Genomic DNA, 56,743 nt, shown 5'->3' with positions numbered 1-56,743 from the left:
GCTGGCGAGCGCGGTGACCGCGACCCCGAGAGCCACGGTGCGCACCCGCCCGATCCGGTCGCCGAGCGAGCCGGCACCCAGCGCGCCGAGGAGCATGCCGACCGAGCCGGCGGTCACCGCGAGGGTGGCCGCTCCGGTCGTCAGATGCCAGTCCCGTTGCAGCACGGGGAGCGCGGAGGCGGCCATCAGTTGGTCGAACGCCTCGAAGAAGGTGACGGCGCCGATCAGGCAGCGGACCTTGACGTGCCAGCGGGACTGCGGCAGTCGTTCGAGCCTCGCGGCGATCGATCCCGCCGGTCCCACACCGGGCCGGCCGGCGACAGTCGTCATCGGGGTTCCTTCCGCGAGAGAGAAAGTTGCGGCGACAGTAGGGATAGTTGCCTAAGCGGTCAATGGTTAAGAGCAAAAGTATTTTTCGGTGCCGCGGGTCTTGCCCGATGGATGTTTAAGCCCTTAGCTTTCAAGCGCTCCGAGTGGCAAGGGCGCCGCGCCCAGGGCCCCGAGCCGCCCCATCCATCGACCGGTCCCGGAGGTCCGCCGTGCCCCGATTCTCCACCGACATCCTGATCGGAGGAGAGTGGCGCCCCGGCCAGGGTGCCCCGCTCGTGACCACGAACCCGGCCACCGGCCAGGCCCTCGCCACCCTCAACGCCGCCTGTCCGGCCGACGTGGACGAGGCCGCCCGCGCCGCTGCCCGCGCGGCAGCGGACCCCGCCTGGCGCGACCTGTTGCCTCATCAGCGTGCCCAAGTGCTCTCCCGCATAGCCGAGTTGGTGGAGGAGGCCGCGGGCGAGCTGGCCGCCGTCCAGACCGCCGACACCGGCAAGACCCTCGCCGAGACCAAGGCGCTCGCGCTCAGCGCCGCCGCGACCTTCCGCTACACCGCGGCCGCGTTGGAGACGGCCGAGGAGGCCCTCACCCCGTCGCGCGGCGCCTACGTCACGATGAGCCGCTACGAGCCGATCGGCGTGGTCGCGGCCATCAACCCCTGGAACTCGCCGGTTGCCAGCGATGCACAGAAGATCGCCCCCGCGCTCGCCGCCGGCAACGCCGTCCTCCTCAAACCCGCCGCGTGGACACCGCTCACCTCCCTCGCCCTCGGCCGGCTGATCACCCGCGCCCTGGACGAACGCGCCCTGCCCGCAGCCCTGTTGTCCGTCCTGCCCGGCAGCGGGCGGGTGGTCGGCGACGCGATCGCCACCCACCCTCTCGTCGGTCGCATCGGCTTCACCGGCGGCACCGAAACCGGCCGCGCCATCGCCGCCGTCGCCGCCCGCAAGCTGATCCCGGTCTCGCTCGAACTGGGCGGCAAGTCGCCGACCATCGTCCGCGCCGACGCCGACCTCCAACAGGCCCTGGCCGGCGTGCTGTTCGGGATCTTCTCGGCAACCGGTCAGTCCTGCATCGCCGGCTCCCGGCTGTTCGTGGCGCGCGAGATCTATGCGGAGTTCGTCGGCCAACTCGTGGAGCGGGCACGGGCGTTGCGCGTCGGACCCGGCACAGACCCGGACACCCAGGTCGGCCCGCTCGTCCACCATGCGCACCGGGACGCCGTCGCCGCGTACGTCGACCTCGCCCGCGCGCAGGGCGGCCGGGTCCGGTGCGGCGGCGCCGCGCCCGAGGGCGAGGCGTACCGCGACGGCGCCTACTACCTGCCCACCGTCATCGACGGCCTCCCCAACACCGCCCGGGCCTGCCAGGAGGAGATCTTCGGCCCCGTCCTGATCGCCCTGCCCTACGACGACGAGGACGACCTGGTCCGCCAGGCCAACGACTCGGTGTACGGCCTGGCGTGCGGCATCTGGACCCGCGACCACCGGGCCGCCTGGCGACTGGCGCACCGCATCGAGGCGGGCACCGTCTGGATCAACACCTACAAGCAGTTCAGCATCGCCACCCCCTTCGGCGGCATGAAGGACAGCGGCCTGGGCACCGAGAAGGGCCGCGACGCCATCCGCGCCTACCAACGGCAGAAGTCCCTGTACTGGAGCACCTCCGACGCCCCCCTGCCGTGGGCCGGCTGAGCCCCCGACCAGACACAGTCCGCAACACCCCGCCGTCACCCAGCCCCCGGAGACGCCCATGACCCCGCCGCCCATCGCCCGACTACGCGCCCTGCGCGCGGTCGAACTGCTCACCCCCGCCTTCGCCGAGGCCGCCGACTTCTACGCCCAGGCATGGGGGCTCACCGTCGTCGAGTCCGCCCCCGACGCCGTGTGGCTGCGCGGCACCGGCGAGGAGCACCACGCGCTCCAACTGACCCGCTCCCACCGCATCGGCCTCGGCCGGCTCGCCTTCGCCGTCGCCACCCCAGCCGAAGTCGACGAGGCCGCCCGCCGGCTGCACGCCCGCGGCATCACCCCCGTCACCCCACCCGGCCGCCTCGACCAGGTCGGCGGCGGCTACGGACTGCGCTTCACCGACCACGAGGGCCGGCTGGTCGAACTGACCGCCGAAACCTGGGCCGTTGCACCCCGTGGCCGTCAGGAGGCGGTCCCCGTCGGGGTCACTCACGCGGTGCTCAACACCACCGACATCGACGCCTCCGTCGCCTTCTACCGCGACGTGCTCGGCCTGCGGGTCTCCGACTGGTCCGAACACCAGATGGCCTTCCTGCGCTGCAACGCCGACCACCACTGCATCGCCTTCAACCAGGCGGACTGGGCCTCGCTCAACCACATCGCCTACGAGATGCCGTCGCTCGACCACTTCATGCGCGGCCTGGGCCGGCTCCGCCACCACGGCATCACCCCCCAATGGGGCCCCGGCAGGCACGGCCCGGGCAACAACACCTTCTCCTACTTCACCGACCCCTCCGGCCTGGTCTGCGAGTACACCTCCGAGGTCGCACAGGTGGTGGAGGACCGCTGGATCGCCAAGGTGTGGCGCCGCACCCCCGAACTTTCCGACCTGTGGGGCACCGCGGGCCCGCCCTCGCCGGAGATCCGCCGCCACATGGCCGGCACCCCCGACCCCGGACCGCTCGCCGCCCCCACCAAGGAGACCACCGCATGACCGCCGGCACCCACCGGACCCGCCGGATCGGACTGATCGGCTGGGGCGCCATCGGCCGCGTCGTCGGCACCGCCCTCGCCCAACACTCCCTACCCGGCGCCGAGTTGACCAGCATCGTCGACAACCACCCCCTCGGCGACAGTGCCCCGGCACCGCACGTCACCTTCGAGGAGGCCCTCCGACGCTGCGACCTGATCGTGGAGGCCGCCGGCCCGGGCGTCGTCCGCGAGTGGGGCGAGCGCGTCCTGCGCTCCGGTACCGACCTGCTGATCGCCTCCGCCGGCGCACTCACCGACGAGGACCTCGCCAAGCGCCTGCACGCCGCGGGCCCCGGCCGGTTGTACGTCACCGGCGGCGCCGTGGGCGGCCTCGACCTCCTCCAGGCCGCCCGCTCCCTCGGCCCGCTCCACGAGGTCCGATTGACCACCACCAAACTGCCCACCACCCTCGAACAGCCCTGGATGGACGAGGAGTTGCTGGCCCGGCTCCGCACCGCGACCGGACCGGTCGAGGTGATGACGGGCACCGCCCGCGACATCCCAGGCAAGTTCCCCCAGTCGACCAACGTCGCCGCCACCCTCGCGTTGACCGTCGGCGACCCGGACGGCGTACGCGTCACCATCGTGGCCGACCCCGCCGCCCACCACACCAGGCACGTCATCGAAGCCACCGGCACCCACGGGACGTACCGCTTCGACGTGGCCCACCGGCCCGACCCGCACACCCCCGCGACCAGTCAGATCGTGCCGCACGCCGTGCTGCGCAGCCTGGCCGCCCTCACCGGACGGACGGGGCAGATCCTGTGACCGCCGCCGTGCACCTCGTCGAGGCCGGCGACCGCGGCCCCCTGCTGCTGTGCCTGCACGGCATCGGCTCCTCCGCCGCCGCCTTCGCCCCCCAACTCGCCGCACTGCAACGACACGCCCGGCTCCTCGCCTGGGACGCCCCCGGATACGCCAAGTCCCCCGATCCCAAAGCCCCGTTCACCCTCGACGACTACGCCGACACCGCCGCCGACCTCCTCCGCGCACGGGGCCAAAGCGCCCATGTCCTCGGCGTGTCCTGGGGCGGAGTGATCGCGCTGCGACTCGCCGTCCGCCACCCCGCACTCGTCGCCTCCCTCATCGTCGCCGACTCCAGCGTCGGATCCGGAGCCGATCCGGCCAAGGCGGCCGCGATGCGCGCCCGGGCCGCCGAACTCGCCGAGCTCGGCCCCAGGACCTTCGCCCAACGCCGCGCCCCCCGCCTGCTCTCCGGCCAGGCACCCGCCGCCCTCGTCCAGCGCGTCACCGACACCATGGCCGACGCGATCCGGCTGCCCGGCTACGGCCATGCCGCCGCCTCGATGGCCACCGCCGACCTGCGCGCCGAACTCCCCGGGATCGCCGCGCCCGCCCTCGTCCTCTGCGGCGACCAGGACCGCATCACCGGCCCCGACGCCTCCCAGGCACTCGCCGGCGCCCTCCACAAGGCCGCCTACGTGATCGTCAAGGACGCCGGTCACCTGGCCAACCAGGAGCAACCCGCCCGCTTCAACGCCTGGGTGCTCTCCCACCTCAGCATCACCGACCACCTCCCCGCATAGGAGCCCACCATGCCGCTGACCACCACCGCCTACGACAACGGCGGCGACCTCGCCGCATACACCGACTCCCTCATCGCCACCAAGGACTCCCGCGAGCCCGACTGGCACACCCTCGCCTTCCAGACCAAGGCCGGCGACCAGTACCGCCGCGCACAGATCCGCTACGTCGGCTCCGGCGCCACCGGCAACCACGAGGGCGACCGGCGCATCCTGCCCTCCGGCGGCTTCACCTTCTCCAACATGCTGCTGCCGCCGGGCGCCGAGGGCCCCGAGCACACCCACCACGACGTCGAGGAAGCCTTCTTCGTCCTGGAGGGCCGGGTGCGGGTCGGCATCCACCGCGGCGAGGACGAGGTGGAGTACCGCACCCTCGGCTACCGAGACATGATCGTCGTCCCGGCGGGGGTGGCCCGCTCGCTGAAGAACGAGGGCGACACCGACGCCCTGTTCTGCGTCATCATCGGCACCCGCAAGCCCCAGGTGCCCACCTACCCCGAGCACTCGCCGATGCACGGAATCACCCGTGACTGAGCGGCCCCCGGCCGGCCAACGGACCGTCGTCGTCACCGGGGCGGGCCGTGGCCTGGGACTGGCCCTCGCCCGCCGCGCCGGCCGGGACGGCTTCCGGGTCGTCCTGGCCGAGTTGGCGGGGGAGCGGGGCCGGAGCGCCGAGGCGCGACTGCGCGCCGAGGGCATCGACGCCCACCACACCCACTGCGATGTCGCCGACCCGGAGTCGGTGGCACAACTAGCCCTCTTCGTACGGGAATTGGGCCCGCTCTACGGGCTGGTCAACAACGCGGCGCTCGCCAACGGCGTGGGCGGCAAGGAGTTCCACGCCCTCACCGTCGAGGAGTGGGACCGGCTGATGACGGTCAACGCGCGGGGCCCCTGGCTGGTCGCCAAGACCCTGCTGCCGCAACTCCTCGCCCACGGCGGCCCCGGCCGCATCATCAACCTCGCCTCCGACGCCGCCCTGTACGGCTCCCCACGCCTGGCCCACTACGTCGCCTCCAAGGGCGCCGTGCTCGCGCTGACCCGGGCCATGGCCCGCGAACTCGGCGACCGCGGCATCACCGTCAACGCCCTCGCCCCGGGCCTGACCGAGTGCGAGGCCACCGAGACCGTGCCCGCCGAACGGCACGCCCTCTATCGCACCCACCGCGCCATCTCCCGCCCCCAACAGCCCGACGACCTCACCGGCACCGTCGCCTTTCTGCTCGGCGAGGAGTCCCGCTACCTGACCGGACAGGTGATCGCCGTCAACGGCGGCTTCACCATGCACTAACGAAGGAGACCACCGGCATGGACCTGGGCCTCGCCGACCGCACCATCCTCGTCACCGGCGGCAGTTCGGGCGTCGGCCTGGCCACCGTCCGCGTCCTCCTCGACGAGGGCGCCAACGTCGCCGCCTGCGGCCGCGACGCCGAGCGGCTGGCCCGCGCGGCCGCGACCCTCGACCGCGACCGACTGCTGACCGGCGCGTGCGACGTGCGGGACGCCGACGCCGTCCGGGCGTTCACCGAGCGCGCCGCCGACACCTTCGGCGGCCTCGACGGACTCGTCAACAACGCCGGCCAGTCCCGCATGAAGAACCTGGACGAGTCCACCGCCGACGACTGGCGCGACGAACTGGAGCTCAAGTTCCACGGCGTCCTCAACCCCCTGCACGCCGCCCGCCCCCACCTGGCGGCATCCTCCGCACCCAGCATCGTCAACGTCAACGCCGTCCTCGCCAAACAGCCCGAACCCCGCCTGATCACCACCAGCGCCGCCCGAGCCGGCATTCTCAACCTCTCCAAGTCACTGGCCACCGCACTGGCCCCCGAAGGCATCCGGGTCAACTCCGTCTGCCTGGGCCTGATCGACACCGGCCAATGGACCCGCCGGCACGCCGCGGCCCACACCCCACAGACCTACCAGGACTGGCAGAGCCACCTCGCCACCGACCGCGGCATCGCGCTGGGCAGGCTCGGCCGCGCCGAGGAGGCCGCCTACGCCATCGTCACCCTCCTCTCGCCCCGCGCCTCCTACATCACCGGCACCAGCATCGACGTCTGCGGCGGCGTCGGCCGCTCCATCCTCTGAGGAGAGCCCCATGCGCTACCCCAACGGAGGCGATCTCCTCGTCGCCGTCCTACGAGAACTCGGCATCGACACCGTCTTCGGCATCGTCAGCGTGCACAACCTGCCGCTGGTTGAGGCCGTCGACCGCGCACTGCGCTTCGTCCCCGTACGCCACGAGGCGACCGCCGTCAACGCCGCCGACGCCCACGGACGCGCCCGCGGCACCATCGGCTGCGCCCTGACCTCCACCGGCACCGGCGCGGGCAACGCCGCCGGCTCGCTCATCGAAGCGCTCAGCGCCGGCACCGCCGTCCTGCACATCACCGGCCAGGTGGAGCGCCACCACCTCGGCAGCGGCCGCGGCGCCATGCACGAGACCAAGGACCAACTCGGCATGCTGGCCGCGGTCTCCACCCACGCCGCCACCGTGCCCTCCGCCGCCGACGCCGGCCGCACCCTGCGCGACGCCGCCCGCGCCGCACTGACCCCACCCCGCGGCCCCGCCAGCGTCGAATGGCCGATCGACCTCCAATACGCACCCCAGACCGACACCCCGGCCCCCTCCCCGACCTACCGACCACCCACCCCCACCCCGGACCAACTGGCCTCCGCAGGCGCCCTGTTGGCCTCCGCCCGCCGCCCCCTCATCTGGGCCGGCGGCGGCGCGACCCGCGCCCGCACCCCGCTCACCGACCTGTTGACCGCCACCGGCGCCGGACTGCTCACCTCCAACTCCGGCCGCGGAACCGTCCCCGAGGACCACCCGCACGTCATTGGCAACTTCGCCACCACCCCCGCGGCCCGCGCCCTGCTCGCCGACGCCGACGTGCTGCTGACCGTCGGCACCCACTTCCGCTCCAACGAAACCGCCGACTACGCGCTCGAACTCCCCGCCGCCCACGTGCAGATCGACCTCGACGCCGCCGCACTGGGCCGGGTCTACCCCACCTCACACCCCCTGCACGGCGACGCCACCGACACCCTCACCGCGCTGCTGCCGCACGCCACCCGGGCCGACCTCGCCTGGACCGACCGGATCACCACCGTCCGCACTGAGGTGCGGGCCGCACTGCACGACACCATCGGCCCCCAGGCAGCGATCTGCGACGCGCTGCGCGCCGCACTGCCGCGCAATGCCGTCGTCGCCCGCGACGTCACCATCCCGTCCAGCAGCTGGGGCAACCGCCTGCTGGAGCTCTACGACCCGCGCGACAACGTCTTCCCCCGCGGCGGCGGCATCGGCCAGGGCCTCGGCATGGGCATCGGCGCCGCCCTCGCCCGCCCCGAAACCCCCACCGTCGTCCTCGCCGGCGACGGCGGCCTCGCCGTCCACCTCGGCGAACTCCTCACCCTCGCCCAGGAATGCCCCCGACTCACCCTCCTCGTCTTCAACGACGGCGGCTACGGCGTCCTGCGGAACATGCAGGACGCCCACCGCGAGCGCCGCTCCGGCGTCGACCTCACCACCCCCGACTTCGCCCAACTCGCCGCCGCCTGTGGGTTGTCCTACCGACGGATAGCCACCGCAGCGGACGCCCGCCCCGCGCTCGACGCGGCGCTCGCGACGGACGGGCCGGTGCTCGTCGAGGTCGACCTGACGACACTGGGTCCGATGAAGAACCCGTTCACCCCACCCGTGAAGATCCCGGGACAGTGAGGAGCCGGCCGAGATGCCCCGACCACCATCCGAAATTCCCCGTCAGCCCTCCGAAACGGCCCAGCAGTCAACCGAGTTGGCCGAGGCGGCGCCGCTGCGCCTGACCGTCCACCGCATGACCTGGGAGGCCGACGGCGTCCTCTCACTCGAACTCGTCCACCCCGACCGCAAACCCCTCCCCGCCTGGACCCCCGGCGCCCACCTCGACATCGAGATCGACGGCCGGACCCGCCAGTACAGCCTCTGCGGCGACCCCCAGACCCCCACCACCTACCGCATCGGCGTGCTCAACGAACCCTCCTCACGCGGCGGTTCGCGCTACATCCACACCCAACTGCGCCCCGGCCACACCCTCACCGCCTCCACGCCGCGCAACCACTTCGCCCTGGAGGACGCCCCCGGCTACCTCTTCGTCGCCGGCGGCATCGGCATCACCCCCCTCCTCGCCATGGCCCGCGAGGCGGCCCGACGCGGCACCGACTGGCGTATGCTCTACGGCGGCCGCAGCCGCGCCTCGATGGCCTTCGCCGACGAACTCGCCGCCCTGGGAGGCGAGGTGACCCTCGTCCCGCACGACGAAGACGGACCCCTCGACCTCGACGCCGCCCTCGCCCCCCTGCCCGCCGACACCCTCGTCTACTGCTGCGGCCCCGAACCCCTCCTGGCCGCCATCGAAGCCAGGTGCCCCGCCGAGCGCCTGCGCCTGGAACGCTTCGCCCCGCGCCCCGCCCAACACGCCGGCCAGGACGCCGCGTTCGAGGTCGAGTGCCGCGCCTCCGGCCGCACCCTCACCGTCGACGCCGACACCTCGATCCTGCAAGCCGTCGAGGACGCCGGACTGGCCGTCAACAGCTCCTGCCGGGACGGCATTTGCGGCACCTGCGAGACCCGGGTGCTCGCCGGCACCCCCGACCACCGCGACTCCCTCCTCAGCGCAGCCGAACACGCCGCGAACGCCACCATGATGATCTGCGTCTCGCGCAGCGCGACCCCCCGCCTCGTCCTCGACCTGTGACCCCACCGCCGGAGGCCCCCATGACCACCCCCTGGCCCCACCTCGACCCCCACCAGTCCCGCACCCACGAACCCACCCCCTACGAACGCAGACTCGCCGCCACCCTGGAACAGGTCTTCACCCAGGACGGCCACGAACTCAACGACGTCATCGCCGGGTTGAACGCACGTCAGGTACCCGCACCCGACGGAACCCCGTGGACCGAAGAGTCCTTCCGCGCCGAGATGCACCGCCTGGGAGCCTGAGATGCCGCTGTCCACCACCGACACCGCCGCGCACATCTACGCCAACGGCCTGCGCAACCAATGGCACCCCGTCGCCCCCTCCGCCTCCCTCGCCCCCGGCGCCATGCGCAAGATCACCGCCCTCGGCGAACCGTGGCTGCTCTTCCGCCGCGCAGACGGCGCCCCCGCCCTGCTCGCCGACCGCTGCCCGCACCGCGGCGCCCCACTGTCTTTGGGCAAGCACCTCGGCGACCGCGTCGCCTGCTGGTACCACGGCGTCGAGGTCGAGACCGACGGCACCGTCTCGTCCGTTCCCGGCCTGCCCGGCTGCGCCCTCGAAGGCAAGAAGCTGGTCCCCTCGCTCCCGGTCCGCGAGGTCGCCGGCGCGATCCTCGCCTACTTCGGCGACGACCAACACCCCGAACCCGTCCCCCTCACCCTCCCCGAACCCCTCGACGACCCCGACATCGAACCGATCCTCTGCTACGCCGAGTGGAACGCCCCCTGGCGCTACGTCATGGAGAACCTCCTCGACCCCATGCACGGCGCGTTCCTGCACCGCGAGTCGCACACCATGTACGACGGCGACACCACCGCCAAGTTCCGCATCCGCGAGACCGACCGCGGCTACTTCTTCGAGAAGACCGACCAACGGGGCGTCAACTTCGACTGGGTCGAGCTGTGCCGCACCGGTGTCGACTGGGTGGACCTGACCATCCCGTACCCGCCCTCCGCCGGACCCGGCGGCCCCTTCGGCATCGTCGGCATGACCTGCCCGGTGGACGTTGAACGGACCGGCGTCTTCTTCTGGCGCTACCGCCGCGTCCAGGGCTGGCAGCGCGACACCTGGCGCTTCCTCTACAAGACCCTCATCGAGGAACGGCACTGGGAGGTCCTCGAACAGGACCGGACCATGCTCGAAGCCATGCCGACCGACGCCGACCAACACGAGAACCTCTACCAACACGACCTCGGCGTGGTCCGACTGCGCCGCCTGTACTGGGCCCAGGCCCAACAACAGGCCACCCCCGCCACACCCGAGTGACGCCAGGCACGTGCCGTCAGTCGGGCACGTCCTCGTCCGCCGCCAGGATCGAGTGCTCCAGCTTGCCCAACAGCCGCGCGAGCTGGCGGCACTCGGCCGGCGACATCCCGCCCAACATCCGCCGCTCGTTGTCCAGATGCTCGGCAAACACCTCGTCCACCACCGCCAGTCCCTCGTCGGTGAGACGTGAATAGACCACCCGACGGTCCTCCGCGTCCCGCTCCCGCACGATCAGCCCGTCCTTCTCCAGGCGGTCGATGCGCAAGGTGACCCCGGCGGACGACACCAGCCCCGAATCGGCGAGCTGGCCCGCGGTCAACCGGTACGGCCGCCCCGACCGCCGCAGCGCGGTCAACACATCGAAGCCGGCCACCGAGAGACCATGACGCTCGATCGACGCCGTGAGCCGGGTGCTGTACCGCAGGAACGAACGATGCAGCCTGGCCAGCACCTCCAACGGAGCGGTGTCCAACTCCGGGCGCTCCCGCGCCCAGTCCTCGATGACCTTCGCCACGGCATCCCCACCCGCCGTCGCCCTGCGCTGCGCCATCCCGTCCCCTCACACGACCACCGCACGCCACCGCCACCCGTCACACAGCCGCGCGCACATCCCTTACCCCTGAAAATCCTACTCCTGAGGGGACCCCGCCCCGCGGCCATGCCCACACCGCGGGGCGGGGGATTGCGCATCGCTCAGCCATCGCTCAGCCATCGCCTCCGAGCAGCCGACCGATGTCGTCCAACAGCTCACCCGGCACGCACACCGCCCACCGCTCGGCGGCCTCGGCGCTGAGCTCCCGCGTCCAACGCCAACTGTGACGCGCGGCGGCAAGCGTGTCCGGTGCCTGGGCGGGGGCGGTGGTGGCCGCGTAGCGCTCCCGGTCGGCGGCGGGCAGATCGCGCTCCAGCGCGCGACTGGGGGTGAGCCAGTGCGCGGTGCTGCCGCGCAGGAGCCGGCAGAGCTGCAACTGCTGGGGCGCGACGACGGTGTGCAACAGGGCGTGCGCCCGGGCCGTCTCACCACGGGCCAGGACGTGGGCGAGCATCAACGTCCAGTTGGCCAGCTCGTTGACGAGCTGCTGGGCCGTGGTGCGCGGCTCCGGCGGCCGGAACCGCGCCAACTGCCGGGCGGCCCGGGCCAGTCGGCCCGTGCGGTCCAACAGCACCGCGGCCTCCGGGTCGGGCAGGTGCACCATCCCCTGCCACGTGGGCACTTCATCGATCCCCGGCCCGGCCGCGGTCAGATGGAACTCGCCCCGCATCAGGTCGTCGAAGACGACGGCCAGGATGCCGTACATGTTGGTGTACGCCAGCTTGAGCGGCGCGAGTTGCCGCAGGAAGGCCGGGCCGTCGAAGTCGTCGACGTGGGCGTCCTGGACGTACAGATACGCCTCGATGTCGGAATGGGCATCGGCCTCGCCGAGGGTCCACGAGCCGTACAACAGAACGCCGTCGAGCAACGGTTCCGACTGGGCGAGCCGCCGCAACCGCGCGATGCGCTCGTCAAGGGCGGGACAGGCTGAGCGAAATGACATGGGTAACTGTCTCCTGAAGAAGCGCGCAGGCACGCCGAGTTGAAGCCCGGCACGCAGGCACTGAGCCAGTCACTGGCTGACTCACTCACCGCACCGGGCCGCTGACCGTGGTCCGCGGAACACCGCTCAACTCAGGAAACGCCCATGCCGCACATCGTAATCACCCCGAGGACGCCCGGCCCCTACCCCACCCCCATGGCCAAGAACTCATCGAACGTCCGCGGCTCCCGCCCCACGAGTTCCCGCACGACCGTCGTCACCTCGGCCATCCCGCCGGACGCCAACTCCGCGTAGAGCTCCAACAGATCCTCAACGAACCAGTCGGGCAGCCCTCTTGCGCGGAGTTCCGCGGCGGCTGCCTGGGCCGGCAGATCACGGAACGGCACCCCCAACTTCCCGGCGATCTCCCCATGCGTCAGGGCCTCCGGACCTGTGAGGGCATACGTGGCGCTGCCCCTCGACGCGCCCGTCAACAGCACGGCGGCACAGGCCGCGACGTCGTACGCGTCGATGTACGCCACCCGACCCGTGCCGTACGGGCCCGCCACGGCGCCCCCGTGAGCAAAGCCGCCTTCGCCGGTGAAGAAGTTCTGCATATAGCCGGTGGGTTGCAGCATCGACCACCCCAACCCGGATGCCTTGAGGTGCTCCTCGATCTCCCAGTGCGCCCGCACGGACAGCTTGGCTCCCGGGCCGGGGCGCCACGCCGACACCTTCACCACGTGCGCGACGCCGGCGGCCCGCGCCAGGTCGATGGCGGTGGTCTGCTGCCGGACCATCGGCTGCTGCCCGGCGACGGGCAGCGCGCCACCGCTGTTCAGCAACAGCCGGTCAACGCCGCGTAGCGCGGCGGCCATTGATGCCGGGTCGTCGAAATCCCCGACGACGCACTCACAGCCCAACTCCCGCCCCTTGGCCGCGTTCCGCACCAGCGCGCGAAAGCGGGTGCCGGACTCGGCGAGCGCCCGCACGAGATGCCGACCGATGGTGCCGGTCGCGCCTGTTACGAGAATCATCCGTCCTCCCTTGGCCCCGAGGAGCCCAAGAAGCCGCCATGGCCCGCGGCTTGGGCCGCGGGCCATCGAGATTACCGGAGGTGCCCTCCAATTACTCGGCCTACGTCGGATCGCCACGTGGGGGAGGGGAGGGGCGGTGCGAGGCGAACCGGCCTACAACACCCGATCCGCGCGCGGCAGGCGTCGAACGAGATACGCCAGCCCCCAACACAGCGGCAGCGCGAGCACCGCGACCACCGCGAACTTGGCCACCGCCGGGGCGTGCAGCCAGCCGAAGGCGTGCCCGAGCGCCACGAGCACCGGCGCGTGCAGGACGTACACCGCGAAGGCGTGTTGGGAGAGGAACGCGGCCGATCGGCCCTGGCGGTTGAGGCGTTCACGAAACACCACGGTCAAGCCCAGGACGATGCCCACCGCGAACGCGGATTCCCAGGCGGCACCCGCCAGCGACTGCCAGCTTCCGTGACCGTTGAGCGTCCCGTCCTTCGCCGTGACGAGCACGGGGAGATAGGCGAGGGTCGCAACCGTCGCGACGACGAATCCCAGGCGGCCCGCCCGACGGGAGAGCGCCTGCGGCCAACCACGCCGGTAAGCGAGCACGCCGAGCACGAAGAAGCTGGCGTACTGCACCGCAAAGCTGGGCGTGGGCAGTCCGAGGAAGGGGATGGTCATGTCGTTCGGTACGAGGATGCGCCAGCCGTACGTGGCGAGGGCCAGGCCGACCGTGAAGAAGACGATCGTGCGCGGCCGGGGTGCCCGGGGCGTCGACCGGTCAACCGTCGGCGGGTCGATGGACGGCGATCGTCCGAAATCCGTTCCACCGGTGGGGTGTTGGAGGCGACGTGCGGCACGCCGGCGGATGGCCACGTACACCAGGGCGAACGCCAACAGCACCTCCACGAACCACATCGGGCCCGCGTCCCAGCTCGCGAGGTAGTAGATCCAGTAGGGGAGGGGGTCACCGCGCTGCGCGAAGACGTCCCGCAGGTGCAGATAGCCGCCGAAGTCCGTGATCGGGCGGATCAACAGCAGGAAGAGGAGCAGCGGTATGCCGAGCCGCTTGAGCCGGTCGCGGAGGAACGGCCGCGGGCCCTTGCGGTCGTACGACGCCGGGGTGAAGTACCCGGCGATCATGAAGAAGAAGCCCATGAAGAACGCCTGGTTGAGGGTGACGAAGGCGTCCAGGACGAGGCCGCTCCCGTCCGTGGCCGGCTCGGTGTAGTACCAGGCAGGGATGTTGCCGTAGGTGACGGCGACGTGGTGCAGCACCACCAGTGCCGTCAGCGCGATGCGCAGGTTGTCGACGTAAGAGAGGCGTGCTGGCCTGGGTGTTGCTGCCGTGTGTGCCTGGTCGGCGGGCGCCCTCGTGCGCCCGACGTCGTGTGTCATCGACATCTTCCCCCGTTCTGTTTTCTGTTCTGTGTGGTGCCTGCCGTGCCCTGTTCAGGCTTCGGCAGCGTGGTCCGTCTGACTGTCTGTCCGACCGTCCGCCCGGGTGGCGCGCCAGAAGAGGTCGATGAGCTCGTGGGCGTGCGCCATCAGGTCGTGCTCGGGGTGGGCGCTCCAGTACGCGAACATGTCGTCGATCCCGGCCTGAAGGGTGACGGCCATGACGCGGGCGTCGAACGCGCGGAGTTCACCGCGCTGTTGGCCCTCGCGGAAGACGTTCTCGACGTGGGTGTACAGCGGCTCGCTGGAGGTCACGCCGTACCGCAGTGCACCGGTCTCGGTGCGGGCGTGGGTGAAGATCTCGCCGAGCGCGGTGAGTTGGGGCCGGTGGTCGGCCATGTACATGGCGATCGAACCGATGTAGACGCGCAACCAGGCGTCCGTGCCGGTCTGCCCCGCGAGCCGGGCGGTGACGAACGCCCCGATCCCCTCGTAGACCTCCTCGACGGTCCGCTCGATCAACTCCTCCTTGCCGGCGAAGTGGTACGAGATCACGCCCTTGCTCACGCCGGCCCGCGCAGCGATCTGAGCCATCGAAGCCTTCGCGAACCCCCGTTCCGCAATGACTTCGATGGCGGCTTCGATGATCTGGGCCCGGCGCACCTTCTCGATGACCGAGCGTCCCCGTTCCGCCTTCCGGTCTTCCCCGTCGCCGGGTTGGCCGCTCGGATTATTTTCTGACCGCATGGCCAGAAATTTAGCCGCCCGGCCAACCGGTTGTCCAGTGGCCTTGAACACTCCCGGTGGCGGTCGGGCGCTGCTCCCCGAGGCGGTGGTCCAGCGGTCAGTCGAGCAACCAGTCGGCGAACCAGTCGGTCACCCAGTCAGATAGGCGGCGGATTGGCCGGGTTGAACGCGTAGAGTCGATCTAGGACCTAACCGGTAGTGGGGACAAGGGAGTTGATGGTCGTGCAACGATGCTGCGATGGTGACCTCTCTCCCTCCCGTCCCGGCACCCGTTGTTCCCGCAGGGCAGTTGGCCCGGCGTGCCCAACCGGTGCTCGGGCTGCCGTGCGGTCTGGAGTTGCGCCCCTGGCGCCTCTCCGACGCCGATGCCCTGGTGGCCGCCAGTCACGATCCGGCGATTCGCCAGTGGAACCGCCTTCTGGTGGAGACAACGGACCAGGCCCGCCGGCGCATCGAGGCCATGCACCGGCGCTGGCGGACGGAGCTCAGCGCGATCTGGGCGATCGCGCGGCCGGACGGCGAGGCCCTCGGGCTCATCGGGTGGGGCGACATCGACCTCAGGGCCGGCAGCGCCGAGATCTTCTACTGGATCCTGCCGGCAGCACGCGGTGGCGGCGTCGCGGTCGAAGCGACCGAACGCCTCACCCAATGGGCCTTGAACGACCTCGGCCTGCACCGCCTACGCCTGTGCCACTCGGTGGCCAACCCGGCCTCCTGCCGGGTTGCGGCCAAGGCCGGCTACGCCCTCGAAGGCACCATGCGCAGCGCACTGTTGCACGCGGACGGTTGGCACGACGAGCATCTGCACGCCCTCGTCCGGGGCGACGTGTGACCCCAACGCATCCGATCTGACCTGCGCAACCACTCCGCCGCGACGACCCCAGCCGAAGCCAGCGCAGGCGTGCGGCGGGGGTAGTTCTCGGGGGAGCGGGGAGTCCAGGCTGTATTCGGACACATTGTGGGGATGGTGTGACGATCCTCGTCATGCCATGGTCATGCGCTGGTTGATGCGCTAGCGCGCTCCGCGGTAGGGGGCCGCGCGAGGGTCGCTGCCCGCGACGGGCCACCGCTGGAAGCGGAGAAGTGATCGCCATGGGGTGTCGGGTGTCGGGCTGAACGTCGGCTTGTCACCGGCGAGTTGGCGATCTAGGCACCCTTTGGCACGGGCGGTCGAGGCCCTGGTCAGTTGCCCGAGCCGGCCCTCCGCGGAGCGCGGGTGGCTTCAGGTCGGGGACGTCATCCGGCGGGGTAGGCGCTTTTCCCGCGCCGAAGAGGGGCGTTCGGCCCCGGCGGTCGCGCGCACCCCACCCGGTCGGCGCTGCGCCGATGCTCATCTCCCCGTGCTGTTAAGCGAGTTCTCACTCTTTCCCTCCGGGCTGCGTGACCTTGGCGGTTTCGCATCGCGGATGGTTTTCCCGGGCTCGCGGATGTTGGCTGGTTTTCACGGCCTGCGTACAGCCGGTGGCCCAACGCTATTTCGCGACCGAATATCCTGATGGCCGGTCGGCGGGAGTGGATCGCGTTTCCCTGTCGTCGCCGTAAGCGGGGGTCGCTGTGGTCGCTCAGAAAGGCGGTTACGGTTCCATAAATCGGCGGTGAGGTACGTCACCGTAAACAGGAGGAACCCGATGGATGGGTGGGCCATCCGATGTGATCTCGGTTGGTAAAAATCCCGTTTACGGTGGTGACAATTGTCGGCTGGAACAAGCCACATGACATAGCATCACCGACGGAAGTAACCCGTGCGGTAAGGCATGTGAGGGCGGCCCGGAACGGGCCTAGCCATGCCTTCTGCCGCAGAAACACGTCAAGAACTGGTGCCGCACACCCCGCGGTTCCGGGTCTTCGGAATGCCGAAAAGCAGGAATGTTATGCCCGTTCAAACATTAACGGAACTCGTACGCTTCGTGCGTGCCAACTCCCTGTTCTACCGGGACCTTTACGCCGGGCTACCCGACCGCGTGAGCGAGATAACCGAGCTCCCGGTCGTTCCCCACGACGCATTTTGGCGAGCCAATACGCCACGCGACAACGGCCTTCTGACCGGGCCGCTCGACGAGGCGGTGGTCTTCAAGAGCGGCGGCACGACCGGCGCGCCGAAGTTCTCCGTCTATACCCGCGACGAATGGCGGGAATTCACCTCGGCGTTCGGCTCCGGACTGGTAGAAGCCGGATTGCGCCCCGGCCATCGGGTCGCCGACCTCTTCTACGCCGGCGAGCTCTACGCCAGCTTCACCTTCATCCTGGACTCCCTCCACCGGGCACCCGTCGCCAACGTGCGGCTGCCCATCGGCGGCGGCGCACCGCTCGCCTCCACCGTTCACACGCTGGAGGAATTCGACGTCGACGTCGTCGCCGGCACCACGACCACGCTCTGCGGCCTGGCCGACCACCTCGTGCGCGAGGGGCGCCAACTCCCCGGCGTGGAGCTGCTGTTCTTCGGTGGCGAGGGACTGTTCGAGGACCAACGGCCGCTGCTCCGCAGGGCGTTCCCGCGGGCTCAGGCCCGCTCCATCGGCTACGCCGGCGTCGACTCCGGGCTCCTGGGCCAGGCCGTCCCCGGCGCGGACCCCCGCGTGCACCGCACGTTCACGCCGCACACCCTCGTCGAGATCCTCGACGAGGACACCGGCGAACCCCTGACCCGCGAGGGTGTCCCGGGCCGCATCGTCGTCACCGACCTGCGGCGCCGTCTGATGCCCATCATCCGCTACCCCGTGGGCGACCGGGCCGAGTGGACCGATGTGGCCGCCGGGCTCTTCCGCGTCCTCGGCCGGGCCGAGGAGGGCGTGCGGATGGGCGCGGTGTCCCTCTACACGCAGGACGTGCACGACCTGGTGCGGGCCGCCGACCCGACCGGCCGGGTGATCGGCACCCAGCTCGTGGTGCGCCGCTGGGACGGCCGGGACGGACTGGTGCTGCGGCTGGCCGTCGACGGCGGGCCGCGCCTCAACGCGCCTGTCGCGGCCGGCAACAACGCCGAACCGAGCGAACTGGCGCACCTGGCCGCCGCCATCGCCAAGGAGATCGACGCGGCCCGCCCGATGTACGCCGACGAGGTCGACGCCGGGCGCATCCACCCGCTGGCGGTGGAATGGGTGCGGCACGACGAACTCGTCGTCAACGCGCGCACCGGCAAGCTGCTCCGGGTCATCGACGAACGGCCGCACTCATGAGCGCGACCCCGGCCCCGCGCCGGCTCCCGGTCGTCCTGCGCAACCGGGCCTTCGGCGCCGTCTGGGCCGCGCAGGTGCTCACCCAGGCCGCCGGCCGGATGTTCCAGGTGGGCGTGGTGTGGTGGATCGTCGGGCACGCCGCTGTCGGCACCGGCGACCGCGGTCTGGCCTCGGGGGCGTTCCTCGCGGTGAGCACGCTGCCCGCGGTGGCGCTCGCCCCGCTGGTGGCAGGCGTCATCGCCCGCTGCCCGCACCGCACCGTGATGGCAGTGGCGGCCGCCGTCGCCGGCCTGGTCGCGGCCGTCACCGCCGGGTGGACGTACCTCGCACCGCCACCGACCCTCGTCGCGTACGGCGCCGCGCTGTTGCTCGCCGGTTGCCAGGCACTCTTCGACCCGTGCCTGACCACCTCGGTGCCCGAACTCGTCGACGACGCCGACATCGAGGCCGCGACCGGCTTCGAACTGGCCACCCAGTCCCTGGCCGGACTGGCCGGCGGGCTGCTCGGACCGCTCGTGGTGGATGCCTGGGACCTGACCGGCATCGTCTCCGGATGCGCCGGCGCGTATCTCGCCGCCGCGGCGCTGGTGTTCCTCACCCGTTTTCCCCGCGCCGCCACGCCACCGGATGAGGCCGCGCCGTCCGACGGCGGGCCCGCATCGCGGACGCTCCGTCAGATCCTGGCCGAACACCCCTTCATCCGCCGGGTGTTGCTCTGCTTCGCCGCGGTGAACGTCTTCAGCACCGCCGTGTATGTTGTCATGCCCCTGTACTCCCGGGGCGTGCTGCACGCACAGGGATCCACGGTGGCCGCACTGGAAACCGCACTGGGCCTCGGCGCCCTCCTGGGCTCGTTCACCGGCGCCAAACTGCCCGGATCCCCGACCACCATCGGCGGGGCATGCCTGGCACTGATGGCCGTCGCCCTGGGAACCCCCGGGCTGCTCGCCGACCGTTCGGCGGCCGTGTGCGCCCTGGCCGTCGCCGGCTGGTGCGTGGGCGTCATCGGCGTGCGGTTCGTCGCACTGTTCCAACGACTGGTCCCGGCAGCGGACAAGCCCGGGTTCTTCGCCATGATGCAGGCCCTGCTCGGCGCGACCTTCCCGCTGTCCTCCCTGGTCTTCGGCGCCCTCGGCGACCACCTCTCGCCACAGACCCTGTGCCTGGTACAGGCCCTCGGACTGGTCCCGCTCGCCGCCGCGCTGTGGTGGCTGGGCCGGCGCACGGCACCACCGCAGGACGCCGTCGTTGAGGATGCCGTGGCCGCGCCGGCCCTGTCGGCCGTCACCAACACCACTCTGGGGGAGGCTTCATGACGACCCTTCACCCGGCGACGTCCCAGGACATCGCCGAACTCCGACAGCTCTACTTCGACGTCTACGGCCACGGTTACCCGGTGCCACTGGGCAGCGATCCGGCCGTGATGCACCGCCTGATCACCGACCCGCACTGCCACTGGCTCGTCGCGCGCACCGAGACCGGCGAACTGGCCGGCTCCGTCGTCGTCCAGACCGACCGCGGCAACCGCGTCGGCAAACTCGTCGGCCTGGCCGTACACCCGCGCCACCGCCAGGGCGGCCTGGCCGGCCGGCTGACCGGCGCGGTCACCGCCGACGCCCTCGGCACCGGCGCCATCGACTCGCTCTACACCACCGTCCGCATGGTCACCCAGGCACCCCAACGCGTCGTCGCCCGCAACGGATACCGGCCGCTGGGCCTGTTGCCCAACGCCGCCGACGTCTCCGGTTTCGAGACCCTGGCGCTGTTCGCCTGCTACGCGGAGGGCGTCCTGGGACTCCGGGAACAGGCGCCGGCCGTCCCCCAGGCACTGGTGCCACTGCTGCACGCGGCCGAGGAGAGCACCGGCGTCCCCTACGCCGCGGCGCACGCACCGGCTGTGGCGGACCAGGCCCCGACACCGTTCTCCCCGTCCGGTGGCCTGGCCACGGCCACGGCACCCACCGCGGTCCTGACCGCCCCCGCGGCCACCCGCACCCAGACACCCCTGGAAGTGATCACCGCCCCGGGATTCGTCCGCCGCCGCTTCCGCGAGCTCTTCCCCGACCCGGCCGGCGCCTACTCGCCGCTGCGCGCCCCGAACACGGTGCTCACCGCGCCGGACGGCGCGTTCGAGATCTACGCCGACCTCGACCCGGCGGCCAGCAGCTGCGCCCTGGTCGCGGTGCACCCGCACCCGTCGGCCGCCACCGGCGCCCTCAACTCGCTGATGGCCACGCTCAGTCGGGCCGGCGCCGACTACGTCGAGACGCTGGTGCCGCTGTCCGACACCGAGGGCCTGTGGGCGTTCCTGCACGCCGGGTTCGTCCCCAGCGCCTGCTACCCGGCCATGCGCCGGATCGGCGACCGGTTCCACGACTACGTCGTCCTCTCCCGCACCGACCGTCAGATCGACTTTCGGACCACAGCCGTCAGCCCGCTGATTCAGCCCTACCTGAGCGCGTACCTGACCGCCTGGGCCTCCACCTATCTGCCCCAGCACGAGGTTGCCCGATGAACACCCATCTCGCCCCCGTCGAGGTCCCCGACCCGACGACCCTGGCCCACGTCCAACAACTCTGCGACCTCCCGTCGCCCTACACCACCGGGCCCGAGGCCGACGCCCTGTTCGCCGCCGCGATGGCCGAGACCAACGCCTGGCACGCCGAGCGCTCCGACCTCTTCCGGTCCCTCCTCGCAGACACCCCGGAGACCCCGGCCCCGACTGTCGGCCCGCAGACCCGCACCCCGCTGCTGCACGCCAACTTCTTCAAGCGGCACGAGGTGCTCTCCATCCCGCGCGACGAGGTCTTCCTGCACCTGACCTCCTCGGGCACCACCGGGCAGAAGTCCCAGATGTTCTACGACCAGTGGACCATCCGCTCCGCCCAACGCATGGTCGCCCGCATCTTCGACCACTACGGATGGATCACCCCCGAACAACCCGTCAACTACCTGCTCTACAGCTACGAACCGGCCCCCCAACTCCGCGTCGGCACCTCCTTCACCGACAACTACCTGTGCGACTTCGCCCCGGCGCGCCACACCACCCACGCCCTGCGCCACACCGGCAGCAGCCACGAGTTCGACGTGCACGGCTGCATCGATGCGCTGCACCGCTACGCCGAGGAGGGACTGCCGGTGCGCATCCTCGGCTTCCCGGCGTTCCTGCACTTCACCCTGGAACGGATGCGCACTGCGGGCATCAAGCCCCTCCAACTCCCGCCCGGCTCCCTGGTGATCCTCGGCGGCGGCTGGAAGGGCCACGCCGACCGCAAGATCCCCAAGGGGGAGTTCTACGATGCGGTGACGCAGCAACTGGGCATCCCGGGGGAGCGGATCCGGGACACCTACGGCTCCGTTGAGCACTGCGTGCCGTACATCGAGTGCGACCACCACCGCCTGCACGTACCGGTCTGGTCCCGCGCCGCCATCCGCGACACCCGGACGTTGGAACCCCTGCCGTACGACCGGCCCGGCTACCTCCACCTGGTCTCCCCGTACATCACCTCCGTCCCGGCACAGAGCGTCGTGATGGGCGACCTGGCCTCCCTGCACCCCGGGGACGCCTGCGGCTGCGCCCTGGAAACCCCCTGGTTCACCATCCACGGCCGCGCCGGGGTGAGCCGCAACCGAAGCTGCGCGGTGGCCGCCGCGGAACTCCTGAAGGGAATGTCATGACCCGTCAACTCCACTACTGGCAGGGCTCGTTCATCGACGACGCCGACGCGGCCGAGCGGCTCGCCGAGCTGCCGGCCCTGGTCGAGGGCGTCCTGGCGGAGCCGCTGTCCACCGAGACGGTCCTGCTGGCCTGCGACACCGTCAGCCAGGCACTGCGGCAAACGGACGGCGACCTGCACGCCCGCCTCATGGACCAGCAGGCCGACGTCGCGGACGGACCCGACCGCGCGGAGGCCGCGGCCACCCTCGCCGAACTCGCCGACGCCCTCGCCCGCCCCGCCCTGGAGCGCAAACTCCGGCGCGAGCTCGGCGGCCCGCGCCCGGAACGGCTCACCAGGCCCGATGCCCGCGAGACCCGCTACGAGGCATGGGCGCCGGTGGGCCTGCTCGTCCACATCGCCCCGGGCAACGCCGCCGGGGTCGCCCCGCTGAGCGTCGTGGAGGGCCTGCTCACGGGCAATGTCAACGTCCTCAAGACCAGCAGCACGGACACCCCGCTCGCCCAGCACCTGCTCGCCGAGATCGCCGCCGCCGACCCCACCGGAGCCGTCGGCCGCCGGATCATCGCCCTGCGCTTCTCCTCCCGCCGTCAGGACCTGATGCGGTTGCTGTGCGCGCCCGCGGACGCGGTGGCCGTATGGGGCGGCGAGGACGCCGTGGCGGGCGTCGCGGCGCTCGTCCCTCCCGGGTGTCGGCTCGTCGAATGGGGCCACAAGATCTCGTTCGGCTATCTGACCCGCGATGCCTGGAAGGACCGGGCGGCCCTCGTCGCGCTGGCCGAGGATGTCTGCCGACTCGAACAACAGGCATGCTCCAGCCCGCAGGTGATCTACCTCGACACCGACCCGGAAGCCGACTGCGCCAGCCAACTCTTCGCCTTCGCCGAGGAGTTCGCCGCGGTCCTGGACGAGGTCTCGGCCAAGTACCCCGCTCCCCACAGTGATGACGCCGACCCCGCCGAGCAGGCCGAGCTCACCACCACCGAGCTGGTCGCCCGGGCCGAGCAACACCTCGGCCTGACCAAGGTCCTGACCGCGGACGACGGGAGCTGGCGGGTCCTCGCCGACACCCGCCCCGCCCTGACCGCCTCCCCGCTGCACCGCACCGTCTGGATCAAGCCGCTGCCCCGCCGGGACGCCGTGGCCACCCTGCGGCCCATGCGCCGCTACCTCCAGACCGCCGCGATCGGCGGCAACCGCGGCGACATCGCGCAGCTGTCCAGGACGCTGATCACCGCGGGCGTGGACCGGATCACCCCGCTCGGCGCCATGCTCGACGGCTACCACGGCGAACCCCACGACGGCGTCTACGCCCTCCAGCGCTACAGCCGCCGCGTCAGCGTCCAGGCCCCCGAGGTCGAGTTCACCACCACCCCGTGCCTGGACGACCTGATCGCCCCCGCCGCACTGCCCGCACCACCCACCGGCCCGCTCATGGACAAGGCGGCCGCCCAGGCCCAGATCCGCACTCTGGCACCGGAGCACGCCCAGCTCTACTTCCACAGCGGCGGCACCACCGGCGCCCCGGCGCTGTCCGTCTTCACCTGCGACGACTACGACACCCAGATGAGCGCCTCCGGAAACGGCCTGATCGCCGCGGGCTTCGACCCGGCCCACGACCGCGCCGCCAACCTCTTCTACTGCGGGGAGATGTACGGCAGCTTCATCAGCTTCTTCTCCATCCTGGAACGCCTCAACGCCACCCAGATCCCCATCGCCGCCGGACCCGACCACGAGGCGATAGCCAACGCCCTGGTCAACTACCGCGTGGACACCCTCTTCGGGATGCCCTCCTACCTGTGGCAGCTGTTCCACGCCCAGGGCGACCGGCTGCGCTCCTACGGCGGCATCCGCAAGGTCTTCTACGGCGGCGAACATTTCACCTCCGAGCAACGCCGCATCCTCACCGAGGAGTTCGGCGTCCAGGTCATCCGCTCCGCCGCCTACGGCAGCACCGACCTGGGCCCGCTCGGCTACCAGTGCGCCCACGCCCGGGGCACCGTCCACCACGTCCTGACCGACCTGCACACCCTGGAGATCCTCGACCCGCAACAGGACCGCCCGGCCCCCGCCGGACAGCCCGGCCGGCTGGTCTTCACCACCCGCACCCGGGCCGGCCAGCGCCTGGAGCGCTACCAGATCGGTGACTTGGGCCGGGCCGTCGACGGGGTCTGTCCCTGCGGCAGCCACACCCCGCGCATCGAACTCCTGGGACGGTACGGCGATGTGTTCCGCATGGGCACGTACCACTTCAACTACCGCCGCTTCACCCAGATCGCCGAGGAACACCTCGGCTACCGCGGCGAGTTGCAGCTCATCCTGACCTCCGAGGCCGACCGCGAACGGCTCACCGTCCGTCTGGACACCGCCTACGCACCGGACCTGGAAGCGGCCCGCGCCGCGCTGCTGGCCAACATCCCCGAACTCGGTTCGGCGGTCGGCCCGGAGGCGCTGCTCGACTGCACGGTGGAGACCGCCGCCACGTCCGCCTTCGAGCGCACCCCCACCAGCGGAAAGCTCCGCACCGTCATCGACCGCCGGACGACGGCCAGTTGATGAGGAGTTAACTCGTGTGTGGGGGTGGGGCCGGTGCTCCACCCCCGCACGGGTTTCCGCCCCCCTCATTCCCATACGCTTGACATAATACAACTGGCAGATAACGCTGGGGGCCTCCTCAGGAACCCCGGCCCGGGCCAACGCCGCGGCCGGCGGCACCTCCTTCCTCTTCGAACTGTGCCTGACCGCACCGGCGTTGGGTGGTCTGTTCGGCGCCTGCCACAGCCTCGACGTGCCGCTGGCGTTCGACACGCTGGGGAGCCCCAACGGTCGGGAACTCCTCGGCGACCCACCCACCCCCGAGGCCCGCGCGGTGTCACGGGAACTCCACCGGGCCTGGATACGCTTCGCCACCACCGGCGACCCCGGCTGGCCCGCGTACCACCCGGACCACCAGCTCACCCGCGTCCTGGACACCACCTCCACGACCGCCCGCTACCCCGAACAGGACTCCCACCACATCTGGGAGAACCGCCCCCCAACCCCCTTCGATCTCTTCTCGCAGTGGTCCCCGCAACGGCGATTGCCTGTCTGGAACGGACGGCCGCCCCGCCCTTCCCCTCGGCGCGCGCGACCGGGACGCAACTGGTGTGCTGGAATGCAGGGGCCCTCGCCCCCGCACCTGGGAGAGAACCGGATGAGTAGTGCATCACGGGACCTGATGATCGTCACCGCGGACGCGGTCTCCAGCCGCTCCCTGCCTCAAGGCAACCTCTCGCTCGCCCTCGCCGGCGGCGAGCTGATCGACCTCCTCACCGCCGGGGCGCTGACCGTCGACGGCGAACGCATCGTGCCCGGCTACCGCCCCACCATCGACGACCCGTTGCTGAACGAGGCCGCCATGGAACTGGTGCGCCAGGCACCGTACGAGACGATCAGTGACTGGCTGTGGCGCAGGGGAGACGGCCTGTACGCGACCTACCGGGCGCGCCTGGCAACGGAAGGGGTGCTCAGCCGGGAGCGTCGCCGCGGCCTCCACCTCAGGGCCGATCACTACGTACTCGCCGACACACCGGACCGGCGCGCGGCGGTGGACCGCCTGGCCTCCGGCGAGCCCGTCCTCACCGCCCTCGCCGCGGCCGTCGGGATCGCCGCTGACGGGGAGGCGGAGGAGGGCGACGGGCCCGCCCCGGACCCGTCCAACTTGCCGAGCGTGGACGACAACGGCGTGGACACCGTGCTCGCCGCGGTCCACGGCGCGCTGATGGAACTGGAGGCCCTGCGCCAACGCCGCGCCATCGAGCAGGCCGCCTTCGACAACATCTGGCGCGGCAACTGACACGGGGAGGCGGAGCCTGCTACCGGCGCATCGCCTCCTGCACCGCGCCCAGGCAGGCGGCGATGACCGGATCCTCGCGCGTCGTGGGACGCGTCAGCGCCAGGATGGTGCGGTGCATGCGCGGCGCGAGCGGCAGGGCGGCGAGCCCGGGCTGAGCGCGCGCGACATCGTCGGGCAGGAAGGCGATGCCGGCGCCGGTGGCGACGAGCGCGGCCAGCACGTGCAACCCCTCGAACTCCCAGCGTCGAGCGGGGTCGGCATCGACGGAGGCCAGGCGCAAGTCCCCAGCGGTACGGGAGAGTTGGCCGACCGGCGCGCACAGCCAGGTGTGACTGTGCACCGCCTCCCGCAGCCTGGCCGCGGAGATCGGGAGCGGGGCCCGGGTGAGGGGATGGTCCGCCGCGACGGCCAGTCCCACCTCCTCGCGCCGCAGGTGGTGCACCGCGAGGCCGTTGCTGTGGGTGGGTGGTTGAGCGGACCAGTCATCGATCACGGCGAGGTCGTACCGCCGGTCGATGACGGCCGCGGCGGCGGTGGTCGAACCCGTCTCGTGTGCGACCACGGCCAGTTCGCGGTGTTGACCCTGTAGCGCGGCCAGGTGCGGCGCCAGGACCGGAGCCAACGCGGGGATACAGCTGATGGACACCCGACCGCTGATGGTGCCGGCGCGGGCGTGCATCCGACTGTGCGCCGTCTCGACCGCGTCCAGGATGCCCGCGGCATGCTCGACCAGTTCGCGCCCGGCGTCCGTCAGGCTCGCGCTCTGGGCGGTGCGCTCGATGAGCGCGACGCCCACCTCCCGTTCCAGCGCGGCGAGTTGCTGGGAGACCGCCGAGGGGGAGTACCCCAGGTCGGCGGCGGTGGCGGTGATGGTGCCGCGGGTGGCGAACCGGTGCAGGATGTCCAGCCGTCGCAGATCGAGCATCAGCTTTCCTTACTCTCGCCCTCGCCATCTTGTGCTGTTGCCGATGCTAGGTGTTCGGGCACTCTGGGACGCACGGCATCGCAAGTCGCCACGGAACACCGGCGCGACCGGCCGCGCACGACGGGCTCAGCGACGACCTCGGCGGGACGCTGCGGTCGTCACCCGGTCGGCCAGTCGCGTGGAGGGCGCCGGCGGGGTGCAGGAGACTGGCCCCGCCGGTCGGTGCCCGGTCGACCTTTCAATCCCACGTCTCCGGCGCCCCGCCGGCAGACGCACAGGAGGTGGCATCCATGACCCTGCACTCCGCGACCCTGGCGATCGACGAGGAGGTGCGCGCCCGCCGGCAGGCCGGACAGGACGTCCTGCACCTCGGCTTCGGCGAGGCCGGCCTGCCGATCCCCACCGGACTGTCCCAGACACTCACCGACGCCCACCAACGCAACGGCTACGGCCCCGTGGCCGGTTCACCACAGGCCCGGACCGCCGCGGCCGGCTGGTTCACCCGCCGCGGCCTGCCCACCGAGCCGGACCAGATCCTGCTCGCCCCGGGGAGCAAGCCCCTGCTGTTCGCCCTGCTCGCCGCCCTCGACGGCGACGTCGTGCTGCCCCGTCCCTCGTGGGTCTCCTACGCGGCCCAGGCAACCGTCCTCGGGCGCCGCACCATCTGGGTCCCCACCCCGCGCGAGGCCGGCGGCATCCCCGACCCCGAACACCTCGCAACCGCCCTGCGACAAGGAGTTGAGCGCGGCGCCCGTCCCAGGGCTCTCATCCTCACCATCCCCGACAACCCCACCGGCACCGTCGCCCCCGCGGAACAGGTACGCGCCGTCTGCGCCCTCGCCGAGACCCACGGACTGACGGTCATCAGCGACGAGATCTACGCGGAACTGTGCCACCGCGGCACCGCCCCCAGCCCGGCCCACTACCTGCCGGAACGCACCGTCGTCAGCACCGGCCTGAGCAAGTCACTCGCCCTCGGTGGTTGGCGGATCGGCTACCTCCGCACCCCGCCGGGCGTCTGGGGCCGGCGCCTGCACCAGGAACTGATCGGAGTGGCCAGCGAGATCTGGTCCAGCCTGGCTGCACCCATGCAGTCCGTGGCCGCCCACGCCCTGGACGAACCGCCGGAGATCCGCGCGCACCTCACCGCCTCCCGCCACCTGCACGCCCGCATCGCCACCGCACTCCACGCCCGCCTCACCACCGCGGGCGCCCACTGCCGCCCCCCGCAGGCCGGCTTCTACCTCTACCCCGACTTCGCACCCCAACGCGAGGCCCTCCTCGCCCAAGACATCCACACGAGCGCCGAGTTGGCCACGCACCTGCTCCACCACCACGGCATCGCCGCGCTACCAGGCAGCGCCTTCGGCGACCCCGACACCACCCTGACCCTCCGCCTGGCCACCAGCCTGCTCTACGGCACCACCCCGCAGGACCGCCGCTCGGCCCTGGCCGCCGACGAACCGGAGCGCCTGCCGTGGATCGCCGCCGCCCTGGACCGCTTCAGCACCGAGCTGGACATGCTCACCCGGGGTCGCGCCGGCCGCGCCGCCTGACCCCCACCGGCCTGCCGTCGACCCCGGCCCCACCCCGGGGTCACGGCAGGCCCGTGCGCAATGCGCCTGCCATGACGAATGGTTGGGCAATTTGGCCCGCAAACCCGCCCACTGAGGGCTGTCCCGCTTTCCTGTAGCGAGCCTTACAGGGCTGCTTGGTAGGATTTACGGCTTGGGTGGCCTGTGGATCTGTGGCCCTTGAACGTTCGGGAGGGCCAGATGTCGGTGAGGTTCGCGTACCAGAACGTGGGTGCGCCGGATCTGTACCGGCGTGGCCTCCAGCCTGAGACGGCGCCTGTCGGAGTTCTGCTCGTGGACATTGAGGCCGACCTGGTCATCCGGGATGGCGACCGTGTGGTGTTTGCGGAGAAGCTGTTCCCCGTGGCTGAGCTGGCGCGCGCTCTGGTGGGCTGGCTTCACCGGTCGGACGGCGAGCGCGGTGACTTCGACTTCGACTCGATGTCCTACGCGGAACTGGGTGCGGTGCGGATCATGGGGTCGGCAGAGGGGTGGCGGGTCGGCTCCGTCTTCGAGCCGGGCACATGGACCTCGCCGGTCACTTGGGATGTTCTTGCAGCGGAGATCGGACAGTTCGTGGCTGCCGTCCGCGGGGATGTGCTGGGGATCGGCGTCGGGCCCGGCCTGATCCCCGACCTGTGAAGCATGGCCCAGCACTGCTCTGGCCAGGTGGATGATCTTCGCCATGTCTGGTGTGATCACGGCATCGGAACCGTCCTGGATAACGCCGTTCACCGGGCTGAGCCCGCGCTGCTTCAACAAGCTGGTCACCGCGTTGCGGCGCGAGGGGCCGACGAGGTACGGCGGGGACATCCCTGGGGTTTGTCGCTGCCGGATCGCGTGCTGCTGGTGGCAGCGTACTGGCGCACGAACCTGACGATGCGGCAGCTCGCCCCACTCTTCGGCATCTCCAAGTCCGCGACCGGACGGATTATCGAGCACCTTGGCCGCCGTCTGGTCCTGCGGCCCAGACGGCGCTTCGCCAAGGACGCCGTCCTGATCGTCGACGGCACCCTTGTGCCCACGCGCGACCACACCGTCGCTAAGCAGTCGAAGAACTACCGCTACTCCACCAACCACCAGGTCGTCATCGACGCCGACACCCGGCTCGTCGTCGCTGTCGGCCGACCGGTCCCCGGCAACCGCAACGACTGCAAGGCATGGGCACTGTCGGGTGCCAAGGACAGCGTCGGCAACACCACGGTCATTGCCGACGGCGGCTACCAAGGTACCGGCCTGGTCATCCCGCACCGCCGCGAGCGCGCCCAGAGTGAACTTCCGGCTTGGCAGGAAGAGCACAACCGATCGCACCGTCAAGTCCGCGCCCGCGTTGAGCACGCCTTCGCCCGGATGAAGAGCTGGAAGATCCTCCGCGACTGCCGTCTGAAGGGCGACGGCGTACATCACGCTATGAGCGGAATCGCCCGATTGCGCAACTTGGCCCTCGCCGGATAAGCGAACGGGCACACGAGACAACGGTGTTCGCGTCACTGAGAAGACCTTTGCGGGACAAACCTTAAACGCCACAAGCGCGAATTCTTCAGGTCGATGCATGGCGCTGCGCGCCACCGCTTCTCGCCGCACTCCGCAGTCATGGATTGCCCACCGTCCATGCCGCGTTGCGCCCATACACCCCCGTGACAGCACGCCGGTCGTTGCACACCGTTTCCCGCCACCGTAGGCACAACGGGGAAGTGTGAGGACGATCACCGTCGTGTCGATCCGGCGTCCGAAAATGGGCGCGTTCCGCTGGCGGTGAAGGCCGCAACGCAACGGGAAGTTGAACGCGCGTCAAGCGGCCCTGGTTTTCCGCCACTTCAGGGTTGGCTCGTTCATGGGAGCGTCTTGCTGCCCGCGCGACGGGCGACCTACGTTGGCTTCAGGCATCAAAGCGCAGGTAAAAAATGCGCGGCGATGCCGGCCGACGAATTCCCGGACGACCGCAGGGGAGAACCATGGAGACCGTCGCCGAAAAAGCCGATCCCGGCGTCACCCATCCCGATCGCCGGCAACCGCAGACCACCCCACGGATGCGCGCTGTACCAGGTCAACGCCTGTCCACGCTCCCGCAGTTGGCGGGCGCCGACGAGGCGCTGAAGCGTGACATCGCGGTGGTGAGTTCCGTACTCCCGTTCAAGGTGAATAACTACGTCATCGACGAACTCATCGACTGGTCGAACGTCCCCGACGACCCCATCTTCCGGATGACTTTCCCGCACCGCGACATGCTACCAAGCGATGATTTCGAACTCATCGCCAAACTGAAGGAAAGCAACGCCCCGCGGGCCGAACTCGCCGCCGCGGTCAATGAGGTACGCGCGAGGCTGAACCCCCACCCCGGCGACCAGCTTTCCTCCAACATTCCGGTCGCGGACGACGAACCGTTCCACGGACTCCAGCACAAATACCGCGAGACGGTACTGGTCTTTCCCGCCCAGGGACAGACCTGCCACTCGTACTGCGGATACTGCTTCCGCTGGGCCCAGTTCGTAGGGATTTCGGAACTGAAGCAGTCCGTCGACACCCCGGACCGCGCCCACCGCTACCTCCGCGCGCACCCTGAGGCATCGGACGTACTGATCACCGGCGGCGACTCGATGATCATGTCCACGGAGCGGCTGGTGCACTACATCGACCCGCTCCTCGGCCCCGACCTGGAGCACATCCGCAACATCCGGTTCGGCACCAAGGCGCTGTCCTACTGGCCCTACCGCTTCACCACGGACAAGGACAGCGACGACCTGCTCCGGATGTTCGAGCGCTGCGTCAAGGCCGGCCGACACGTCGCCGTCATGGCCCACTTCAGCCACGCACAGGAACTGGCCACCGACGCGGTACGCCAGGCCATCGCCCGCATCCAGTCGACCGGCGCCGTGGTCCGGGCCCAGGCACCCATCATCCGCTTCGTCAACGACTGGCCCGAGGCGTGGTCCGACATGTGGCGCACCATGGTGGGCATGGGAGTCGTGCCGTACTACATGTTCGTGGAACGCGACACCGGTGCCCGCGGCTACTTCGAGATCCCGCTCGCCCGCGCCCTGGAGGTCTACCAGACGGCGCTGCGGGGCGTCTCCGGACTGGAACGGACCGCGCGGGGCCCGGTGATGTCCGCCTCGCCGGGCAAGGTCTGCATCGACGGCACCGCCACCATCCAGGGCGAGCAGGTCTTCGTCTGCCGCTTCCTCCAGGCCCGCGACCCGCAACGGGTGGGTGTCCCATTCTTCGCCCGCTACGACGAACAGGCCACCTGGTACGACCACCTTCAGCCCGCATCCTTCGAGAACCGCCCCTGGTTCGCCACGAGTTGACGACCCGGCACCCGCCCGTCCGGCACGGGATCGTCCCACGTTGATGCCGGGGCCGCCTGCGGACGCTCCCGCACGGCGGCCCCGGCACCGCCCACCCGTCGCCGGCCGCCCGCGGCCACCTTCGCCACCACCACCTGCACATGCAACGCCAGACTGCACGCCAGCAACAGGGCAGGCACGGCACCCCACCGCGGCAAAGCCAACGTCAACACCACGAAGAACCCGGCGAACGCGAAAGAACCCTGCACCACCCCGCGCAGGAAGTGCACCGCACCGGCCCCGCCCTCGGCACGATGGGTGAACACCGCCATGATCGCCGCAATCACCTGGAGCGGAGCCAACAACCCGGCCAACCGGGGCCCCAGGGCGTCCGAGGCCCCCGTGATGGCCAACACCACGCCCGCCGCACACGCCATGCGCAGCGGCGCATCCCACCACGCGGACACGGACGTCGCCCGCGCGCCCCCCGCCGGCCACCAATGCAACATGACCGCCAAACAGACCGGAACCAGCACCACCTCGGCGAGAACGGGGATCCGCACCCACCAGAACACCACCGTACCCACGGCAAAAACGCCGAGCCCGGCCCCCAACGACACCCACCACCCGCACCTGCGCGCCGTCGCCGCATACGCCAGACAGAACGCGCACCCCGAGATCAACCCCAGCAACATCCCGGCCGAACTCCTGGCGGCGAAGTCGGGACCGTGCTCCACCGCCAGCACCACGACGATCGGCCCCGAGGTCAACGGCAGCCCGGCCAGGCGCCCACCGACCGCATGGCCCCAGCGCCTCTGCACGACCGTTGCGAGCAACACCAACAGCGGGGCCAACCCCACACGTAAGAGCATGATTTCCACGGCTGTGACCCTGCCACGCAAGTGCCTGCGTTTGGCGCGGTCTTTCGTGTCGTATGCCCGTTCCGTGCGCGGAAAGAGAACCAACACCCCGATGACACCGCCGATATCGCAACCACCCTCCCTGGACCCCACCGACCGGGCCCTGCTCCGCCTGCTCGCCGACGACGGCCGTGCCACCTACCAGGAACTCGCCCGCGCCGTACAACTCAGCCCCAACGCCGTCGCCGAACGCGTCCGACGCCTGCGGCGCTCCGGCCTGATCCGCGGCTACACCCTCGACATCGCCCCCGACGCCCTCGGCCAGGCACTGCGCGCCCTGACCAACATCAAACTGCGCGAGGGCGTCAGCCGCCGCCACTTCGAGGCCGGCCTGTCCGACCTCCCCCAGGTCATCGCCGCCGCCCACACCACCGGCGAATACGACTACGAACTCACCATCGGCTGCCGCGAACCCACCGAACTCGAAGAGATCGTCGACCGCCTGAAAGACCACCACGGCGTACGCGAGGTCAACAGCCGGATCATCCTCCGGGAGGTGCCGCTTGACCCCCTACGGATCCTGGAAGATCCCCCCAACCGACGAACGCCCCTTGGCGGCGGGGCAGTTGTCGGACCACCCGCTGACGCACGAGAGCCCACCCGCCGCCTCTCTCGCACCTGGTGAAGTCGGCGACGAACACGCCGCGGCGCGAGGAACGGGGTCGCATCTGCCCCTTTTTGATTGGACAGGCGACATATAGACCACATAAGTTCCGTACGCGCTCGGGCCGTCTCGGGAAGAGGCGGCCCGCTGTGCGTGCAAAAGCTGTGATTCAGAACTCGGGGGTTCGCCATGTCCCACACGATGCCTGCCGCATCACCGCCGCCTGGTTGGTCCGCGCCGCCTGGTCCGCCGGCCGTTCTCCGCTCGCCTGTCGGGCTCTCCAAGGCCGTGATGATTCTGCTCGGTGTCGTCATCGCCACCGACCTGTTCGCCCTGTGGCAGGGCGTGCACTTCTACCAGTTGATCGGCCGGCTCGTCGACGACGTCAACTCCGTGCGCCTGCAAGAGGTTGAGCGAGCGGACGCCTGGTACGTGGCTTCCGGGTATGCACAGACTGCGGCCCTGATCGCGACCGGGGTGGTCTTCATCGTGTGGTTCCACCGGACCAGGGTGAACGCCGAGGTCTTCGACCCCGACGACCACGCGAAGCACCGTGCCTGGGCGATCTGGGGCTGGATCGTCCCGGTGATCAACCTGTGGTTCCCCCGCCGGATCGCCGTCGATGCCTGGAACGCCAGCGCTGACCGCAACTCCCGTTCCACGGCGCTGCTGAACTGGTGGTGGGCGCTGTGGATCGTGAGCCTGTACTTCGGCCGCATGGCCTCCCGACAGTACGCCAGAGCCGAAGGGTTGCAGGAAATCAAGGGGGCGGTGGCCGTAGTCATGGCGAGCGAGGTCATCGACATCGCGGCTGCCGTCCTCGCCACCCTCTTCGTGCACCGCCTCACGCGCATGCAACACGAGAAGGCCCTGAGGGGGCCGACGCTCTGACGACGGCGGGCGACGCATGCTGCCGCCATCGGCGTTATGGCAGGTGAAGGCGTGCGCGGTCGCCTGGAGTGAACTTCCCTGCCAGTAAAGCTACTTGACCGAATCGTTATGGGCGTGGTCGGCTCCTTCGCTACGGTTCCTCCATGCCGCAACTGCCCTGCGCGGCTGAACCGGGAGAGGCATGCTCAACGACAATGACGTTCTGGCGGCAGTCCGACAACACATCATTGAGCGCGGCGACCCATCGCCGGTGGAACAGCCGTCTGCCGCAAAGATCAGGTGGCGTTCCCTGCTTGAGGGCGAGGTCCTGCGCTGCATAGAGACCCATCGGGAACAGGAACGGTTTCACCCCGGCCACATCGACCTTTCCGACCGACCGGAATACGACATCCTGCAGCAGCACCCTCTGGACGCGCCGCAGGAACTGGCCGCCGAGACAACGGTCACGATGGTCAAGCGCGGGACGGTCAAGGAAGAGACATGTCCGTGCGGCAACGGAAAGGTCGCCTGCCCGCGTTGCCAAGGCCGGGGCGCGGTGCAGTGCGATCCATCGGCCACCTGCACCGACTGCCCCGACACCGATCCCTGCCTGTGCTGCCACGGCACCCGCACCCGCAGCAAGGGACTGCCCGACGATCACGAGCAGGAGCGGAAGGACCGCACCACCTGCAAACTCTGTGGCGCGCTCGACGCGGCCTGTCCCACGTGTCGGGGTCGAGGGAAAGTCACCTGCTCGACGTGCCAAGGCCGCGGATCGTTCTCGTGCCCTGACTGTGACCGTGTGGGAACCGTGCCCCATGAGCGCTGCGCAGGCACCGGCCACACGGTGTCATGGATCGAGGGGACCATCAGGCGTCAACCACGGACCGAGGAGGTCAAGCGGTCCCATTCCGGTGTGTCGTTCGTGGCCCGGAAGCAGGCTCGCGACAACGGTAAGTGGGCGACGGCGTCGCTGATGAACCACGACGCCGTGCCCGACGACCTCGACGCCGAGTTCAAGAAGCTCCTGCGCCCGCATCTCAAGAGGCGCAAGGACGAAATCGCGCGCGAGGCCACCTTCCGCTACCTGCCGCTGGCCCGAGTCGAAGTGCCCCACCAGCCACACCGCATCTACTACGTATTCCCCGGCAAGACCCGCCTGGAGGTACTCCCGCTACCCTCGCCACAACGCACGTGGCGGATCGTCGGAGCGGTGCTGGCAGTTGCGCTGGTCGTGTACCTCATCGTTCACCTCGTCTCGTGAGGCCCCGCACGCAACTGCCTCTGGACCGTACTGCTCAGCCCCCGTGCCGGAATCGGCTTCGGTACTCCGTGGGTGTCGTGTTGAGTTTGCGGCGGAAGGCGCGGATGAGGGTGTCCGTGGTGTTGAAGCCGCAGGCGGTGGCGATGCGTTCGAGGGTGTCGTCGGTGGTTTCGAGCCGGTTGCGGGCGGCTTCGACGCGGGCCGCTTCGATGTAGGCGGTCGGGGTGGTGCCGAGTTCGGATTTGAACAGGCGGGTCAACTGGCGCTCGCTGAGGTGGAGTTGTTCGGCCAGGCGCGGGACGGTGAGGGGCTCGGCGAGGTGGTGGGCGATGTGCAGTCGCAGCTCGTCCATGCGTCGGGTGGTGGAGACGGGCTCGATCGGGACGCTGAACTGGCTTTGCCCGCTGGGGCGTTTGAGGTACATGACCAGTTGCCGGGCGACGCGCAGTGCCGTGGTCTCGCCGAAGTCCTCGGCGACCAGGGCGAGGGAGAGGTCGAGACAGGCGGTGACGCCCGCGCCGGTCCAGACATGGCCGTCGCGGATGAAGATCGGGTCGGCGTCGACGTCGACGGCGGGGTGGTCGGCGGCGAGCTGTTGGGCGGTGGACCAGTGGGTGGTGGCGCGTTTCCCGTCCAACAGCCCCGCGGCGGCGAGGAGATGTGCGCCGACGCAGACGGAGGCGACGCGTCGGGATCGCGCGGCGAGGGTGGCGACCCAGCGGACGATGCCGGGGTCGGTGAGGGCATGGACGCGACGGTCGGCGTCGACCTCGACGGAACCAGGCACCATCAGGGTGTCGATGTGTTGCGCGGCGGCCTCCGCGAAGGTGAGGTCGGGCAGCACCCGGACGCCGGCCGAGGTGGTGACCGGCGCCATGGTCTCGGCGGCCAGCGCGACGCGGTAGCCGGTGGCCTCGTCGGTCTCGCGTTGCAGCAGGGAGAAGACCTCCGGCGGGCCCGTGACGTCCAACAGGTCGACACCCTCGAAGAGTAGGACGACGAGGAATTGATTGACGGCGCGCACCGGGCCTCCCAGCGATGTCGGAATCTGCAAGTTACCTGACATTGCCGCCACGGGTGGGGGTTCATAGCGTGGGGGCATGGCAACCACGACTCTGCGAGAGCTCAGCGGATTTGATCAGACCCCGGCGAAGTTGGCCGGCGCGACCGTGATCCTGGTCGACTACCAGAACACCTACACGTGTGGGGTGTTGGAACTGGCCGGCTGGGAGGTGGCGTTGGAGCGCGCCGCGGATCTGCTGGCCCGTGCCAGGCAGGCGGGCGCGAAGGTGGTCCACGTCCTCCACGACGGTGGGGAAGGCACCCCGTACGACGTCCGGACGGAGGTCGGGCAGATCCATCCGAAAGTGGCGCCCGCGGAGGGCGAGCCGGTCGTGGTGAAGAAGGCACCGAACGCCTTCCTCGACACCGAGTTGGGGGAGCATGTCGACGCCGTGGGCAACGAGGACGTCATCATCGCCGGGTTCATGACCCACATGTGCGTGACGTTCACCGCGCAGGGTGCGTTCCTGCGCGGCAACCGGCCGACCGTCGTCGCGGATGCCTGCGCCACCCGCCCGCTCGGGCACGGCGCCCACGACGGCGAAGTGGCCGCCGAACAGCTTCACCACGGCGCGTTGGCGACGATCGGCGACCTCTACGGCGTCGTCGTCCCGTCCGTGGACGCGCTGGGCTGAAGCCGCCGGCAGGCCAGGCAGTCACGCGAGAGACGACGACGCGAGGCCGGTCGCCCTCCGGCTACGGCGCGGGAAGGATGCCGTGCAGGGGGGCGCCTCCGGCCGTTCCGGTCACCAACGCCGGGACGTGCGGGGCGAGGGCGTTCCAGGTGACGTCCACGCTGACGTCGGGGGCGGTGCCGGGGCCCGTGTCGGCGTTGCTGTCGGGGGTGATGCGCAGGTGTGCGGTGACGGCTCCGCTGGTGTGGTCCCAGGTGGCGGTGCCGTTGACGGTGGCGTCGGTCACCCACCGCACGTCGGTGAGAGCGAACTGTGCCTGGGGCGCGCCGGTGACGGTCCAGGTGCCGCCGCGCAGTCCGGTGTTGTGGCCATGGGTGAGGTAGCTGCTGCGGGCCAGCGCGTCACCCACGGCGGACGCGCCAACCGAGGCCAGACGCAAGGCTGGTGGGCGGGCACGGTTGCCGGGCGTGGGGGTGACGGGGTCGACGTCGGCGAGGCGGCTGGGGTAGTCGGCGAGGGTGGGAATGGCCGGAGTGTGCCTGGTGCAGGAGGTGTCGAGATGCCTCAGGTCGGCGGGGGTGCGGACGAACTGGCGGTAGAGGGACTGTCCGCAGGCTTCCGGGCCGGGGCGGGTGTGGTCGGTCATGGCGGTGATGTGGGTGAGGTTGGGGACGGTGATGAAGCGGGCGGACGGGCCGAGTTGGGCGGCGACGTGGCGGCCGCCGACGGCGGGGGTGAGCGAGTCGAGGTCGCCGCCGAGGACGAGGGCCGGCACGGTGCGGGGCAGCAGGGGCGGGCTGGTGGTGATGGGGATGTGGGCGCGCTGTGGGGCGGGCCAGTTGAGGCAGCCGTCGTAGGAGTTGGTGTAGGCGTTGACGGTGGTCCACTCGGCGGCGGTGAACGGGGCGAAGGTGGCGGCGGGTTGGGCGGCGATGCGGCGCTGGAGTTGGCGGGTGCGTTCGGCGGCGGGGCTGGCCATGTCGAAGAGTTGGGGGTAGTCGGTGCAGGCGGCGGCGAAGTACAGGGCGCTGGAGAAGTCGGGGGGTGCGGCGTTGGTGCCGTCGTGGGCGATGGTCTGTTCGGCCAGGCGGAGCAGCGGGGCGTCATCGCCCCTGGTGAGCAGCGCCTGTGTTGCGGCTTGGAGGCTGCGGTAGATGCCTGGGTCGGAGCCCGCGTCGTTGACGAGGTCGACGAGGGTGGTCACGGTGACCGTGACAGCGGTGGGTTCACCGTCCAGCCCTGTGGTGGTGCCGGCGAGCGGTGCGGTGCGCAGGCGCCTCGCCAGGGCGGAGACGAGCCGCCAGGCATCGGTGGACGCGCGGGCGGCGCACTGTGGCGAACGCCGGCAGGCGGTGGTGAAGGCGGCGCGGGCGGTGGTGGCGCCGCTGGCGTACCAGGGATCCAGCCCAAGGACTTCGTAGGTGGCGTCCAGGGTGAGCGTACGGAGCAGGGACGGGTGGCGCGTGGCGAAGACCTGGGCGAACCAGCTGCCGTAGGAGTCGCCGTAGAGGTCGACGTCGGAGAGGCCGAGCCGGGTGAGGACATCGGCGAGGTCCTGGGTGGCGTCGACGGTCCCGAAGAGTTCGGAGGCGTGGAGCCAACTGCCGTCGGGGCGCCGCCAGGTGTGGTCGAGCAGGTCGCCGCAGGCGCCGACGGTTCGGGCGAAGGCGGGCCCGGAGGGCTGGCCCGCGTAGTGCTCCAGGTCGGGGCAGGTCAGGGCCTGCGAGCGGCCCGTGCCGCGCAGGTCGAACAGCAGCACGTTGCGGGTGGCGAGCAGCGGCCCGAGCATCTTCAGATAGGACTCGCGGGAGTGGTGCGTGGCCCAGCCCGGGCCGCCGTCGACCACGACGACGGTGCCCTGGGGCTGCGCGGTGGCCGGCACCCACTCGAAGCCGATGTCGATCGTCGGGCTGTCGGGGGTCCGTCGGTCCAGCGGGAGCGCGGCGCTTCCGCACCAGCGGGTCGGGTCGTCCGCGCACGGCACGAGCTGGACCGAACCGAGCCGGAGCCCGGACCTCGCCCCACGGGCGACGGCGCGCGTCGCCGGAGCAATCACCGCGGTGAGGAGCACCAGGGCCGCCAGGAGGGCGACGGCCAGGAGACCGTGGTGGAGCCCTGCCCGGCGGACGACCGTGGAGCGCGGGCGGGGACAGTGGCTGGGAGCATCAGCAGCAACGGTCATGGCGATCCTCTGCGGCGGCCTCGGAACGGTACGAGCGGGTACTGCGCGTGGTGCCGGCGGTGGAGCACGTATTGCTGGCTCATGTATGCCCGGAGAAGCGAGGTCAACGCACGGGGGAGTCGGGGACCGGTCGTGAGGTCGGCGGAATGTTTACCGGGCGCCCTCCGGGTGTCGTCGATCGGCTCCGCCTGTCCCAAGTGGCCGTCTGTCAGGGATGGTTGGGTGAAACTGGCGCGAGCGGGGTAGCGCGGGCCAGTTTCACCCGCGTGCACGGACCTCACCGTGCGCGGCGCGTAGTCAGCCCTTCAGCCCTGTGGCACCAGTTGCCCGCGCTTCAACTGGAGGACCTCGTCGCAGGCGTGCGCGACCTCCTTCGAGTGCGTCACCACGATCACGCACTTGCCGTCGTCATGGGCCAACTTCCGGAAGACCGCGACGATTCCGGCGGCCGTCTCGTGGTCCAGGCTGCCCGTCGGCTCGTCGGCGAAGAGCACGTCGACCTCGCAGGCCAGTGCGCGGGCGATGGCCACGCGTTGCTGTTGGCCGCCGGAGAGTTGCAGGGTGCGTCGAGTGCGGTCGGCCGGCTCGATGCCGAGCAGTTCGAGGAGTTCGTGTGCCCGTTGCCGCTTGCGTACCCCCTTCACTCCGGTGATCTCCATGGCGGAGGTGATGTTCTGTACGGCGTTCATATAGGGGAGCAGGTTGAGGGACTGGAACACCGTGGCCGCGTGCTGGTTGCGGTAGGCACCCAGGCCGAGCTCCGCGATGTCGCGGCCGCGGAAGCGGACGCTGCCGGAGGTGGGCGAGTCCAGGCCGCTGGCCAGCGACAACAGGGTGGTCTTGCCGGAGCCCGAGGGGCCCACGATCGCGTACATGCGGCCGGCGTCGAAGGCGTACGAGACGGCGGAGAGGACGGTGCGGCGGCGGTTGCCGTTGCTGTAGGCGCGGCTCACGCCGGCGAGTTCGAGGGTGGGGGTGGTCACGTCAGTCGCCCTTCGTGAGGATGTCGCGCGGGTTCAGTCGCAGGACGCGGGCGCCCGGGACGCAGGTGGCCAGGGCCGCGATGGCCAGTCCGGTCGCGCCGACCTTGGCGACGTCGACGGGGCTGAGCCGGACGTCGATGGAGTCGATGGGCTTGGCGTCGGGTTGGTCCTTCTTGGCCGCCCCGGTGGGGTCGCTGGGGTCGGGCTGGTTGGCCTCGTCCGCGGCTGCCTGGTTGGCGGACGAGACCTCGCTGGCGAGGAGCCGGTCGCCGATGGTCTGGGAGAGGACTTGACTGCACGCGCCGGCGAGGCCGATCGCGAGCACCGCGCAGGCGACCACCTCGACGAGGTGTTGGCCGAGCAGCCTGGGCTTCTTCTCGCCGAGCGAGAGGAGAATCCCCAACTCCCCGCGACGCTCACGCAAGTTGGAGGCGACGATCAGGGCGAGGATGAGGGTGCCGGCCGCCGCGACCAACCACACCGTGACGGTGGCGAAGGCGGCGGTCTTGGTGATGGGGCCGACGAGGGTCCGGTACTGCTTGTCGTTGATCGACAGCGGGAAGAGCTCCGGATCGGCGCCCGCGGCCTCGGCGTCCTTCTTGAGGCGGTCCAGATCCTTGGGGTTGTTGAGGGTGAAGGTCGCCTGTTTGAGGACGCCGTCCTTTTCCGCGCCCTTGCCGAGGAGCGTGCTCGCGCCGTCCGGCGTGGCGTAGATCTGGTTGGCGGGATCCACCATCGCCGGAACGTAGCTGCCGGTGTCGGCGATATTGCTCCGGTAGATGCCGACGACCTTGAACGGGTATTCCCGTTCGTCGGCCTTCTGACCCGCTGCCGGCAGCTCACCCACCTTGAGTTTCGCCGTATCGCCGACCTTGAGCCCGTTCTCCTTGGCGAGGCGTTCCTCGATGACGATCTCGTCGCGCTTGCTGTGCGGCCCGATTCCGTGCCCGGACACCAACGTGGCGTCACCATTACGGAAGGTACCGACCGCATTGAGGTCGCGTATGCCGTCCACCTTGAACAGGTCGGTGCCGAGCGAGTCCTGGCCGCTGGGCGGTGGAACCGGCTGGTACAGCTTGGTGGACTTGGTGGGGAACGCGCCGCCGTCCGTCGTGTAGTTGCACTGGCTGACCACGGATGACGCGCAGATCTTGTCGACCAGCGAGCGGTGCAGATCGCCGTGGGAACCGATCGTTCCGCCCTGTTGCCCCTGGGGATCCGTGCCGTTGTTCTTGCCGGAATTGATCAGGGCGTTCACGTCGAGTTGCATGGTGGCCACGGCCCCCACGCTCTTCTTGGCCCGGTCGGCCGCGCGGGCCGCCGCCGACTGGATCAGAAACCCGGACAACACCAGGGTGCAGATCACGAAGAACAAGCCGACCAGCATCGCGGTCTTGCCCGGGTGGCCGATGAGCCGCCACCACGCCCGTTTGAAGAGATTCATGACCGCAACGCTAGGAAGCGCCCCTTGTGAGCCGCGTTTGCGAAAAACGGCATCCCGCGAACCCTCATATGCGATTCACATGCCGCATCTGATAGACGTGAGGGAAACAGCGGGAAAGGGCCGGAACCAGGTCCGGCCCTCCCGCCATTTTCACGGAATTCTCAGAAACGCGGAAGGTCCGGCGCGCATGCGGGTTTTGGTGGTCGAGGACGAGCAGTACATGGCGCGCGTCCTGGAACTCGGACTGCGCCGCGAATCCATCGCCGTCGACGTCGTGCACGACGGCAACACGGCGCTGCAACGGGTCGCCGTCTACGACTACGACGCGGTGGTGCTCGACCGCGACCTGCCCGAGGTCCACGGCGACGAGGTCTGCCGCCGCATCGTCGCCATGGGCCTGGACTGCCGCATCCTGATGCTCACCGCCGCTGGCCGACTCGGCGACAAGGTGGCGGGCCTCGGCCTGGGCGCGGACGACTACCTCGCCAAGCCCTTCGACTTCCCCGAACTCGTCGCGCGACTAAGGGCGTTGTACCGACGCAGCCCCATGGCGCACCCGCCCGTCCTGACCTGCGCCGACCTCAGCTTCGACACCCATCGCCGCCGCGTGACGCGAGCCGGCACCGAGATCCGCCTCACGCCCAAGGAACTGGCCGTCCTGGAACTGCTGATGCGCGCCGACGGCGGGGTCCTCAGCCCCGAATACCTGCTGGACAAGGCATGGGACGCGCACACCGACCCGCTCACCAACGCCGTACGCCTGGTGGTGCACACCCTGCGCAGGAAGCTCGGCGAACCCCGACTCGTGCACACCGCGATCAGCGCGGGCTACTACCTGGGGTCCGAGTGAGACTCCGCCGGGGACGCGGCCGGCCCCGCACGCTCAGCATCCACACCAGGCTCTTCCTCGGCTTCGGCGGGGCCCTGACGGCCTGCTCGGCCCTGATGGTCGCCATCATCTACGTCGGCATCCGCTACCTGCCCACCTACGACCTCACCACCCCCGTCAAGGCACCGCCCCCAACGCCCACATCGCCCGGCCCGACGCCAGGCACCCAGCCCCCCAAGACCTTGCACAAAGGCCAGCCACTCGACACGTCCGGACTGATCCGCGACAAGGAGGACGTCTGGTCGACGGTCCTCCTGGTCTCCATCGGTGGGGTGCTCCTCGTCCTGGCGGTCGGCCTCGGCGCGGGGTGGATCGTCTCGCGGCGGCTGCTCGCACCCCTGCACACCATCAACCGCGCCGCGGCCAAGGCCAGCGAAGGCGATCTGTCGTACCGCATCAACGCCCAAGGCCCCGCCGATGAGTTGAAGCAGCTGGCCGACACCTTCGACACCACTCTGGGCCGCCTGGAGGAGTCCTTCGCCGCCCATCGACGGTTCGCCGCCAACGCCTCGCACGAACTGCTCACCCCCCTCGCCACGACCCGGGCGATCCTCCAGATGGCAGGCGCCGACCCGTCGCGGGAAGAGTTGGCCGAACTGGTACCCATGCTGCGGGAGACCAACGAGCGCAACATCCGCGTGGTGCAGGAACTGCTCCAACTCGCGGTGGCGGACCAGGCGATCGATGACGCCGAACCGGTCGACCTGGCCGAACTTGCCGAAGGGGTCGTCAACGCCACGGCCGCCGAGCAGACGGAGGAGGCGGCCAGGGTCTCCGTCACCTTCGCCGCCGCCACAACCGCCACCGCCGCGGCTGCCTGCCACGTCCAAGGCAGCGCCACCCTGCTCCGACAACTCGTCATCAACCTCGTCGACAACGCCCGCACCCACAACGTGCCCGGCGGCACGGTACAGGTACGGGTCGACAACCACGACGACCAGGTCGTTCTGGAGGTCGCCAACACCGGGCCGGCAGTGGCCCCGGAGGTGGTGGGCCGCCTGTTCGAACCCTTCTACCGGGCCAACCCCCGCGTGGCCAGCGACCGTACCGGACACGGACTGGGCCTGGCGATCGTGCGCTCCATCGCGCACGGCCACCACGGCACCGTGACGGCCCGGGCACAGCCAACCGGCGGGCTGCTCGTACGGGTCACCCTGCCGGCAAGGCCGAGCAGTAAGGAGTAACCGGGGCGGCGTGAGTTTTTGGCTCGGGACTGTGGGGGGCTGGCTAGAGGACGCGGCGGCCGTGCAGGGCGAGGGTGATGGTGTGGGGGAGCCCGGGCAGCTGGATGGCGCTCAGTCGCCAGTCGCGCGGGGTGGTGTTCTCCGCCAGCCGGTGCAGACCGAGTTGGGGATGGAGAGTGATCTCGACATCGACCAGGGCGCGCAACAACGGCCATCCGATGGCCTTCGCCACGGCCTCCTTCGCGGTCCACAGTCTCAGGAACGCGGCACGTTGGATGGGGGCGGGTTGGCCGGTGAGGAAGGAGCGTTCGCGGGAGGACAGCGCGTGGCGCAGGAGGGCGGGGTCGGGCGGGCCGGACAGCATCTCGATGTCGACTCCGATGTCGAGTCCGGTGTCGGCGGTGAAGCCGGCGAGGGCGATGAACGCGCAGTGTGCGGCGGTGAGTTGGAGCGGGGGCAGACCGTCGACGGGGAGCGGGGTCGGGTTGCCGCGGTCGTCTTGGTCGATGGTGACGTGGGAGGTTGGGAGGTGGTAGCGGGTGGCGATCGCGTCGCGGAGGAGTGTTCGCCCCCGGCCGGGCGAGAGGGTGTTGGTTCGGCGCCACCAGATCTCCACCGGCCCCGGGACGGAGGCGAGTTGACGGGGTGGGGGCTCAGGCCGGTGTGGTGGCGTCATGGGAGGGCGCGGGCAGATGGGCCAGGGGCGTCCCCCGCATGCCGGTGATCTGTGCCACCACCCTCCCGTCGGGGGCCAGGGCGGTGCTGGTGCCGTTCGTGAAGGAGTGATGCAGTTGGATGCCGGTGGGGTAGCGGGCCAGGAGGGTGCGGTCGTCGCCGGGTTCGGACAGGATGATCCGCTCGATGTGCCGGGGTACGGCGACGGGTTGCCGTCCGGTCGGGTCCGGTCGCAGTGCGGGGAGGCGCGCCAGGCTGTCGAGGAGCGCCGAGGGGGTGAGCAGTCGGGGAAGTGTTGTCAGACGCTCGGGGCCGGGCAGCCAACGGGCCTGACAGCAGGTTGAGTTGGTGCGGCACTGGTCGGTGGCACGGAACGGCCCGGTCAGCAGTACCGGGGAGGCGGTCTGGTAGTAAGGGTCGCTCACCTGCCTGTCTGTGCTGAGGGAGTCACCGGTCCCGGTCGGCTCCGGTGGGAGGGGCGGCCCGCCGAGGTGGACGGTGGCCTCGAAGTGGGGGCGGTGCCTGGCCAGGATCTGTCCGGTGGGGGCGATGGTGTCGGAGGTGATGGTCACCGTGACCGACGGCTGTCGTTCCGGCCCACGGCGGCGCGCGGCGATGGCGAATGTTGCGGGTTTGCCGTCGGTGCGGGCGCGTACCCAACGGGTGAACGTGAGGTCGTCGATGCTGCGCACCGGAAGGCCGGGCGCCAGGTGGCGGGCGGCTTGAACGGCGAGGTCGGCGAGCATCACCCCGGGTACGGTCGGCCGGCCGTCCACGAGGTGGTCGCGCAGGAACGGGTGGGTGTCGAGACCCAGCGTGAGGACCCACGATGCCTGGTCGGTGGCCTCGTTGACCGGCGTGCCGAGCAGCCCGGGCGACGGCTCCTGGAGCGTCGACGGAGGGCTGTCTGCGAGCGCCGACGCAGGGCTGTCCGTGGGAGTGCGCAGGCCCGGGAAGTGCCGGTCGAAGGAGGCGTATTCGGCCTCACCGATGAACGTGACCAGTCGACTGCGGCATCCGGGCCGGCGGCGGAGTTCGGTGAGGAAGTGGGTGACGCCCTCGGCGGTGGTCATGCGCGACAGGCGGGCGGTGCGGGCGGTGTAGGACTGGACGACGGCCCCGGAGCCGAGACCGGTCTCGTCCCAGATCGTCCAGGCGATCGTGAACTCCCCCTCGGGCCCGGCGTGCGCGGCAGCGGACAGGAAGTCGTTCGCCGGGGAGTAGTCGCTCTCCCCAGGCAGTCCGGCCACGCCCGTCACGGAGCCGAAGTTGCACCACAGGCGGGGCGTCAGCCCGCCGGTGAACGCCGCGCGCAGATGGTGGTAGCCGCGCAGCTTCACGTCGCGGACCCGGCGCATGCCGTGCAGGGTCTTGCGGGAGAGGTCGCCGGGGTGGTGCAACCCGGCACCGTTGACCAGCAGATCGACCCTGCCCTCCGCCGCGCGCACGGCCTCGGCCACGGCCTGGACGGCGACCGGATCGGTCACGTCGCAGGTGTGGAAACGGGCCTGCTGCTCGCCGCACAGCTCGCGCAGAGCGCGCAGCGTCCGCGCGGACTCGCGGGCGTGCAGCAGCCGGTCGAACGAGGCGTTGATCTCCCGCACCGGACGCGTGCCGTTCTTCGCGCGCTCGGCGGCGATGAACTCCGCCCGTGCCTGCGGTAGTTCCTCCTGTGCAGCGCTCAGCAACTCCTCCGGAACGTCCGCCAGGGTGCTGGAACCCACCAGATGGATGCGCAGCGGCATCTGCCGGGCCAGCCCCAGCAGACAGGCAGCGGTGATGCCCCGCGCGCCGCCCGTCGCCACCACGACGTCCCCGGGCGCCAGGGGCCAGGCATGCGGCGGGGCGGGTTCGTCGCGGACGAGGCGCGCTACGTACCGCGTGCCGTTGTGCTGGTGGGCAACGGGCAACCCGTCGGCGGGCCGGGCGAGTTCGTCGTCCAGTGCCCGCAGCGCCGTGCGGGCACTGTCGATATCGGTGACCAGTGCCCGTGCCGTGCAGCCGGTCAGTTCCCAGGCGAGGGACTTGATGAACCCGGTGAACAGGTGGGCGTGCGGCACCGGATGCTGGTCGGGGAAGGGCGACAGGACCGCGGCGGCGACCGTGCCGTCCCGCACCAGCTGATCGCGGAGCTGGTGTACGGCCCAGAAGCCCGCTTCCTGTACCGCCAACAGCCCATCGGCCGGCGGGAGCGGCCAGGCAGGGGCGTCATGGAGCCGGGCGATGATGCGCACGTGGCGGAAGCCCTGCGGCGCTTCGGCGAGCGCCTGGTCGACGGCGTGTGCGGGATCGGTCGTGGGGCCGACGGCGAGCAGGTGACTGTGCGCACTGGCCTGGATGAGGGGGCGCAGCGCGTCGGCCTGCGCCGGGTCGGTGATGACGAGGGTGTGCGCCGGTGGTGCTGCCTGCGCGGCCGAGACGGCATCGGTGGGGTGCCAGGCCAGGGTGTGCCGCCAGGTCAGCGGGGTGACTGTGGTGGGCGACGGGGCGGCTTGGGATCCATCGGTGTCGTTGCTGAGGTGGCGCAGCACATGGACGAGGTCGTCGGCACCGAGGTAGCTCCAACCGCGCGCCGGCCGGGCCTGCGCGGGCAGCGTCCGCAACAGGGCGTCGAGCTCGGCGCGGATGGGCCAGTTCCGGGCGCGGGCGATCGAGGCCCGCGTCAGCACCAACGCAAAGGCGCCTTCCGCCGGTTGTACTTCGGCGGGAAGGCGGTGGAGGCGGGCGAACAACGGGCCGCTGGTACCGTTGACGCCCAGCACCACGGCCAGATCGAGGTCACCGCGCCGCAGATGCCCGGCGGCGGCACGCAGCGCGCTCCGCCCCGATTCCGGGCCGGCGTCGAGCGTCATGGCCAAGCCGTGCAGATCATGCAGCGAGGCGACGCGGGCGGGAATGACGCTGGGCATCAGTCCGGCCAGCGTGTCCTCGCCCGACGGCTCTGTCGCGCGCAGCACACCGTCGAGCCACGTCCGGGTGGCCTTCGCCAACCCCCGGCCGCCGGGGACGTGTTCCTCGGCATGACGGGCGAACTCGGCGAGCGAGCTGGCGTAGCAACGCACGGTAACGCCCGGCGAGTTGGCGGGAACGCCGGTGTGCGCGGCGAAGACCCCGGTGGTTTCCTCCAGGCCCTCCCACCAGGGTGCCCGGCGGTCCTCGTTCAGTCGGGCGACCGCTTGCAACGCCATGAGCTGGGCGCGGTCGATCGCCGCGGCCGTACGGGGCGGCATCCGCACCTCGGTGAGGGACGGAGAGGGGTAGTTCGGGCCGAACGACCGGCTGGTGGCGGGTGGTTGACCGTCGGCCAGGCGGCGGGCGAGATCTGCGCGGGTGGGTTTGCCAGGCAGGTGCGCGGACCAGGCCACGGCCACCACCGGGTCGTTCTCGACCGCGTCGCGCAGTGACGCGGGTGCCACCTCACCGACTCCAGGGGCATCCTGGAGCAGAAGATGACCGTTGGTGCCTCCGAACCCGAACGACGACACCCCGACGAGGCGCGGCCGATCACCGGGCCGGGGCCAGGCAACCGGCGCGGTCGGCACGCGCAACGCCGCGGCCCCGTCCGGCGCGGTGTAGGGAACCTGCGGTGGAATGGTCGAGTGCTCCATCGCCTTCAGGGCATGGATCACCGACAGCACTCCGGCGGCCCAACCGGTATGGCCCACCACGGACTTGTTCGACGTGCACCACGCCGTCGGCAACTGATCTGCCAGGACCCCGCGTTCGACCTCATCACCGACTGGCGTGCCGGTGGCGTGCGCCACCACCCAGTCCACGTCCTGCGGCGCGACCCCGTTGACCGCACGTGCCCGCTCAAGGGCACGGCGCTGACCGGTGGCGTTCGGGGCGTGCACCGCCCGCCCACGACCGTCGCAGGCCGCGCCGAACCCGGCCAGCACGGCCAGAATCCGGTCGCCGTCGGCGCGCGCCCGGTCGAGGCGTTTGAGGGCGACGAACCCCACGCCATCGGAGAACACCACCCCGTCCGCGCGTGCGTCCAGTGCCCGCACCGTGCCCGCTCGGCTCAGGCCACGCAACTGCGCGAAGAGCACGTCGTAGCGGGGGCCCAGGGAGAACGCCCCGCCGCACAGGGCGACTTCGCAGGTACCGTCCAGCAGCGCGCGGGCCCCGGCGTCGATGGCGTACAACGACGAGGAGCAGGCCGTGTCGATCACCTCAACCGGCGTCCCGGGGGAGAGCAACCGGTCCACCGCGGCGCGCACGGCAGCCAGCGGAAGATGCTCCGCCAGGGTGCCGGCATGCGGATAGTGGTCGTGCAGACGGGCCCGCGCGTCGTCGCCGCTGCCCGTCCAGTGCGCGGCGATCGCCTCGGCGGCGGTCTCGACGAGGAGGCTCTCCTCCACGTGCTGACTGCCCTCGTTCCAGGCACCGACGAAGCACGCCGCCCGCGCCCCGCCGGCGGTCAGTGCGGGTGCCTGGCATTGGGTCAGCGCGGTGTGCGTCCAGTCGGTGAGGAAGTCCGTGCCCTCGGCACCGCGCGGCCGGGCGTACCCGGCAACCCGGCCGTAGGTACGGTCCGCGGCCGGATCGGCGCGGTGGAAGTCGCCCAGGCGGAACCGCGCGCCGGGCTCGCTGAACTGCGGTACCCCTTCGGCCAGGCGCCGCCACAACATCTCCGGATCGTCCACGCCGGGCCCGACCAGGCCCATGCCGACTACCGCCACCGTGTGGGGGGCCGGTGGTGCCGACGGTGGGATCGCAGTGGAACGCGGCGCGGGCTCGCTGGCTGGTGACCGAGCCCGGAGGCCGGCGGTCGATGCGGGCTCGGCGGGCGGCGAGGGCTCGACGACCGGGGGAGCGGCGGCGGGGTGCGGGGTGAGCATCGCCCGCCCGGTGGACAGACCGCCGTCGGCCAACAGACACTGCCCAGACACCCAACCGGCGTCCTCCGAGGCCAAGAACGCGACCAGGCGGGCCAGTTCGTCCTCGCCGCCCACCCGACCCAACGGAGCCGCCGCCGAACACGTCGCGGCCAACTCCGTCGCCCCTGGGAAGAGCCCGGCGGTGGAGTTGTTCAACAGGCCCGCAGAGGCGGTGTTCACGCGGATGCCCAACGGGCCCAGATCGGCCGCCAGATACCTGGTCAGCGCCTCCAACGCGGCCTTGGACACCCCCACCAACAGATAGTTGTCCAACGCCAGTCCGGCACCGATCGAGGAGACGTTGACGATCGCCCCACCTTCGCGGCGGCGCATCAACGGCACCGCGGCCAGCGCGCACCGACGGGCGCCGTGCAGGTTGACGTCCAACGCCCGCTGCCACTCGGTGTCGGTCAGGTCGTCGTAGGCCGCGAACACGCCCCAGGCGGCGTTGTTGACCAGGATGTCCAACCCACCGTGCGCCCGCTCGATCGCCCGGAACATGTCGGTGACCTGCTCGGGTTTGGCAACGCTCGCCCGCATCGCCCGCGCGCTCCCACCGTCTCGGCGGATGGCGTCGACGGTCGCCTCGGCCGCCTGGGGTGAGTGGAAATGATTGACGATCACATGCGCGCCGCCGCGGGCGAGTTCGCGGCTGATGGCCGCACCCACCCCTTTGCCACCCCCAGTGACCAGCGCGACCTTGCCATCGAACCGCTTCACGACGCCGCCGCCCCGATCGAACCGCCACCGTCCGTTGGCAGCGTTGGCAGTAGTTCGGCCAAGGCCGCCAGCGTGGTGTAGGAGGTCAGCCGGGAGCCTTCCGCCGGCAGGCTGCGCCCGTAGTGGGTGGCGACCTGGGCGAACAACTCGGTCTGCTTGATGGAGTCCACCCCGAGGTCGGCCTCCAGGTCCGCATCGTCGGTCAACACCTCCGGCGGATAGCCCAGGGCCTGGGCGTACCGCGCCCGCAACACGGCGATGAGAGCCCCCTTTTCCGGCAGCTCATCCGGGCGGTCCACGACGCTCGGCGCGGCCTCCACGACGCCCGGGGCGGCCGGGTCCGCCTCCGCCTGCACGGCCGGCATGGCAGCCGGCCCACCCCCACCGGTACACACCGCAACACCGGTGGACACAGTGGCCCCGCCGACGGCGACGGGCGTCGACGGGACCACCGGCTCAACCACCCCCACCCCCGCCACACCCGACAACACCCCCGCCAAACCGGCCCCGTCCACGCGCTGCCGCAACGGCGCCACCGTACGCACCCCAGGCACCGTCGCCGTGACCAGATCGGACAACACCCCACGCGGCCCACACTCGACGAACACCTCCACCCCGTCAGCGTGCAGGCGCCGGATCGCATCGGTGAAACGCGTGGGCCGCACCAAGTGCGCCGCCACCAACTCGGCGACCGCGTCCTGGTCCTCCACCGCGCGCCCCAGGATCGCCGAGTGCAGCAGGTACCTGGCCGGCCGAGTCGCCAACAACGCCGCCCGGCCGGCGAAATCCACGGCGACCTGCGCCAGACCGCGGTGGTGGAAGGCATAGGGCACGCGCAACGCGGTCGCATCGATACCGATGGCCTCCGCCGCCCGCTGCACCCCCTTGAGCGCGGCCGCCGGGCCGGACACCACGCACTGCCGCGGACTGTTGTCCGCTGCGACGGTCACCTCCCACGCCCCCAACGCATCGAGAAGACCGCGGGTGCGGTGGGCGGAGAGCTCCAGCGCGACCATTCCGCCACGTACCGGGGGCCGGGCGGCGAAGGCGTCATCACGGGCGGCGACCAGCGCCATGCCGTCGGCAGGGCTGTACACCCCTGCGGCGGTCAACGCGACCAACTCACCGAAACTGTGCCCCAACAACACCTGCGGACACACCTCATGACGTTGCGTCAAAATCCCGAACAACACCACCTCGGCGGCGAACAACGCCGCGTGCAGGTCCGCGGGGGCGCGCTCGACCAGTTCGGCCAGCGGCGGGGCCGCCTCGTCGAGCAGCAGCTTCGACGGGGCCGCCCGCCCCACAGCGCGCGCAGCCTCGTCGAGGACGCCAAGCATTTCCCCTACCAACGGCTCGTCAGGAGCCAACCGGGCAAGCGCACCAGGCAGATAGGCACCCTGACCAGGGAACAGCACGGCACAGCAATCAGCCACGGCAACTCCTCGCATGCGGGCGAACCAGCGACAACCGGCACGGTCTGCGACGACACGGCCGCGATGCGCGCCGGCCCGGCGCCCGTCCCGCTCATGCCACAAGGCGTGCCGGCGAGCTACTGCCGAGACTTACCGAGGGCCGAACTCGACACCTGACGTCGACGCCAAACAGAACGGCGGCGCATTTCTACGGCAACACAGCGAAGTCAGCGATTCAAGCGTTCTGAGCCACGGGCACCGTGAACGCGTTGAACGCACGCGCCACGTCTCAAGCATCACCTGGTGTCTGTGCCGCCCCGAAACGCCCCCGGTGTCACACCCGTCCGCAGTCGGAAGAACTTGGTGAAGTCGCTGGCATCGGCGAACCCAAGGCGGTCTGCGACCTCTTTGGCCGTCAGGCCGCTGTGTTGGAGCAGCCGCTTGGCCTCCAACAGCACCCGATCGTCGACGTACTGCTTGGCCGTGCGGCCCGCCGCCGCAGACGCAGCCCGGGTCAGCGTGCGCGGACTGTAACCGAGCGCCGCCGCGTAGTCCTCCACGCGCCGGGTCACCGCGTGGTCCCGCTCCACGGCCGCGTGGAACCGGCGGAACACCTCGGACGAGGCGGCGGGCCGGGGAGCCGGACCGCGAGCCTGCGCGAGCCGCATCACCAGGACGGACAGCAGGGCGCGCAGCACCTCGGTGTGTGTCTGCAACGGCAGCGACGCCAACTGCCCGTACTCGTACCGGAGATGATCCAGGGCACGGCGCACACCCTCCGCCTCCGGCCCCTCGGGTGTGAGCGGCCGTTGCTCGTACGGCGGGTCCATATGCGCCGCCGCCACGGTCGCGGGCGGCAGGAACCCCGCCTCGAACAACACGATCACCCCGTCCGCCGCCCTCAGACCCGGGCCGAACCGCTGCACCTGCCCCGGCCGGATCCACAGCCACGACCCCGGCCGCAGTGCGTAGTCGACGAAGTCCACCCCCATCAGCAGCGGCCGGTCGCGGGCCCCGATCAACTGGTGGAAGGACGGGCGCAGCGGCGCGTACGGGTCGTTGCCGTGGCGGCGCGCCCGCTCGTAGAGGGCGGCGAGCTCCATCACCTCGACCCCGGCCGGTGCGCCGACGGTCGGGGTGTAAGCCAGGTCCCTGACGTCAGGGTGCCGATCCTGTCCGTTTTTCCCCATCGTGAGTCCCGAGCGTACCGCCGCCGCGGCCGGACCGCCTCCTAGCGTGAAAGCACAGGTCGGCAACGTGTGAGGAGATCTCCTGTGCGGTTGGTCGTGGGAATGACTGGGGCGACGGGCGCCCCGTTCGGTGTCCGGCTCCTGGAGAACCTGCGCGAGCTGCCGGACGTGGAGACGCACCTCGTCCTGACCCGGTGGGCGCGCACGACGATCGAGCTGGAGACCGGCCTGTCCGTGGCGGAGGTGTCCGCGCTCGCGGACGTCACGCACCACCCCGACGATCAGGGCGCCACCCTCTCCTCCGGCTCCTTCCGCACGGACGGCATGGTGATCGTGCCGTGCTCGATGAAGACCCTCGCCGGAATCCGGACCGGATACGCGGAAGGCTTGGTCGCGCGCGCCGCCGACGTCGTCCTCAAGGAGCGCCGCAGACTCGTCCTCGTCCCACGAGAGACCCCGCTGAGCGAGATCCACCTCCACAACATGCTCGAACTCGCCCGCATGGGCGTGCAGTTGGTGCCACCCATGCCCGCCTTCTACAACCACCCGCGCACCGTCGACGACATCGTCGACCACGTGGTGGCCCGCATCCTCGACCAGTTCGAGCTGCCCGCGCCCGCCGCCAAGCGCTGGGCCGGCATGCGCGCAGCCCGCACCGCCTCCCGCGGCGCCGCCTGAAGTCCCCTCCCCAGCAAAGGAGTTACCCATGGCCTATGACGATCTGCGCAGCTTCCTCGACACCTTGGACAAGGAGGGTCAACTGCTGCGCATCACCGACGAGGTGTTGCCCGAGCCCGATCTCGCGGCCGCCGCCAACGCGACCGGCCGCATCGGCGAGAACGCCCCCGCCCTCTACTTCGACAATGTCACCGGCTTCACCGACGCCCGGATCGCGATGAACGTGCACGGCTCCTGGGCCAACCACGCGCTCGCACTCGGACTGCCGAAGAACACCACGGTCAAGGAGCAGGTGGAGGAGTTCGCGCGCCGCTGGGACGCCTTCCCCGTCGCACCCGAGCGCCGCGAGGACGCACCCTGGCGCGAGAACACCCAACACGGCGACGACGTCGACCTCTTCTCCATCCTCCCGCTGTTCCGCCTCAACGACGGCGACGGCGGCTTCTACCTCGACAAGGCCGCCGTGGTCTCCCGCGACCCCGCCGATCCCGACCACTTCGGCAAGCAGAACGTCGGCACCTACCGCATCCAAGTCATCGGCGCCAACCGACTCGCCTTCCAACCGGTCCCCATGCACGACGTCGCCCAACACCTACGCAAGGCCGAGGAGTTGGGCGAGGACCTGCCCATCGCCATCACCCTCGGCAACGACCCGGTCATGGCGATCGTCGCCGGGATGCCGATGGCCTACGACCACAGCGAGTACGAGATGGCCGGCGCACTGCGCGGGGCCCCCGCCCCGATCGCCACCGCGCCACTCACCGGCTTCGACGTGCCGTGGGGCAGCGAGGTCGTCATCGAAGGCGCCATCGAATCGCGCAAGCGACAGATCGAGGGCCCCTTCGGCGAGTTCACCGGCCACTACTCGGGCGGGCGCCGCATGCCCGTCATCCGCGTCGACCGCGTCTCGTTCCGCACCAACCCGGTCTTCGAATCGCTCTACCTCGGCATGCCGTGGACCGAGTGCGACTACCTCGTCGGCCCCAACACCTGCGTGCCGCTCCTCAAGCAACTGCGCGCCGAGTTCCCCGAGGTGAAGGCCGTCAACGCCATGTACACGCACGGCCTGATGGTGATCATCTCCACGGCCAAGCGGTACGGCGGCTTCGCCAAGGCCGTCGGCATGCGCGCCATGACAACACCCCACGGACTCGGCTACGTGTCCCAAGTGATCCTCGTCGACGAGGACGTGGACCCCTTCAACCTGCCGCAGGTCATGTGGGCGATGTCGGCCAAGGTCAACCCGAAGGACGACGTCGTCATCATCCCCAACCTGTCCGTCCTGGAACTGGCTCCCGCGGCCCAACCCGCCGGCATCACCAGCAAGATGATCACCGATGCGACGACCCCCGTCGCGCCGGACGTCCGCGGCAACTTCTCCACACCCGCCAAGGACCTCCCAGAGACCGCCCAGTGGGCGACCCGACTACAGAACATGCTCACAAACCGCGCCTGAACACCCCCCCAGCCCCCTCGAACTCGAAAAGGACAGCACAACCCCATGACCAACAACCCACCTGCCCAAGGCCCCTGCCCCCGCTGCGCCTTCGAGACGATCGCTCGGCTCGCCACCTCACCCGTCCCCGACGTATGGAACGTGCTCCAGTGCGGCCGCTGCCTGTACACCTGGCGCACGACCGAGCCCGCCCGCCGCACACAGCGCGACGCCTACCCCGAAAACTTCAAGCTGACGCCGACCGACATCGCGAACGCAATCGAGGTGCCGGAGGTACCACCACTCCTCAAGTGATCGACTGACGCTGTGCGGATCTCTGGTCGCGGTCGCGGAGGGCAGGGGCACGGCGGGTCATGCGGACGGCGCGTCGGCGTCGGTCACCACTCCGCCGATGAGGTCGCGGACGAGGTTCGCCGCCTGGGTGCGGGCCTGCTCCGGCTCGTCGGTCTCCGCGATGGTGATGGACAGTTCGGTGAGTGCGCCGTAGAAGGCCCGGGCGACGAGGTTGGCCGGGTGGGGCCGTAGGCGGCCGGCGTCGAGTGCGGCGTTGACGAGGTCGAGGACCAGGCCGCCGAGGTGTAGTTGGTCCAGTTCGCGCCACCGTTGCCAGCCCAGGGCGATCGGCCCTTGCTGGAGCACGATGTTCCGGTAGGCGTCTTCGGCGCAGACGTCGAGGAACGCATCGACGCCGCGATGAGCGCGCTCGCGCGGATCGGGTACGGGGGTGATCGCCGCCCGGATGCGTTCGGTGGCCTGCCGTTCCAGCTCTTCGAAGACGGCCTCGAAGAGTCCGGGCTTGCCGTTGAAGTGGTGGTAGAGGGCGCCCCGGGTCAGCCCGGCGGTGCGCACGAGTTCCTCTGCGGAGACGGCCGCATAGCCCCGTTCGGTGAAGAGCCGCAGCCCGGTGTCGAGCAGGGTGCGGCGGGTGTTCTCCGCGTACTTCTCGCGCAGTGGTTCCATACACCATGGATATCACATACATTCTGTATGCCAGGTTCATTGCGTATGAAGGGTGGGCGTGATGGAGAAGTCAGTGGACGCCGTGATCGTCGGGGCCGGGGTGGCGGGGCTGGTGGCCGCCCGTGACCTGGTACGGAACGGCGCGGACGTGCTGGTCCTGGAGGCACGCGACCGTGTCGGCGGTCGGCTCCTCAACGAGGAGCTGCCCGGGGGCGCCCCCATCGAGGTGGGCGGACAGTGGGTCGGCCCCACCCAGCACCAGGCCATGGAGCTGATCGGGGAACTGGGCCTGGAGACCTACCCGACGTACGACGCCGGCGAGCACATCGGGGAGTTGGGCGCCACCCGCTACCAGTACACGGGCCGGATCCCGAAGCTGAACCCGCTGGTCCTGGCCGACATCGGGCAGACCCAGTACCGCCTGAACCGGATCGCCCGCCAGGTCGCCGCGACCGATCCGTGGCGGGCGCCCCGGGCTGAGGGGCTGGATCGCCAGACCTTCGACACCTGGCTGCGCAGGACCGCACGCACCACGGGCGGGCGGGCCTTCTTCCGGCTGGTCACCGAGGGGGTGTTCTCCGCCGAGCCCGAGGACATGTCCGCGCTCTGGGCCGCCTTCTACGTCGGTTCCGCCGGCGGCCTCGCCCCGCTGATCAACGTCGTCGACGGGGCTCAACAGGACCGCGTCGTCGGCGGATCGCAGCGCCTCGCGCTCGAACTGGCGCAGGAGCTCGCCGACCGGGTCGTCCTCGAAGCGCCCGTCACCGACATCGACTGGCAGCCCGCGACGACCTCGGGTGTCCGCGTCACCACGCGCAGCGGCCTGACCGTCCACGCACGCCGCGCCGTGATCGCCGTCCCGCCGCCGCTCGCCGCCCGCATCCGCTTCGCCCCGTCCCTGCCCGGCGACCGTGACCAGCTCGTCCAGCGGATGCCCATGGGCCGAGTCATCAAGGTCAA

Annotated in this window: 48 protein-coding genes and 1 pseudogene (2 of these 49 only partly in view); 32 read left to right on the top strand and 17 right to left on the bottom strand. The window is 70.6% G+C overall.

The genetic code is table 11. The annotated features are described in order from the left end of the window. Positions 1–330, bottom strand: the start of a protein-coding gene (locus tag ACFVFQ_RS04180; RefSeq protein WP_383408304.1) for an MFS transporter. It extends 1,047 nt beyond the left edge of the window; 330 of the gene's 1,377 nt are visible here — the first part of the coding sequence; it begins with the start codon at positions 328–330; the stop codon falls past the left edge of the window. A gap of 209 nt (positions 331–539) precedes the next feature. Here ACFVFQ_RS04180 and ACFVFQ_RS04175 point away from each other — a divergent pair, with 209 nt between their 5' ends. The 11 genes from ACFVFQ_RS04175 to ACFVFQ_RS04125 all read left to right on the top strand — a co-directional run bounded on the left by ACFVFQ_RS04175 (position 540) and on the right by ACFVFQ_RS04125 (position 10,608). Then, positions 540–2,024 carry an aldehyde dehydrogenase family protein gene (locus ACFVFQ_RS04175; protein WP_383408302.1) on the top strand — a complete coding sequence of 495 codons (1,485 nt, stop codon included), beginning with the start codon at positions 540–542 and terminating at the stop codon, positions 2,022–2,024. 58 nt (positions 2,025–2,082) lie between these two features. Next, positions 2,083–3,015, top strand: a complete 933-nt coding sequence (locus ACFVFQ_RS04170) for a VOC family protein (protein ID WP_383408299.1) — start codon at positions 2,083–2,085, stop codon at positions 3,013–3,015. Then, on the top strand, positions 3,012–3,821 hold the full coding sequence (locus tag ACFVFQ_RS04165; protein ID WP_383408296.1) for an aspartate dehydrogenase domain-containing protein: 810 nt from the start codon (positions 3,012–3,014) through the stop codon (positions 3,819–3,821). The genes ACFVFQ_RS04170 and ACFVFQ_RS04165 overlap by 4 nt, the downstream gene beginning before the upstream one ends. Beyond that, positions 3,818–4,600 carry an alpha/beta fold hydrolase gene (locus ACFVFQ_RS04160; protein ID WP_383408293.1) on the top strand — a complete coding sequence of 261 codons (783 nt, stop codon included), beginning with the start codon at positions 3,818–3,820 and terminating at the stop codon, positions 4,598–4,600. The genes ACFVFQ_RS04165 and ACFVFQ_RS04160 overlap by 4 nt, the downstream gene beginning before the upstream one ends. A 9-nt stretch (positions 4,601–4,609) precedes the next feature. Beyond that, positions 4,610–5,131, top strand: coding sequence for a cupin domain-containing protein (locus ACFVFQ_RS04155; RefSeq protein ID WP_383408290.1), 522 nt, complete (start codon positions 4,610–4,612; stop codon positions 5,129–5,131). Continuing rightward, positions 5,124–5,888, top strand: coding sequence for an SDR family oxidoreductase (locus ACFVFQ_RS04150; RefSeq protein WP_383408287.1), 765 nt, complete (start codon positions 5,124–5,126; stop codon positions 5,886–5,888). Before ACFVFQ_RS04155 ends, ACFVFQ_RS04150 begins: the two co-directional genes overlap by 8 nt. Positions 5,889–5,905: 17 nt before the next feature. After that, positions 5,906–6,688 (top strand): SDR family oxidoreductase, encoded by a 783-nt coding sequence (locus ACFVFQ_RS04145; protein WP_383408284.1) that lies wholly within the window; start codon positions 5,906–5,908, stop codon positions 6,686–6,688. A 10-nt stretch (positions 6,689–6,698) separates the two neighbouring features. Further along, complete coding sequence (locus ACFVFQ_RS04140; protein ID WP_383408281.1) at positions 6,699–8,324, top strand: thiamine pyrophosphate-binding protein; 1,626 nt, start codon at positions 6,699–6,701, stop codon at positions 8,322–8,324. A 115-nt stretch (positions 8,325–8,439) separates the two neighbouring features. Continuing rightward, positions 8,440–9,339: a PDR/VanB family oxidoreductase gene (locus ACFVFQ_RS04135; protein ID WP_383408945.1), complete on the top strand. Its 900-nt coding sequence runs from the start codon at positions 8,440–8,442 to the stop codon at positions 9,337–9,339. Positions 9,340–9,359: 20 nt separating this feature from the next. Then, the gene (locus ACFVFQ_RS04130) at positions 9,360–9,584 is read left to right on the top strand and encodes a recombinase-like helix-turn-helix domain-containing protein (protein ID WP_383408278.1); all 225 of its coding nucleotides are present in this window, start codon (positions 9,360–9,362) and stop codon (positions 9,582–9,584) included. A 1-nt stretch (position 9,585) separates the two neighbouring features. Further along, the gene (locus ACFVFQ_RS04125) at positions 9,586–10,608 is read left to right on the top strand and encodes a Rieske 2Fe-2S domain-containing protein (protein ID WP_383408275.1); all 1,023 of its coding nucleotides are present in this window, start codon (positions 9,586–9,588) and stop codon (positions 10,606–10,608) included. Positions 10,609–10,624: 16 nt separating this feature from the next. Here the strand turns inward: ACFVFQ_RS04125 and ACFVFQ_RS04120 are convergent, their stop codons facing one another. From ACFVFQ_RS04120 to ACFVFQ_RS04100, 5 genes are all read right to left on the bottom strand, one after another. Next, entirely contained in the window at positions 10,625–11,158 is a 534-nt protein-coding gene (locus ACFVFQ_RS04120; RefSeq protein ID WP_383408272.1) for a MarR family winged helix-turn-helix transcriptional regulator, read from the bottom strand. A gap of 154 nt (positions 11,159–11,312) precedes the next feature. After that, positions 11,313–12,143: a nucleotidyltransferase domain-containing protein gene (locus ACFVFQ_RS04115; protein WP_383408269.1), complete on the bottom strand. Its 831-nt coding sequence runs from the start codon at positions 12,141–12,143 to the stop codon at positions 11,313–11,315. A 182-nt stretch (positions 12,144–12,325) separates the two neighbouring features. Beyond that, a complete protein-coding gene (locus ACFVFQ_RS04110) occupies positions 12,326–13,159 on the bottom strand; it encodes an SDR family oxidoreductase (RefSeq protein ID WP_383408266.1) in 834 nt (277 codons plus the stop codon). A gap of 153 nt (positions 13,160–13,312) precedes the next feature. Then, entirely contained in the window at positions 13,313–14,548 is a 1,236-nt protein-coding gene (locus tag ACFVFQ_RS04105; RefSeq protein ID WP_383408264.1) for an acyltransferase family protein, read from the bottom strand. Between the two features lie 54 nt (positions 14,549–14,602). Next, on the bottom strand, positions 14,603–15,295 hold the full coding sequence (locus ACFVFQ_RS04100) for a TetR/AcrR family transcriptional regulator (RefSeq protein WP_383408261.1): 693 nt from the start codon (positions 15,293–15,295) through the stop codon (positions 14,603–14,605). Between the two features lie 238 nt (positions 15,296–15,533). Between ACFVFQ_RS04100 and ACFVFQ_RS04095 the strand changes: the two genes are divergently transcribed. From ACFVFQ_RS04095 to ACFVFQ_RS04065, 7 genes are all read left to right on the top strand, one after another. Next, entirely contained in the window at positions 15,534–16,127 is a 594-nt protein-coding gene (locus tag ACFVFQ_RS04095; RefSeq protein ID WP_383408258.1) for a GNAT family N-acetyltransferase, read from the top strand. A gap of 1,039 nt (positions 16,128–17,166) precedes the next feature. Beyond that, positions 17,167–18,471 carry a phenylacetate--CoA ligase family protein gene (locus ACFVFQ_RS04090; RefSeq protein ID WP_383408255.1) on the top strand — a complete coding sequence of 435 codons (1,305 nt, stop codon included), beginning with the start codon at positions 17,167–17,169 and terminating at the stop codon, positions 18,469–18,471. Further along, entirely contained in the window at positions 18,468–19,787 is a 1,320-nt protein-coding gene (locus tag ACFVFQ_RS04085) for an MFS transporter (protein ID WP_383408252.1), read from the top strand. Before ACFVFQ_RS04090 ends, ACFVFQ_RS04085 begins: the two co-directional genes overlap by 4 nt. Continuing rightward, entirely contained in the window at positions 19,784–20,986 is a 1,203-nt protein-coding gene (locus ACFVFQ_RS04080; RefSeq protein ID WP_383408249.1) for a GNAT family N-acetyltransferase, read from the top strand. Before ACFVFQ_RS04085 ends, ACFVFQ_RS04080 begins: the two co-directional genes overlap by 4 nt. Next, positions 20,983–22,149 (top strand): acyl-protein synthase, encoded by a 1,167-nt coding sequence (locus tag ACFVFQ_RS04075; RefSeq protein ID WP_383408247.1) that lies wholly within the window; start codon positions 20,983–20,985, stop codon positions 22,147–22,149. Before ACFVFQ_RS04080 ends, ACFVFQ_RS04075 begins: the two co-directional genes overlap by 4 nt. Next, positions 22,146–24,704 carry an acyl-CoA reductase gene (locus ACFVFQ_RS04070; protein WP_383408244.1) on the top strand — a complete coding sequence of 853 codons (2,559 nt, stop codon included), beginning with the start codon at positions 22,146–22,148 and terminating at the stop codon, positions 24,702–24,704. Before ACFVFQ_RS04075 ends, ACFVFQ_RS04070 begins: the two co-directional genes overlap by 4 nt. Positions 24,705–24,900: 196 nt before the next feature. Further along, positions 24,901–25,983 (top strand): GPP34 family phosphoprotein, encoded by a 1,083-nt coding sequence (locus ACFVFQ_RS04065; RefSeq protein WP_383408241.1) that lies wholly within the window; start codon positions 24,901–24,903, stop codon positions 25,981–25,983. 19 nt (positions 25,984–26,002) lie between these two features. Here the strand turns inward: ACFVFQ_RS04065 and ACFVFQ_RS04060 are convergent, their stop codons facing one another. Then, the gene (locus tag ACFVFQ_RS04060; RefSeq protein ID WP_383408238.1) at positions 26,003–26,908 is read right to left on the bottom strand and encodes a LysR family transcriptional regulator; all 906 of its coding nucleotides are present in this window, start codon (positions 26,906–26,908) and stop codon (positions 26,003–26,005) included. A 290-nt stretch (positions 26,909–27,198) separates the two neighbouring features. On the opposite strand from ACFVFQ_RS04060, the gene ACFVFQ_RS04055 reads away from it, so the two are divergent. From ACFVFQ_RS04055 to ACFVFQ_RS04040, 4 genes and pseudogenes are all read left to right on the top strand, one after another. Next, on the top strand, positions 27,199–28,464 hold the full coding sequence (locus tag ACFVFQ_RS04055) for a pyridoxal phosphate-dependent aminotransferase (RefSeq protein WP_383408235.1): 1,266 nt from the start codon (positions 27,199–27,201) through the stop codon (positions 28,462–28,464). Positions 28,465–28,683: 219 nt separating this feature from the next. Then, on the top strand, positions 28,684–29,124 hold the full coding sequence (locus ACFVFQ_RS04050) for a hypothetical protein (RefSeq protein WP_383408232.1): 441 nt from the start codon (positions 28,684–28,686) through the stop codon (positions 29,122–29,124). A 43-nt stretch (positions 29,125–29,167) separates the two neighbouring features. Then, positions 29,168–29,937 (top strand): annotated as a pseudogene (locus tag ACFVFQ_RS04045) (transposase). Positions 29,938–30,512: 575 nt separating this feature from the next. Beyond that, on the top strand, positions 30,513–31,790 hold the full coding sequence (locus ACFVFQ_RS04040) for a KamA family radical SAM protein (RefSeq protein ID WP_383408229.1): 1,278 nt from the start codon (positions 30,513–30,515) through the stop codon (positions 31,788–31,790). Here the strand turns inward: ACFVFQ_RS04040 and ACFVFQ_RS04035 are convergent. Beyond that, positions 31,745–32,734, bottom strand: coding sequence for a hypothetical protein (locus tag ACFVFQ_RS04035; protein ID WP_383408226.1), 990 nt, complete (start codon positions 32,732–32,734; stop codon positions 31,745–31,747). The two genes, ACFVFQ_RS04040 and ACFVFQ_RS04035, sit on opposite strands and share 46 nt — an antisense overlap. Before the next feature lie 7 nt (positions 32,735–32,741). Here ACFVFQ_RS04035 and ACFVFQ_RS04030 point away from each other — a divergent pair, with 7 nt between their 5' ends. The 3 genes from ACFVFQ_RS04030 to ACFVFQ_RS04020 all read left to right on the top strand — a co-directional run bounded on the left by ACFVFQ_RS04030 (position 32,742) and on the right by ACFVFQ_RS04020 (position 35,427). Continuing rightward, entirely contained in the window at positions 32,742–33,314 is a 573-nt protein-coding gene (locus ACFVFQ_RS04030; protein WP_383408223.1) for an Lrp/AsnC family transcriptional regulator, read from the top strand. Positions 33,315–33,584: 270 nt separating this feature from the next. Next, complete coding sequence (locus ACFVFQ_RS04025; RefSeq protein ID WP_383408220.1) at positions 33,585–34,184, top strand: DUF4328 domain-containing protein; 600 nt, start codon at positions 33,585–33,587, stop codon at positions 34,182–34,184. Between the two features lie 181 nt (positions 34,185–34,365). After that, the gene (locus ACFVFQ_RS04020) at positions 34,366–35,427 is read left to right on the top strand and encodes a hypothetical protein (RefSeq protein ID WP_383408217.1); all 1,062 of its coding nucleotides are present in this window, start codon (positions 34,366–34,368) and stop codon (positions 35,425–35,427) included. 34 nt (positions 35,428–35,461) lie between these two features. Here the strand turns inward: ACFVFQ_RS04020 and ACFVFQ_RS04015 are convergent, their stop codons facing one another. Next, a complete protein-coding gene (locus ACFVFQ_RS04015) occupies positions 35,462–36,451 on the bottom strand; it encodes a GlxA family transcriptional regulator (RefSeq protein ID WP_383408214.1) in 990 nt (329 codons plus the stop codon). Between the two features lie 76 nt (positions 36,452–36,527). Here ACFVFQ_RS04015 and ACFVFQ_RS04010 point away from each other — a divergent pair, with 76 nt between their 5' ends. Next, the gene (locus ACFVFQ_RS04010) at positions 36,528–37,124 is read left to right on the top strand and encodes a cysteine hydrolase family protein (RefSeq protein ID WP_383408211.1); all 597 of its coding nucleotides are present in this window, start codon (positions 36,528–36,530) and stop codon (positions 37,122–37,124) included. A 61-nt stretch (positions 37,125–37,185) separates the two neighbouring features. Here the strand turns inward: ACFVFQ_RS04010 and ACFVFQ_RS04005 are convergent, their stop codons facing one another. From ACFVFQ_RS04005 to ACFVFQ_RS03995, 3 genes are all read right to left on the bottom strand, one after another. Next, positions 37,186–39,306 carry an alpha/beta hydrolase gene (locus ACFVFQ_RS04005; protein WP_383408207.1) on the bottom strand — a complete coding sequence of 707 codons (2,121 nt, stop codon included), beginning with the start codon at positions 39,304–39,306 and terminating at the stop codon, positions 37,186–37,188. Between the two features lie 305 nt (positions 39,307–39,611). Then, positions 39,612–40,289 carry an ABC transporter ATP-binding protein gene (locus ACFVFQ_RS04000; RefSeq protein ID WP_383408200.1) on the bottom strand — a complete coding sequence of 226 codons (678 nt, stop codon included), beginning with the start codon at positions 40,287–40,289 and terminating at the stop codon, positions 39,612–39,614. Between the two features lies 1 nt (position 40,290). Further along, on the bottom strand, positions 40,291–41,733 hold the full coding sequence (locus ACFVFQ_RS03995) for an ABC transporter permease (RefSeq protein WP_383408197.1): 1,443 nt from the start codon (positions 41,731–41,733) through the stop codon (positions 40,291–40,293). Positions 41,734–41,920: 187 nt separating this feature from the next. Between ACFVFQ_RS03995 and ACFVFQ_RS03990 the strand changes: the two genes are divergently transcribed. Continuing rightward, on the top strand, positions 41,921–42,583 hold the full coding sequence (locus ACFVFQ_RS03990) for a response regulator transcription factor (protein WP_383408194.1): 663 nt from the start codon (positions 41,921–41,923) through the stop codon (positions 42,581–42,583). Further along, positions 42,580–43,806, top strand: coding sequence for a sensor histidine kinase (locus tag ACFVFQ_RS03985; RefSeq protein WP_383408191.1), 1,227 nt, complete (start codon positions 42,580–42,582; stop codon positions 43,804–43,806). Before ACFVFQ_RS03990 ends, ACFVFQ_RS03985 begins: the two co-directional genes overlap by 4 nt. Before the next feature lie 43 nt (positions 43,807–43,849). Here ACFVFQ_RS03985 and ACFVFQ_RS03980 read toward each other — a convergent pair whose 3' ends face one another. The 4 genes from ACFVFQ_RS03980 to ACFVFQ_RS03965 form a co-directional block, all read right to left on the bottom strand. Next, on the bottom strand, positions 43,850–44,482 hold the full coding sequence (locus ACFVFQ_RS03980) for a 4'-phosphopantetheinyl transferase family protein (RefSeq protein WP_383408184.1): 633 nt from the start codon (positions 44,480–44,482) through the stop codon (positions 43,850–43,852). Further along, positions 44,460–50,084 (bottom strand): SDR family oxidoreductase, encoded by a 5,625-nt coding sequence (locus tag ACFVFQ_RS03975; RefSeq protein ID WP_383408181.1) that lies wholly within the window; start codon positions 50,082–50,084, stop codon positions 44,460–44,462. The genes ACFVFQ_RS03980 and ACFVFQ_RS03975 overlap by 23 nt, the downstream gene beginning before the upstream one ends. Then, on the bottom strand, positions 50,081–51,424 hold the full coding sequence (locus tag ACFVFQ_RS03970) for an acyltransferase domain-containing protein (protein WP_383408179.1): 1,344 nt from the start codon (positions 51,422–51,424) through the stop codon (positions 50,081–50,083). Before ACFVFQ_RS03970 ends, ACFVFQ_RS03975 begins: the two co-directional genes overlap by 4 nt. A gap of 371 nt (positions 51,425–51,795) precedes the next feature. Then, positions 51,796–52,689: a helix-turn-helix domain-containing protein gene (locus ACFVFQ_RS03965; RefSeq protein ID WP_383408176.1), complete on the bottom strand. Its 894-nt coding sequence runs from the start codon at positions 52,687–52,689 to the stop codon at positions 51,796–51,798. An 84-nt stretch (positions 52,690–52,773) separates the two neighbouring features. Between ACFVFQ_RS03965 and ACFVFQ_RS03960 the strand changes: the two genes are divergently transcribed. Genes ACFVFQ_RS03960 through ACFVFQ_RS03950 form a run of 3 tightly spaced genes read left to right on the top strand, consistent with a single transcriptional unit; the run spans position 52,774 to position 55,117 of the window. Beyond that, positions 52,774–53,367: a non-oxidative hydroxyarylic acid decarboxylases subunit B gene (locus tag ACFVFQ_RS03960; RefSeq protein WP_383408174.1), complete on the top strand. Its 594-nt coding sequence runs from the start codon at positions 52,774–52,776 to the stop codon at positions 53,365–53,367. A 28-nt stretch (positions 53,368–53,395) separates the two neighbouring features. Continuing rightward, positions 53,396–54,823 carry a non-oxidative hydroxyarylic acid decarboxylases subunit C gene (locus ACFVFQ_RS03955; RefSeq protein ID WP_383408171.1) on the top strand — a complete coding sequence of 476 codons (1,428 nt, stop codon included), beginning with the start codon at positions 53,396–53,398 and terminating at the stop codon, positions 54,821–54,823. 45 nt (positions 54,824–54,868) lie between these two features. Beyond that, on the top strand, positions 54,869–55,117 hold the full coding sequence (locus ACFVFQ_RS03950; RefSeq protein WP_383408168.1) for a non-oxidative hydroxyarylic acid decarboxylases subunit D: 249 nt from the start codon (positions 54,869–54,871) through the stop codon (positions 55,115–55,117). Between the two features lie 57 nt (positions 55,118–55,174). On the opposite strand, the gene ACFVFQ_RS03945 is transcribed toward ACFVFQ_RS03950, so the two are convergent. Next, the gene (locus ACFVFQ_RS03945) at positions 55,175–55,783 is read right to left on the bottom strand and encodes a TetR/AcrR family transcriptional regulator (RefSeq protein ID WP_383408165.1); all 609 of its coding nucleotides are present in this window, start codon (positions 55,781–55,783) and stop codon (positions 55,175–55,177) included. Between the two features lie 61 nt (positions 55,784–55,844). Here ACFVFQ_RS03945 and ACFVFQ_RS03940 point away from each other — a divergent pair, with 61 nt between their 5' ends. Further along, a protein-coding gene (locus tag ACFVFQ_RS03940) for a flavin monoamine oxidase family protein (RefSeq protein ID WP_383408162.1) crosses the window boundary here: on the top strand, positions 55,845–56,743 show its 5' portion. Its footprint extends 472 nt past the window's final position; only the first 899 of its 1,371 coding nucleotides appear in the window; the start codon lies at positions 55,845–55,847; its stop codon lies beyond the right edge, outside the window.

Origin of the sequence: Streptomyces sp. NPDC057743, from assembly GCF_042798755.1 — a bacterium.
GTDB lineage: Bacteria > Actinomycetota > Actinomycetes > Streptomycetales > Streptomycetaceae > Streptomyces.
This window is presented reverse-complemented; position numbering and strand designations above follow the sequence as displayed.

What these genes read in the sequence shown, in the direction of transcription:
- ACFVFQ_RS04110 (WP_383408266.1), bottom strand. Translation starts at nt 13,159, where the DNA reads ATGATTCTCGTAACAGGCGCGACCGGCACCATCGGTCGGCATCTCGTG.
- ACFVFQ_RS04085 (WP_383408252.1), top strand. Translation starts at nt 18,468, where the DNA reads ATGAGCGCGACCCCGGCCCCGCGCCGGCTCCCGGTCGTCCTGCGCAAC.
- ACFVFQ_RS03970 (WP_383408179.1), bottom strand. Translation starts at nt 51,424, where the DNA reads ATGCTTGGCGTCCTCGACGAGGCTGCGCGCGCTGTGGGGCGGGCGGCC.
- ACFVFQ_RS04080 (WP_383408249.1), top strand. Translation starts at nt 19,784, where the DNA reads ATGACGACCCTTCACCCGGCGACGTCCCAGGACATCGCCGAACTCCGA.
- ACFVFQ_RS04120 (WP_383408272.1), bottom strand. Translation starts at nt 11,158, where the DNA reads ATGGCGCAGCGCAGGGCGACGGCGGGTGGGGATGCCGTGGCGAAGGTC.
- ACFVFQ_RS04145 (WP_383408284.1), top strand. Translation starts at nt 5,906, where the DNA reads ATGGACCTGGGCCTCGCCGACCGCACCATCCTCGTCACCGGCGGCAGT.
- ACFVFQ_RS04005 (WP_383408207.1), bottom strand. Translation starts at nt 39,306, where the DNA reads ATGACCGTTGCTGCTGATGCTCCCAGCCACTGTCCCCGCCCGCGCTCC.
- ACFVFQ_RS03990 (WP_383408194.1), top strand. Translation starts at nt 41,921, where the DNA reads ATGCGGGTTTTGGTGGTCGAGGACGAGCAGTACATGGCGCGCGTCCTG.
- ACFVFQ_RS04055 (WP_383408235.1), top strand. Translation starts at nt 27,199, where the DNA reads ATGACCCTGCACTCCGCGACCCTGGCGATCGACGAGGAGGTGCGCGCC.
- ACFVFQ_RS04100 (WP_383408261.1), bottom strand. Translation starts at nt 15,295, where the DNA reads ATGCGGTCAGAAAATAATCCGAGCGGCCAACCCGGCGACGGGGAAGAC.
- ACFVFQ_RS03965 (WP_383408176.1), bottom strand. Translation starts at nt 52,689, where the DNA reads ATGGGGAAAAACGGACAGGATCGGCACCCTGACGTCAGGGACCTGGCT.
- ACFVFQ_RS03995 (WP_383408197.1), bottom strand. Translation starts at nt 41,733, where the DNA reads ATGAATCTCTTCAAACGGGCGTGGTGGCGGCTCATCGGCCACCCGGGC.
- ACFVFQ_RS04125 (WP_383408275.1), top strand. Translation starts at nt 9,586, where the DNA reads ATGCCGCTGTCCACCACCGACACCGCCGCGCACATCTACGCCAACGGC.
- ACFVFQ_RS04140 (WP_383408281.1), top strand. Translation starts at nt 6,699, where the DNA reads ATGCGCTACCCCAACGGAGGCGATCTCCTCGTCGCCGTCCTACGAGAA.
- ACFVFQ_RS04135 (WP_383408945.1), top strand. Translation starts at nt 8,440, where the DNA reads ATGACCTGGGAGGCCGACGGCGTCCTCTCACTCGAACTCGTCCACCCC.
- ACFVFQ_RS03945 (WP_383408165.1), bottom strand. Translation starts at nt 55,783, where the DNA reads ATGGAACCACTGCGCGAGAAGTACGCGGAGAACACCCGCCGCACCCTG.
- ACFVFQ_RS04165 (WP_383408296.1), top strand. Translation starts at nt 3,012, where the DNA reads ATGACCGCCGGCACCCACCGGACCCGCCGGATCGGACTGATCGGCTGG.
- ACFVFQ_RS04075 (WP_383408247.1), top strand. Translation starts at nt 20,983, where the DNA reads ATGAACACCCATCTCGCCCCCGTCGAGGTCCCCGACCCGACGACCCTG.
- ACFVFQ_RS04030 (WP_383408223.1), top strand. Translation starts at nt 32,742, where the DNA reads ATGACACCGCCGATATCGCAACCACCCTCCCTGGACCCCACCGACCGG.
- ACFVFQ_RS04090 (WP_383408255.1), top strand. Translation starts at nt 17,167, where the DNA reads ATGCCCGTTCAAACATTAACGGAACTCGTACGCTTCGTGCGTGCCAAC.
- ACFVFQ_RS04060 (WP_383408238.1), bottom strand. Translation starts at nt 26,908, where the DNA reads ATGCTCGATCTGCGACGGCTGGACATCCTGCACCGGTTCGCCACCCGC.
- ACFVFQ_RS04070 (WP_383408244.1), top strand. Translation starts at nt 22,146, where the DNA reads ATGACCCGTCAACTCCACTACTGGCAGGGCTCGTTCATCGACGACGCC.
- ACFVFQ_RS04095 (WP_383408258.1), top strand. Translation starts at nt 15,534, where the DNA reads ATGGTGACCTCTCTCCCTCCCGTCCCGGCACCCGTTGTTCCCGCAGGG.
- ACFVFQ_RS03980 (WP_383408184.1), bottom strand. Translation starts at nt 44,482, where the DNA reads ATGACGCCACCACACCGGCCTGAGCCCCCACCCCGTCAACTCGCCTCC.
- ACFVFQ_RS04105 (WP_383408264.1), bottom strand. Translation starts at nt 14,548, where the DNA reads ATGACACACGACGTCGGGCGCACGAGGGCGCCCGCCGACCAGGCACAC.
- ACFVFQ_RS04050 (WP_383408232.1), top strand. Translation starts at nt 28,684, where the DNA reads ATGTCGGTGAGGTTCGCGTACCAGAACGTGGGTGCGCCGGATCTGTAC.
- ACFVFQ_RS04010 (WP_383408211.1), top strand. Translation starts at nt 36,528, where the DNA reads ATGGCAACCACGACTCTGCGAGAGCTCAGCGGATTTGATCAGACCCCG.
- ACFVFQ_RS04020 (WP_383408217.1), top strand. Translation starts at nt 34,366, where the DNA reads ATGCTCAACGACAATGACGTTCTGGCGGCAGTCCGACAACACATCATT.
- ACFVFQ_RS04025 (WP_383408220.1), top strand. Translation starts at nt 33,585, where the DNA reads ATGATTCTGCTCGGTGTCGTCATCGCCACCGACCTGTTCGCCCTGTGG.
- ACFVFQ_RS04040 (WP_383408229.1), top strand. Translation starts at nt 30,513, where the DNA reads ATGCGCGCTGTACCAGGTCAACGCCTGTCCACGCTCCCGCAGTTGGCG.
- ACFVFQ_RS04130 (WP_383408278.1), top strand. Translation starts at nt 9,360, where the DNA reads ATGACCACCCCCTGGCCCCACCTCGACCCCCACCAGTCCCGCACCCAC.
- ACFVFQ_RS04170 (WP_383408299.1), top strand. Translation starts at nt 2,083, where the DNA reads ATGACCCCGCCGCCCATCGCCCGACTACGCGCCCTGCGCGCGGTCGAA.
- ACFVFQ_RS03955 (WP_383408171.1), top strand. Translation starts at nt 53,396, where the DNA reads ATGGCCTATGACGATCTGCGCAGCTTCCTCGACACCTTGGACAAGGAG.
- ACFVFQ_RS03950 (WP_383408168.1), top strand. Translation starts at nt 54,869, where the DNA reads ATGACCAACAACCCACCTGCCCAAGGCCCCTGCCCCCGCTGCGCCTTC.
- ACFVFQ_RS04115 (WP_383408269.1), bottom strand. Translation starts at nt 12,143, where the DNA reads ATGTCATTTCGCTCAGCCTGTCCCGCCCTTGACGAGCGCATCGCGCGG.
- ACFVFQ_RS04155 (WP_383408290.1), top strand. Translation starts at nt 4,610, where the DNA reads ATGCCGCTGACCACCACCGCCTACGACAACGGCGGCGACCTCGCCGCA.